Origin of the sequence: Variovorax sp. KK3 (genome assembly GCF_001984055.1) — a bacterium.
GTDB lineage: Bacteria > Pseudomonadota > Gammaproteobacteria > Burkholderiales > Burkholderiaceae_C > Variovorax.
In genome coordinates, this window is the sequence record NZ_LYVO01000066.1 from 1 (window position 1) to 42,310 (window position 42,310).

General features: G+C 69.3%; 33 protein-coding genes. 18 read left to right on the forward strand and 15 right to left on the reverse strand.

Annotated elements, in window-relative coordinates; genetic code table 11:
• Positions 1 to 1,892, forward strand: a 1,892-nt coding sequence (locus tag B0W80_RS35670) for a hypothetical protein (RefSeq protein WP_077001922.1), incomplete at its 5' end; no start/stop codon positions are given.
• 86 nt (positions 1,893 to 1,978) lie between these two features.
• Here B0W80_RS35670 and B0W80_RS25325 read toward each other — a convergent pair.
• From B0W80_RS25325 to B0W80_RS25340, 4 genes are read right to left on the reverse strand one after another with little or no spacing between them, the layout of a single operon-like run.
• Positions 1,979 to 2,803 (reverse strand): undecaprenyl-diphosphate phosphatase, encoded by an 825-nt coding sequence (locus tag B0W80_RS25325; RefSeq protein WP_077001923.1) that lies wholly within the window; start codon positions 2,801 to 2,803, stop codon positions 1,979 to 1,981.
• 43 nt (positions 2,804 to 2,846) lie between these two features.
• The gene (locus B0W80_RS25330) at positions 2,847 to 3,494 is read right to left on the reverse strand and encodes an aspartate/glutamate racemase family protein (RefSeq protein ID WP_077001924.1); all 648 of its coding nucleotides are present in this window, start codon (positions 3,492 to 3,494) and stop codon (positions 2,847 to 2,849) included.
• 15 nt (positions 3,495 to 3,509) lie between these two features.
• Positions 3,510 to 4,424, reverse strand: coding sequence for a transporter substrate-binding domain-containing protein (locus tag B0W80_RS25335; RefSeq protein ID WP_077001925.1), 915 nt, complete (start codon positions 4,422 to 4,424; stop codon positions 3,510 to 3,512).
• A gap of 20 nt (positions 4,425 to 4,444) precedes the next feature.
• Positions 4,445 to 5,791 (reverse strand): aspartate aminotransferase family protein, encoded by a 1,347-nt coding sequence (locus tag B0W80_RS25340; protein ID WP_077001926.1) that lies wholly within the window; start codon positions 5,789 to 5,791, stop codon positions 4,445 to 4,447.
• A 125-nt stretch (positions 5,792 to 5,916) separates the two neighbouring features.
• On the opposite strand from B0W80_RS25340, the gene B0W80_RS25345 reads away from it, so the two are divergent.
• From B0W80_RS25345 to B0W80_RS25355, 3 genes are all read left to right on the forward strand, one after another.
• Positions 5,917 to 6,828, forward strand: a complete 912-nt coding sequence (locus B0W80_RS25345) for a MurR/RpiR family transcriptional regulator (RefSeq protein WP_077001927.1) — start codon at positions 5,917 to 5,919, stop codon at positions 6,826 to 6,828.
• A gap of 235 nt (positions 6,829 to 7,063) precedes the next feature.
• On the forward strand, positions 7,064 to 8,584 hold the full coding sequence (gene adh, locus B0W80_RS25350) for an aldehyde dehydrogenase (protein WP_077001928.1): 1,521 nt from the start codon (positions 7,064 to 7,066) through the stop codon (positions 8,582 to 8,584).
• 11 nt (positions 8,585 to 8,595) lie between these two features.
• Positions 8,596 to 9,003, forward strand: coding sequence for a DUF779 domain-containing protein (locus tag B0W80_RS25355; protein WP_077001929.1), 408 nt, complete (start codon positions 8,596 to 8,598; stop codon positions 9,001 to 9,003).
• A gap of 27 nt (positions 9,004 to 9,030) precedes the next feature.
• Here B0W80_RS25355 and B0W80_RS25360 read toward each other — a convergent pair whose 3' ends face one another.
• Positions 9,031 to 9,912: an ABC transporter substrate-binding protein gene (locus B0W80_RS25360; protein ID WP_256856686.1), complete on the reverse strand. Its 882-nt coding sequence runs from the start codon at positions 9,910 to 9,912 to the stop codon at positions 9,031 to 9,033.
• Positions 9,896 to 10,363 carry a cytochrome c-550 PedF gene (gene pedF / locus B0W80_RS25365; protein ID WP_077001931.1) on the reverse strand — a complete coding sequence of 156 codons (468 nt, stop codon included), beginning with the start codon at positions 10,361 to 10,363 and terminating at the stop codon, positions 9,896 to 9,898. Before pedF ends, B0W80_RS25360 begins: the two co-directional genes overlap by 17 nt.
• 318 nt (positions 10,364 to 10,681) lie before the next feature.
• Here pedF and B0W80_RS25370 point away from each other — a divergent pair, with 318 nt between their 5' ends.
• From B0W80_RS25370 to B0W80_RS25430, 13 genes are all read left to right on the forward strand, one after another.
• Complete coding sequence (locus B0W80_RS25370) at positions 10,682 to 12,835, forward strand: sigma-54-dependent Fis family transcriptional regulator (RefSeq protein WP_077001932.1); 2,154 nt, start codon at positions 10,682 to 10,684, stop codon at positions 12,833 to 12,835.
• Positions 12,836 to 13,072: 237 nt separating this feature from the next.
• Positions 13,073 to 13,147: a pyrroloquinoline quinone precursor peptide PqqA gene (pqqA, locus tag B0W80_RS36525; protein WP_143684781.1), complete on the forward strand. Its 75-nt coding sequence runs from the start codon at positions 13,073 to 13,075 to the stop codon at positions 13,145 to 13,147.
• A 76-nt stretch (positions 13,148 to 13,223) separates the two neighbouring features.
• Positions 13,224 to 14,156, forward strand: a complete 933-nt coding sequence (gene pqqB / locus B0W80_RS25380) for a pyrroloquinoline quinone biosynthesis protein PqqB (RefSeq protein WP_077001934.1) — start codon at positions 13,224 to 13,226, stop codon at positions 14,154 to 14,156.
• A 59-nt stretch (positions 14,157 to 14,215) separates the two neighbouring features.
• On the forward strand, positions 14,216 to 14,941 hold the full coding sequence (pqqC, locus tag B0W80_RS25385) for a pyrroloquinoline-quinone synthase PqqC (RefSeq protein ID WP_143684782.1): 726 nt from the start codon (positions 14,216 to 14,218) through the stop codon (positions 14,939 to 14,941).
• Positions 14,938 to 15,201, forward strand: a complete 264-nt coding sequence (gene pqqD / locus B0W80_RS25390) for a pyrroloquinoline quinone biosynthesis peptide chaperone PqqD (protein ID WP_077001936.1) — start codon at positions 14,938 to 14,940, stop codon at positions 15,199 to 15,201. The genes pqqC and pqqD overlap by 4 nt, the downstream gene beginning before the upstream one ends.
• An 11-nt stretch (positions 15,202 to 15,212) precedes the next feature.
• Positions 15,213 to 16,418, forward strand: coding sequence for a pyrroloquinoline quinone biosynthesis protein PqqE (pqqE, locus tag B0W80_RS25395; RefSeq protein WP_077001937.1), 1,206 nt, complete (start codon positions 15,213 to 15,215; stop codon positions 16,416 to 16,418).
• Positions 16,412 to 17,125 (forward strand): ATP-binding cassette domain-containing protein, encoded by a 714-nt coding sequence (locus B0W80_RS25400; RefSeq protein WP_077001938.1) that lies wholly within the window; start codon positions 16,412 to 16,414, stop codon positions 17,123 to 17,125. Before pqqE ends, B0W80_RS25400 begins: the two co-directional genes overlap by 7 nt.
• Positions 17,126 to 17,198: 73 nt before the next feature.
• Positions 17,199 to 18,194 (forward strand): PQQ-dependent catabolism-associated beta-propeller protein, encoded by a 996-nt coding sequence (locus B0W80_RS25405; RefSeq protein WP_077001939.1) that lies wholly within the window; start codon positions 17,199 to 17,201, stop codon positions 18,192 to 18,194.
• Complete coding sequence (locus tag B0W80_RS25410; protein WP_077001940.1) at positions 18,187 to 19,383, forward strand: ABC transporter substrate-binding protein; 1,197 nt, start codon at positions 18,187 to 18,189, stop codon at positions 19,381 to 19,383. The genes B0W80_RS25405 and B0W80_RS25410 overlap by 8 nt, the downstream gene beginning before the upstream one ends.
• Before the next feature lie 5 nt (positions 19,384 to 19,388).
• Positions 19,389 to 20,237, forward strand: a complete 849-nt coding sequence (locus tag B0W80_RS25415) for an ABC transporter permease (RefSeq protein ID WP_373039063.1) — start codon at positions 19,389 to 19,391, stop codon at positions 20,235 to 20,237.
• Positions 20,234 to 21,223 carry a tripartite tricarboxylate transporter substrate binding protein gene (locus B0W80_RS25420; RefSeq protein ID WP_077001942.1) on the forward strand — a complete coding sequence of 330 codons (990 nt, stop codon included), beginning with the start codon at positions 20,234 to 20,236 and terminating at the stop codon, positions 21,221 to 21,223. Before B0W80_RS25415 ends, B0W80_RS25420 begins: the two co-directional genes overlap by 4 nt.
• On the forward strand, positions 21,220 to 23,334 hold the full coding sequence (locus B0W80_RS25425; protein ID WP_306171874.1) for a 4Fe-4S binding protein: 2,115 nt from the start codon (positions 21,220 to 21,222) through the stop codon (positions 23,332 to 23,334). Before B0W80_RS25420 ends, B0W80_RS25425 begins: the two co-directional genes overlap by 4 nt.
• On the forward strand, positions 23,331 to 24,356 hold the full coding sequence (locus B0W80_RS25430; RefSeq protein WP_077001944.1) for an FAD:protein FMN transferase: 1,026 nt from the start codon (positions 23,331 to 23,333) through the stop codon (positions 24,354 to 24,356). The genes B0W80_RS25425 and B0W80_RS25430 overlap by 4 nt, the downstream gene beginning before the upstream one ends.
• Here the strand turns inward: B0W80_RS25430 and B0W80_RS25435 are convergent.
• The 5 genes from B0W80_RS25435 to B0W80_RS25455 all read right to left on the reverse strand — a co-directional run bounded on the left by B0W80_RS25435 (position 24,338) and on the right by B0W80_RS25455 (position 30,762).
• A complete protein-coding gene (locus B0W80_RS25435) occupies positions 24,338 to 26,872 on the reverse strand; it encodes a TonB-dependent receptor (protein ID WP_083745637.1) in 2,535 nt (844 codons plus the stop codon). The genes B0W80_RS25430 and B0W80_RS25435 overlap by 19 nt on opposite strands.
• Before the next feature lie 101 nt (positions 26,873 to 26,973).
• On the reverse strand, positions 26,974 to 27,609 hold the full coding sequence (locus tag B0W80_RS25440) for a response regulator transcription factor (protein WP_077001945.1): 636 nt from the start codon (positions 27,607 to 27,609) through the stop codon (positions 26,974 to 26,976).
• Positions 27,606 to 28,628, reverse strand: coding sequence for a sensor histidine kinase (locus B0W80_RS25445; RefSeq protein WP_083745638.1), 1,023 nt, complete (start codon positions 28,626 to 28,628; stop codon positions 27,606 to 27,608). Before B0W80_RS25445 ends, B0W80_RS25440 begins: the two co-directional genes overlap by 4 nt.
• Positions 28,607 to 28,948 carry a high-potential iron-sulfur protein gene (locus B0W80_RS25450; RefSeq protein ID WP_077001947.1) on the reverse strand — a complete coding sequence of 114 codons (342 nt, stop codon included), beginning with the start codon at positions 28,946 to 28,948 and terminating at the stop codon, positions 28,607 to 28,609. Before B0W80_RS25450 ends, B0W80_RS25445 begins: the two co-directional genes overlap by 22 nt.
• A gap of 8 nt (positions 28,949 to 28,956) precedes the next feature.
• Complete coding sequence (locus tag B0W80_RS25455) at positions 28,957 to 30,762, reverse strand: PQQ-dependent methanol/ethanol family dehydrogenase (RefSeq protein WP_077001948.1); 1,806 nt, start codon at positions 30,760 to 30,762, stop codon at positions 28,957 to 28,959.
• A 265-nt stretch (positions 30,763 to 31,027) separates the two neighbouring features.
• Here B0W80_RS25455 and B0W80_RS25460 point away from each other — a divergent pair, with 265 nt between their 5' ends.
• Positions 31,028 to 32,965 carry a prolyl oligopeptidase family serine peptidase gene (locus tag B0W80_RS25460; RefSeq protein WP_077001949.1) on the forward strand — a complete coding sequence of 646 codons (1,938 nt, stop codon included), beginning with the start codon at positions 31,028 to 31,030 and terminating at the stop codon, positions 32,963 to 32,965.
• Positions 32,966 to 32,969: 4 nt separating this feature from the next.
• Here the strand turns inward: B0W80_RS25460 and B0W80_RS25465 are convergent, their stop codons facing one another.
• The 4 genes from B0W80_RS25465 to B0W80_RS25480 form a co-directional block, all read right to left on the reverse strand.
• Entirely contained in the window at positions 32,970 to 34,400 is a 1,431-nt protein-coding gene (locus tag B0W80_RS25465) for an efflux transporter outer membrane subunit (protein ID WP_077001950.1), read from the reverse strand.
• A gap of 32 nt (positions 34,401 to 34,432) precedes the next feature.
• Complete coding sequence (locus B0W80_RS25470; RefSeq protein ID WP_077001951.1) at positions 34,433 to 37,726, reverse strand: efflux RND transporter permease subunit; 3,294 nt, start codon at positions 37,724 to 37,726, stop codon at positions 34,433 to 34,435.
• A 174-nt stretch (positions 37,727 to 37,900) separates the two neighbouring features.
• Complete coding sequence (locus tag B0W80_RS25475) at positions 37,901 to 41,020, reverse strand: efflux RND transporter permease subunit (RefSeq protein WP_077001953.1); 3,120 nt, start codon at positions 41,018 to 41,020, stop codon at positions 37,901 to 37,903.
• A 13-nt stretch (positions 41,021 to 41,033) separates the two neighbouring features.
• Positions 41,034 to 42,284: an efflux RND transporter periplasmic adaptor subunit gene (locus tag B0W80_RS25480; RefSeq protein WP_083745640.1), complete on the reverse strand. Its 1,251-nt coding sequence runs from the start codon at positions 42,282 to 42,284 to the stop codon at positions 41,034 to 41,036.
• Positions 42,285 to 42,310 lie beyond the last annotated feature (26 nt).

A 42,310-nucleotide genomic window follows, 5' to 3' on the forward strand; every position in this document is an offset into this window, starting at 1 on the left:
CACCCGCCCCCGGCTCGGCCCAGGCCGGCGACATCGTGGACAGCGCCGGCACCGTGGTCCCCAGCGCCTACGCCGCCATGGCCTACAAGTTCGCTTCCGAAGCGGGCGTCACCTACAAGTACGGCGCCGCCGCCGGCAAGACCGGCGTGGCCACGCTCCCCGAGCGCGCGGACGTCGGCACCATGAGCGGCATTGGTTCGATCTACCAGCTCGGCCGCGAGGACTCGACGAACAACATGTACGTGTCGATCCACGCCGCCGCGATCGGCGTTCCGGTCTCGAGCCAGAACGTCACCGATTCGGTGGCCTGGCTCCAGAACTCGGCCACTGACCGGCGCACCTTCCAGCAGCGCCCGCAATTGCTGTGGCAGCAGCGCCGACTGCTCCCGACCGCCATCGACGATTACCTGGCCAGCGGCCTGCTGGCACGCAACGACCCGGCCGACCTGCCGGTGGCCGAGCACCGGGGCGAGAACGCCGCGGACTCGCCCGCCACGCGCCTCTCGCTGGTCGCGACGCAAGGCAGCCCGACCAAGTCGGCGAAGCTGTACACCGTAGGCACGCTGACGGCGCAGAACCGGGCCTCGACCTCGTTCAAGCTCGGCTTCGTGCCGACTGCGGTGGCCGTCACCGGCGGTGGCGAATTTGCGCTGGTCTCAGGCTGGGACGTGCCCAACACCAAGGGCCAGGTGGCGGTTGTGTCGCTCGGCTCCGCGCCGCAGGGCTGGAAGCCCGGCGACCAGCGCTACGACTGGTGGCACGGCTGGATGGACATGATGCATCCGGGCTTTTCCGACCAGGGCAACTACGTGTTCATGAAGGTCATCGGCTACGTCGACCTGCCTTCTGACATGAAGGCGCCCACGGGCATTGCCGCGACCACCGGCATCCACCCGTACACGACGATGCTCAAGTACGACGCCGCCGGACACATCTCCAACTTCCAGATGCTGAACTCGCCGATGGCCGCCAACCGGGCCAAGATGCTGCCGGGCGGCGAGGACTACGAGCGCTACGCCAAGGGCGGCGTGGTGGTCGTGGTGTCGAAGAGCGAAAAGCGCGCGGCCTTCATCGACCTGGCACCGCTCTTCAAGTACACGAACGACATGTACCTGGGCAGCGCCGCGTCCAACCTGGAGACGCAGAACGTCGGCCTGGCCGCCACCCAGTGGCCCTACATGCTGGCCGACAAGCCGCAGGCGATGCCGGTGGTCGTGAAGACCGCCACGCTGGCCCGGCGGCCGACCGCCGTGTGGACCACGGCCACGCGCAGCCACTGGAGCAAGGACGACCAGTCGCGCATCTCGGCCTACCCCTTCTGGGCGGCCGACCCGCACTACGCCCGCGCGGCGATCGCCGTCGAGGGTGGCGAGCTGCAGCTGTACTCGCTGGGCCGCTACGCCGCCGGCCACAAGCCGACGACGCCTGCGCCCACGGACATCCAGCAGGTCGGCACGGTCGCGGGCGTCGGCGACAACATCACGCACATGGCCGCCGCCAAGGACTTCCCCGGCGTGGGCGACCCGATCAACGACCTGATCCTCTTCACCGACCGGGCGAATCGCCGCTGGGGCTGGGTGAGGCTGTCGAACGCGAGCGAAACCGCGTCCACGGGCAGCGTGCTGCGCACCATGGAAGACTCGCGCGTCGACCCGATCATGGTGACCATGGCCGACAACTACTCGACCAAGGGCAACGTGTTGACGGTCGCCGATTACGCGGGAGCCAGCATCGCCAACTACCGCTTCGGCGACGTCGTCTACCCCGACCCGAGCAGCGGCTTCTGCACCCAGGCCGGCGCCTGCCCGACGCTCAGTCAGCTCGGCGAGTTCGCCGGCAAGCTGGCGCTGCCCTTCAGGCCGACGTCTGTGCACAGCTCGAACGTGCCGTGACACGCACGCTGCGCTCAACCGACCGCAGCCATCGAGCCCCAGCCCCAGCCCGGGCTGGGGCTTTTTTCATGCGAAAGCCCGTCGGCCTAGTCGGCCCAGACGACCGCCCCCGTCCACCAGGTCGCCAGCACGACGATCCCGAAGGCGATGCGATACCAGGCGAAGGGCACGAAGCTGTGGCTGCTGATGTACTTGAGCAGCCAGCGCACGCAGAGCCAGGCGCTCACGAACGAGAAGAACAGGCCGACCGCGAACATCGGAATGTCCGCCACCGACAGCAGCGCCCGTTCCTTGTAGAGGCTGTACGCGCCCGCGCCGATCAGCGTCGGGATGGCCAGGAAGAAGGAAAAGTCCGTCGCCGCCTTGCGCGACAAGCCCAGCAGCATGCCGCCGATGATGGTGGCGCCGCTGCGGCTGGTGCCCGGGATCATCGCGAAGCACTGCACCAGGCCGACCTTGAGTGCGTCCCATGGCGTCATGTCGTCCACGTGCTCGACGCGCACCGCGCCCGGCGGCCGCTTCTCGGCCCACAGGATGATGAAACCGCCGATGATGAAAGTGCTGGCCACCACCACCGCGGTGAACAGGTGCGCCTTGATCAGCTTGCCGAAGAGCAGCCCGAGCACCACGGCCGGCAAAAAGCCGATGAGCACGTTCAGGGCGAATCGCCGCGCCTTGGGCTGACGGGGCAGTGCCACGACGGTGGCATGGATCTTCTGCCAGTAGACGATGATCACCGCCAGGATCGCGCCGGTCTGGATCGCGATGTCGAAGACCTTGGCCTTGTCGTCGTCGAAGCCCAACAACGCTCCCGCCAGGATCAGGTGGCCGGTCGACGAGATGGGCAGAAACTCCGTCAGGCCTTCGACGATGCCCATGATGGCCGCCTTGGCCAGCAAAACGATATCCACGCGCGCTCCTATTCAAGAGCGCCGATTATCGCGAGTGGGCAAGTCAGCTTGAATTCAGCCGGGCGCGCAGTGCGCGTACTGCGCTGTCGACCGTGGTCAGCACCGGCAGGCCCGAAGCCGCCTCGCAGGCCGGCCGGGCGCGCGCCATGCTGAACTGGGCCAGGGCGATGCGGGTGCAGCCCTTGTCGCGCAAGGCCCGGGCCTGCTCGGCGATGCGCTCGTCATGCCCGCGGGTGTCACCGGCATCGAGTGCGGCGAGCGCGCCCTCGGCCAGGGCGAGTTCGATCTCCACGCCCGCCGGAAACTCCGGCGGCATCGATTCGAGCGTCGGCCCGAAGCTCGCGATGAGCCCGATCTTGCCCGTGCCGGCCGCCACCTCGGCGATCATGGCCTCGTTGGGCTTGAGCACCGGCATGCCCGCATGGCGCCGCGCCACCGCCTCGATGCAGGGCCCGAAGGCCGAGCAGGTGAAGAGAATGCCCTCGGCGCCGGTGTCGACCGCGTACTGCGCCAATCGCTCGAAGCGCCCGTGCATCGCCGCATCCAGCCCCTGCCCCTTGCGTGCCAGGTCGGCCGACAGGCTGTCGTCCAGCAGGTTCATGCGCACCGCCTCGGGCCAGTCGCGCTCGAAAGCGGCATTGATCGGGTCGACGGAATGCGCCAGCGCGTGGATCAGGGCGATACGGGTCATGCAGCAGCGTGAATCTCAGATGCCCTTGGCCGAGGGATTCGCGAACGCGTCCTTCGTCTCGGCGTTGAGCGGGTAGTTGATGTTGATGTTCTTGGGCGGAATCGGCGACATGAACCACTGGTTGTAGAGCTTCTCCATCTCGCCCGACTTCATCATGCCACCGACCACGCGGTCGACCACCGCCTTGAACTGCGGGTCGTCCTTGCGGAACATCAGCGACTGGTTCTCCGTGCGCAGGCTCTCGCCGGTGATGACGAAGTCCTTCGGATTGCGCGCGTTGGCGAGTTGGCCTGCGAGCAGGATGTCATCGAGCACAAAGGCATGGGCACGGCCGCTTTCCACGAGCAGGAAGGAATCGGTGTGGTCCTTGCCCGCCAGGCTGTTGAGCTCGAGGCTCTTGGCCTTGTCGGCGTCGCGCAGCAGGCGGAACGACGTGGTGCCGGTGGTCGTCACCACCGTCTTGCCCTGCAGGTCCGCCACGCTCCTGATGCCCGAATCGGCCTTGACCAGCATGCGCACGTTGTAGCGGAAGATGTCCGGCGAAAAAGCCACCTGCTTCTGACGCTCCACCAGGTTGGTGGTGGAGCCGCACTCGATGTCGACCGTGCCGTTGCTCACCAGCGGAATGCGGTTGGCCGAGGTCACGGCCTGCCAGCGTAGCTCGATGGCCGGCATCTTCAGCTCGGTCTTGATCTCCTCGACGATGCGCCTGCAGATGTCGATGCTGTAGCCGATCGGCTTCAGGTTGGCGTCCAGGTACGAGAAGCCGAACGAAGCCTCGCGGTGCCCGATGGTGATGGCGCCGCTGGACTTGATCTTCGCGAGCGTGCCGCCGTCCTGCGCCATTGCGGCGCCGAAGGGCATCAGCGTGAGCGCAGACGCGACGAACACACCGGCGGCGCCGGCCATCTGCAGGCGTGAAAAGGCCATGGAAAACTCCTGGGAGTGGTTTAGGAACGGATGCCGGCCGCGGCGGCGCGCACCACCGTGTCGACCGATGACGCCAGCCGCGCGACGATTTCCTGCAGATCGGCCCGGCTCGCGATGAAGGGCGGCGCCAGCAGCACGTGGTCGCCGCGCTTGCCGTCGACGGTGCCGCCGAAGGGGTAGCACAACAGCCCCTGCGCCATCGCCTCTTTCTTGATCTGCACGTGCAGGTTGAGCGCGGGGTCGAAGGGAGCCTTGCTCGCGCGATCGGCCACCAGTTCCACGCCCCAGAAGAAGCCCCGGCCGCGGATGTCGCCCACGTTCGGATGCGCGCCGAGCGCTTCGCGCAGCATCGCGCCGAAGGCCTCGCCATCGCTGCGCACCTTGGCCAGCAGGCCGTCGCGATGGATCACCTGCTGCACGGCCAGCGCCGCGGCGCACGCGACCGGGTGCCCGATGTAGGTGTGCCCGTGCTGGAAGAAGCCGCTGCCCTTCGACATGGCTTCCACCACCTTGCCTTGCGCCAGCACCGCACCGATCGGCTGGTAGCCGCCGCCCAGGCCCTTGGCGATGGTCGCCAGGTCGGGCGACACGCCTTCCTGCTCGCAAGCGTAGAGCGTGCCCGTGCGGCCCATGCCGCACATCACCTCGTCGAGGATCAGCAGCACGCCGTAGCGGTCGCAGACCTCGCGCACCGCCTTGAAGTAGCCCGGCACCGGCGTCAGCACGCCGGCCGTGGCGCCGCCCACCGTCTCGGCCACGAAGGCGATCACGCTTTCGGGGCCCTGCCCGAGGATGGCCGCCTCCAGCTCGTCGGCCAGGCGCCGGCCGTACTGCTGCGGCGTTTCGCCGGCGCGCTGCTCGCGGTAGGGATAGCAGGGCGAGACGTGCGTGGCCGGCACCAGGATGGGCGCGAAGGGCGCGCGCCGCCAGGCATTGCCGCCCACCGCCAGCGCACCCAGCGTGTTGCCGTGGTAGCTCTGCCGACGGGCGATGAAGTGAGTGCGCTGCGGCTGGCCGATCTCGACGAAGTACTGGCGCGCCATCTTGAGCGCGGACTCCACCGCCTCGGAGCCGCCGCTGACCAGGTACACGTGGCTCATGCCCTCGGGCGCGGTGCGGATCAGCTCGTCGGCCAGCTGCTCTGCCGGCTCGGTGGTGAAGAAGCTGGTGTGCGCATAGGGAAGCCGGTCGATCTGCGCATGCATCGCGGCGATCACGTCCGGATGGCCGTGGCCCAGCGAGGACACGGCCGCGCCGCCCGAGGCGTCGAGGTAGTCGCGGCCCTCCGCGTCGCGGATCGTCATGCCGCTCGCAGCGACGGCGAGCCTGGGTGTGTGGCGGAGATGGCGGTGGAAGACGTGCGTCATGCGGCTGGTGGCGTGAAACCAATGTGTTGGCTGAATTATTGTTTGGAACATTTGTTCCGTCAATGGCGATCTGCAACATCGTCTGTTCCGTCCGGTACATTCGTTCCAAACCGACAAGGAGTTCCATGGGCGTCAAGGACGATCTCCGCCAGCGCTACGAGCAGCTGAGCCCTGCCCTGCAGCAGGTCGCGAAATACGTGCTCGACCATCCGAACGAGGTGGTGACCAGCTCGATGCGCACCGTCGGCACGCGCGCCGCCGCCACCCCCGCGACGCTGGTTCGCTTCGCGCAGCACCTGGGCTACCCGGGCTGGCCGCAGTTCAAGACCGCGGTGGCCGCCGAGATGGGCCTGGGCACCGACGCCTACGGCGCCCGCGCCAAGTCCCTGGTCGGCCGCGCGGCCGACAGCGGCCTGGCCGGCGAGATGTTCGAGGTGCAGCGCCGCAACCTCGACAACACCCACCGCCAGAGCGAGTCGGCGCTGCAGCGGGCCTGCGCGGTGCTGGAGAAGGCCAAGGCCGTCCATGCGGCGGGCTTCCGCGCCTGCTTTCCGATCGCGTTTTCCTTCGTCTACGTCTACCGCCTGTTCCGGCCCACCGTGCATCTGGTCGACGGCCAGGGCGGCTCGCTCGAGATGCAGCTGCGCGCCTTCGCCAAGGGCGACGCGCTGCTGGTGGCCAGCTTCGCACCCTACTCGCGCGAGGCGTTGCAAGTGGCGCAGGCGGCCAAGGCGGCCGGCCTTCGCATCGTGGCCGTCACCGACAGCATCGCCTCGCCGCTGTCGCTGCTGGCGGACGAGACGCTGCTGTTCGCCATCGACAGCCCGTCCTTCTTCCCGTCCGTCGCCGCGGGCGTCGCGGTCACCGAGGCCCTCGTGGAGATGCTCGCGAGCCGAGCCGGCCAGGCGGTGATCCAGCACATCGACGAAGCCGAAGCGCAGCTCCACGAATCGGGCGCGTACCTGCAGGCACCGCGGCCGCGCGAAGCGCCGGCATCGACATCGGTCGGCCGGCGACCCGGCAAGCCCGGCCACTGAAGCAGCGCGCCCCGGATCGGGGTAAGCCCTGCTTCAGCGCTCAACACTGTCCCACTTCGACACAGCGCGTTCGCGGCGCGCCTGCCGTGACGACACACGCGGGTTCGCGGCCGAACCGCCGTATTCCCTTGCGCGACAACGACTTGCGCCAACCGCGAGCACAGTGGCACGCGTTGGCCCATCGCTTGCGAAGTCACCCGTGGACCCTTCCCTCAACTTCACAGGAGATGACTTCATGGACATGGCCGAAATGCGCAACCTGGGTATCGCGAACCCCTTCAAGAAGCAGTACGGCAACTACATCGGAGGCCAGTGGGTGGCCCCGATCGACGGGCAGTACTTCGACAACCTCACACCCGTCACCGGCCAGCCCTTCACCAGCATTCCGCGCTCGAACGCCAAGGACATCGAGGCCGCGCTCGACGCCGCGCACAAGGCCAAGGCGGCCTGGGGCCGCACGTCGACCACCGAACGCGCCAACATCCTGCTGAAGATCGCCGACCGCATGGAGCAGAACCTGCAGACGCTGGCCGTGGCCGAAACCCTCGACAACGGCAAGCCGCTGCGCGAAACGATGGCCGCCGACATGCCGCTGGCGATCGACCACTTCCGCTACTTCGCCGCCTGCATCCGCGCGCAGGAAGGCGGCATCAGCGAGATCGACAGCGAGACCTACGCCTATCACTTCCACGAGCCGCTCGGCGTCGTCGGCCAGATCATCCCGTGGAACTTCCCGATCCTGATGGCGGTGTGGAAGCTCGCACCGGCGCTCGCCGCCGGCAACTGCGTGGTGCTCAAGCCCGCGGAGCAGACGCCGGCATCGATCCTGGTGCTGCTGGAGATCATCGGCGACCTGCTGCCGCCGGGCGTGCTGAACGTGGTCAACGGCTTCGGCCTGGAGGCCGGCAAGCCGCTGGCGTCGAGCAACCGCATCGCGAAGATCGCCTTCACGGGTGAAACCACCACGGGCCGGCTGATCTCGCAGTACGCGAGCCAGAACCTGATTCCCGTCACGCTGGAGCTGGGCGGCAAGTCGCCCAACATCTTCTTCGAGGACGTGCTCTCGGCCGACGATGCCTTCTTCGACAAGGCGCTCGAGGGCTTCGCGATGTTCGCGCTCAACCAAGGCGAGGTGTGCACCTGCCCGAGCCGCGCGCTGATCCAGGAATCGATCTACGACCGCTTCATGGAACGTGCGATCAAGCGCGTCGAAGCCATCACGCAAGGCCACCCGCTGGACACCGGCACCATGCTCGGCGCGCAGGCCTCGCAGGAGCAGATGGAGAAGATCCTGTCGTACATCGACCTCGGCAAGCAGGAAGGCGCGCAGTGCCTGACCGGCGGCGAACGCAACGTCAAGAACGGCGAACTGGCCGCCGGCTACTACATCAAGCCGACCGTGTTCAAGGGCCACAACAAGATGCGCATCTTCCAGGAAGAGATCTTCGGCCCGGTGCTGTCGGTGACCACCTTCAAGACCGAAGAAGAGGCACTGGAGATCGCCAACGACACGCTGTACGGGCTGGGCGCCGGCGTGTGGAGCCGCGACGGCGCACGCGCGTTCCGCATGGGCCGCGGCATCCAGGCCGGCCGCGTGTGGACCAACTGCTACCACCAGTACCCGGCCCACGCCGCGTTCGGTGGCTACAAGCAATCGGGCATCGGCCGCGAGAACCACAAGATGATGCTCGACCACTACCAGCAGACCAAGAACCTGCTCGTGAGCTACAGCCCGAACAAGCTGGGCTTCTTCTGAGCGCTTCCACCATGTCGTCCGACGCGCGCACGGTGACTGCCCACCCCGCGGTGGTCACCCGTGTGTCTGCGACTCCTGCCGCGCAGGCGCTCATCGAGCGCCTGCGCGCGGAGCACGGCCCGTTGATGTTCCACCAGTCCGGCGGCTGCTGCGACGGCAGCGCGCCGATGTGCTTCGCACTGGGCGAGTTCATCACGGGCGATGCCGACGTCTGCCTCGGCGAGATCGCGGACACACCCTTCTACATGAGCCGCTCGCAGTTCGCGTACTGGGAGCACACGCACCTGATCATCGATGCGGTGCCGGGCAACGGCGGGATGTTCTCGCTGGAGCGCCCGACCGGGCTGCGCTTCATCACGCGATCGCGGCTCTACGAAGACGCCGAATGGAAAGCGCTCGAAGCGCAGGGCCCGCCGTAGCCGGCACGGCCCTGCGCATCGCCATCGTCAGGGCGCCATCCACGTCACGTTGGCTTTGTCGAAGCTCGTGCGCAGGCGCCCGCTGCCGGCCAGGTCGTTGACCGCGGCCTGCAGCGCCTGGGCGAGATCGGTCGCGTCCTTCTTCACCGCCATGCCCACGGCCCAGCCATTGCGCCGGGCGCGTGGCGACGGCAGGGGTGCGATGGCGAAGCGGGCATCGCCGCGCAGCACCGATTCCAGTTCCGACGCCAGGCCGGCGGCGGCGGCCACCTCGCCACGCTGAAGCGCACGGGCTGCTTCCGCGCCGTCCTTCCACTGCGTGTCGAGCTGGTTGCGGTACGCGCCGCCATCGGCGCCGATCAGCAACCACCCGGCCAGGGTCTGCCCTGGCACCGCCACCTTCGCGCCCTTGGCATCCGCGAGCGCCGACAGCGTGTCGAGCGGCGGCAGGCGATCGACCTGGCGGGCCATCATCACGCGCTCGCGGAAATACGGCGCGAAGATGTTGGCCTGCGGTGTGTCGTCGATGAGCGGCTTGTCGACCGGCACGTGCAGCAGCACGTCGGCCGGCCCGAAGCCCAGGTAGTGGCCGCGCCACACCATGTTGCGCAGGTCGTCGGCCATGTTCTCGTCGGCCTGGAAGGGCAGCATCGACAGCTTCACGCCGAGCGATTCCGCCAGGGCCTGCGCGAGCTCGACGTCGAGGCCCTTGCCGGCGACGTGGAAGGGCGGCATGTCCTTGTAGACCGCCACCGTCAGCGTGCCGCGTTCGCGGATGCGGTCGAGCGGCCCGGCCGCCGACGCGAGCGAGGCCGCGGCCAGCCCGGCCGCGCCGATGCCGCGCAGGAAGACCCTGCGCGACGGCCTTGCCGCATGCGGCATCGGCGTGCTCTCACATGGGCTTGTCACGGCGCGTCTCGAGGTAGGCCTTGATCGACCAGATCGCCTCCTGGCTCATCGTGCCCTCGAAGGGCGGCATGTACACGGCGCCGTTGCGCGTGCGGCCGTGCCGCACCGTGCCGAGGTAGTAGTCGTCCATCTCCTTGATGCACGCGGCCTTCTTCGCGGCGTCCTTGAGTGCCGCGCAGTCGTTGTCGATCTTGCGCAGGTCGGGTGCGATGCCGCCCGAGATGGCCTCGATGCCGTGGCAACGCGCGCAGTTCTGGTTGTAGGCCGAGGTTCCGATCTTGATCGCGGCCGCGTTGCCGCGGTACGGGTTCTCCGCACGCCAGTCCTTGCCCAACTCTTGCAGGCCCTTGGTGTCGACGGCCTGCGGCGTCACGTCGCCGTGCGCCCAGGCCGCGGCGCCTGCGGCCACGCACAAGGCGGCGGCGAGAAGAACACCGGCCTTGCGGGCCATCGCGCGAGGCGAGGCTCTTGTAGCGCCGGTGTCGGCGCCTCGCCGCCCCGCCCGCGTATCGAAAATCGTCATGTCAGGTCTCCGTCAGTGAAAGTGGGAACATGAGCGAATCCGCAAACGCCGTGCCACGCGGCAGGTGTTGCAGGCGGGAACACTAATTGCGTGGGTTGTTCCGCTTTTGTGGCATCCTTGTCGGCCATCAGGGGCCGCGTCGGAGAGAGGGGGCGCGGACTGTACCGAAATGGAACACGCAGCCCGGCGACAGCACTGAACACGATCGAGACAACCTGCTCAGCAGAAGCAGAGGAGACTAGACACATGGTTGCACCCCACCGTCCCCTGGCCACCACGGCCAGGACCTGGACCATTCCCGCAGCCCTGCCCTGCGCGGCCCAGCCGGAACGCACCGAACTCATCGAGCAATGGCATCAACGATGCTCGGCGCTGGGCCTGACCCGCGCCGAACGCGTCGACTTCGACCCCTTGATGCGCAGCGACCTCACCGTGGCGCGCGAACGCAACCAGCGCCTCTTCACCCACGCCGCGCCGGTGATGGAGATGCTGTTCGAACAGATCGTCGACACCGAAAGCATGATCGTGCTGGCCGACGTGGCCGGGACCATCCTCCACTCGGTCGGCGACGACCGGTTCCTGCAGCGCGCCGACAAGGTGGCGCTGGCGCCCGGCGTCAACTGGGCCGAGCATTCCAGGGGCACCAACGCCATCGGCACCACGCTGTTCGAAGAGGCGCCCACCGTCGTCCATGGCGACGAGCATTTCATCCACGCCAACAGCTTCCTCACCTGCTCCGCGGCCCCCATCTTCGACCCGCGCGGCAACATGCTGGGCGTGCTCGATGTCACCGGCGACCAGCGCTCGTACCACCAGCACACGATGGGGCTGGTGCGCATGTCGGCCCGCATGATCGAGAACCAGTGGCTGTCGGACGACTACGGCAACCGCCTGCGCCTGCACTTCCACACGCGTGCCGAATTCATCGGCACGCTGCTCGAGGGCATCGTCGTCGTCGGTGCCGACGGCAAGGTGCTCGGGGCCAACCGCAGTGCGCTCGACCAGCTGGGCATGAGCAGTGCGGCATTGCGGATGCACAGCCTGACGAGCCTGTTCGGCACGTCGGTGCCCGCCGTGTTCGATCACTTCCGTTCACCGCTGCCCTTGCCGATGACGCTGAGCCTGTCCAACGGCCGGCAGTTCTACGTGCATGCGCGCTTCAACGGCCCGCAGCGCGCCATGATGATGGCCGCGCATGGCACCGAGCCCGCAACGGACGTGATCGTCAACGAACGGCCGGGCCCGGCCGACACCCGCAAGGCGTCCGAAGCGCTGGCCGTCGACACGGCCCATTCGGCCCAGGGCACCTTGTTCTCCGGCCTGCACTACCTCAACACCGGCGACCCGCAGATCGGCGCGCTGGTGCAGAAGGTGCAGCGCGTGCTCAATCGCGACATTCCGCTCTTGATCCTCGGCGAAACCGGCACCGGCAAGGAGTTGCTCGCACGCGCCGTCCACCAGGATTCGAACCGCGCCAAGCAGCCCTTCGTCGCGGTCAACTGCGCTTCGATCCCCGAGTCCTTGATCGAGGCCGAACTCTTCGGCTACGAGGACGGCGCCTTCACCGGCGCGCGGCGCAAGGGCGCGGTCGGGCGCATCGTGCAGGCCAACGGCGGCACGCTCTTCCTCGACGAGATCGGCGACATGCCGCTGCCGCTGCAGGCGCGGCTGCTGCGCGTGCTGCAGGAGCGCAACGTGACGCCGCTGGGCAGCCTCAAGTCGATTCCGGTGGACATCGCCGTGATCGGCGCCACGCACCGCAAGCTGCGCGACATGATCGAGGCCGGTACCTTCCGCGAAGACCTGTACTACCGCCTGAACGGGCTCGTGGTCAAGCTGCCGGCGCTGCGCGATCGACGCGACCTCGACATCGTGGCGCGACGCATCCTCCTGTCCGAATGCCCGCATGCGACGCCCGAGATCAGCCCATCGGTCATGGCGCTGTTCAAGGCCTACGCATGGCCCGGCAACGTGCGGCAACTCGCGAACGTGTTGCGCACGGCGGTCGTCATGGCGTCGGGCGAGGGGCAGATCGACGAGCACCATCTCTCGGACGACTTCCTGGAAGACGCGCGATGCGCGCGTGGCGCGCGACAGGTGCCGGTTGCAGCCATGCCGGCAGCCGAGCCGCTGCAGCCGGCACGCGCGGAGTGGCCCGGCGAAGATCCGGCGGCCGTGCGCTCGATGCCCATCGACTTTCCCGTCGACCGCGCCGGCGCCACCACGCCGCAGCCAGCTGCCGAATGCGCCGCCGCACCTCGCACTTTGGGCGAAGCCGAGATCGACCTGATCAAGAACACGCTCAGTGCCGCCAACGGCAACATCTCCGAAGCATCGAAGCGGCTCGGCATCAGCCGCAACACGATCTACCGCAAGCTCAAGTGGGGGAAGGACTCCTAGGGGATTCCCCTGTGCCAGCGTCGCACGGCGCTGTTACGCAATGGAGCAGTGGAGCACGGCACGCCGCCTCGGGCGTCGCCTGAAGGGGTTCCGTCGACCTTCATCGCCCTTCGCATCAGGGCAATCACCAGTCTTTTGGTCGCCGCCGCGCTGTCTCGCCACAGGCATGCGATTTGCGGAACGAGTGGGGCCAGCCAGGCAATCCCGCCTGGGCTGCTTTCGCCCCAAGGAGACTCCATGCAATGGTCGCAACCCGCGTTTGAAGACATGCGCTTCGGCTTCGAAATCACGATGTACATCGCGAGCCGCTGAGCCAGCACGTGGCGGCAGCGCGGCCCTTCGTCGCGCTGCCGTCCACGTCCCCCGCGACATCCAAGTTGTTCTCCCCATGAAAATTCTCGTGCTCGGCTCGGGCGCCGGCGGCGGCTTCCCGCAATGGAACTGCAACTGCCGACAGTGCGCCGGCCATCGGATGGGTGCCCTCACGGCACATGCGCGCACGCAAAGCTCGATCGCGGTGTCAGCCGACGGCGAGTCGTGGGTGCTGCTCAACGCATCGCCCGACATCGGCCAGCAGATCCGCGACCACGCCCAGCTCCATCCCCGCCACGGCCTGCGCAGCACGCCCATCAAGGCGGTCGTGCTGATGGATGCGCAGATCGACCACGTCACCGGCCTGCTCGGCCTGCGCGAAGGGCCCTGCCTCGACGTCTACGCGACGCCCTGCGTGTTCGAAGACCTGACCACGGTGTTCCCGGTGCTGAGCGTGCTGGAGCACTATTGCGGCACGCGCTGGCACATGCTTCCGATCGCCGGGTCGCAGACCAGCGCCGCCTTCGTCGTCGACGGCATGCCGTCGCTGCGCTTCAAGGCCGTCGCCATTCCGGGCAAGGCGCCGCCCTATTCGCCGCACCGCCAGGAGCAGGCGGTCGGCGACAACATCGCCCTGCTCGTCGAGGACGTCGTCGACGGACGCCGGCTCTTCTACTCGCCCGGCCTCGCGGAGGTCGGCACGCAAGAGTTGCAGTGGATGAGCGACGCCGATTGCGTGCTCGTCGACGGCACTTTCTGGGCCGAAGAGGAAATGCGGCACGCCGGCCTCAGCGGCAAGACGGCCAGCGAGATGGGCCACCTGCCGCAGATCGGCGACGACACGCGCATCGGCATGCTCGACGTGATGCTGGCCACCAAGGCCAGCCGCAAGGTGCTGATCCACATCAACAACAGCAACCCGATCCTGGACGAGGCCAGCGAGCAGCGCCGCCTGCTCGACGGCCACGGCATCGAGGTCGCCTACGACGGCATGGAGATCACGCTGTGAACGCCGAACTCGCCTTCCCCGAAGCACGCCCGGCCTCGCTCGAGGCGGCGCGCGACAAGCTGCAGCGCCTCTGGGCCTTCGACGAGTTCGAAGCCCGGCTGCGCGCCTGCGAGTCGCGCTATCACATCCACCACCGCTTCAACCTGCGGCTCAACCGCGGCGAGCTGCAGCCCTTCCAGGTGCGCGCCTGGGTGGCCAACCGCTACTACTACCAGGTCGCCATTCCGCGCAAGGACGCCGCGATCATCTCCAACTGCCCCGACCGCGACGAGCGGCGGCGCTGGGTGCTGCGCATCCTCGACCACGACGGCCGCGATGCCTACGACGGCGACGATGCCGGCGGCATCGAGGCGTGGGGCCGGCTCGCGCAGGCCGTCGGGCTCGACCCGGAAGACCTGCGCACGCATCGCCATGTGCAGCCCGGCGTGCGCTTCGCCGTCGATGCCTACGTCAACTTCGCGCGCCAGCGCCCGTGGGAAGAAGCCGCCATCTCGTCGCTGACCGAGATGTTCGCGCCCAAGATCCATGCCGACCGGCTGGCCGCCTGGCCGACGCTCTACCCCTGGATCGCGGCGGATGGCCTGGGCTACTTCCGCAGCCGCATCCCGCTCGCCACGCGCGACGTCGAGCACGGACTCGAGGTGGCGCGCAGCTGGTGCACCACGCGCGCACGACAGGAGCGCGCGATCGCGATCCTGAACTTCAAGCTCGACATCCTCTGGTCGATGCTCGACGCCATCGAGCGCGGCTTTCCCGACGACATGCCCGAGGCGCAACGGCCATGATCGCCGCCGACGCACGGCTGCGCATGTCGACGCTCTTCCGGATGCAGTTCGAGCCGGCGCAGGACAGCTGGGTGCTGCTGTATCCCGAAGGCATGGTGCGGCTCAACACGCCGGCGGCCGAGATCCTGCGGCGCTGCGACGGGCGCCGCACCGTCAGCGACATCGTCACCGAACTCGAAGCCGAGTTCGCCCAGGCGCCCCTGCACGACGACGTGGTCGTCTTCCTCGGCCAGGCGCTCGAGCGCGGCTGGCTGCAGTAGACGGAGCCGACGTGTCAGCCCAAGTCGATCGCGGCGCGGTGCGGCCACCGTTCTGGCTGCTGGCGGAACTGACCTACCGCTGTCCGCTGCACTGCGTGTTCTGCTCGAACCCGGTGGACTACGCGCACCATGATGCCGAACTCGACACCGCCACCTGGAAGCGCGTGCTCGTCGAGGCGCGGGCACTGGGCGCCGTGCAGCTCGGCTTCTCGGGCGGCGAGCCGCTGCTGCGCGACGACCTGGAAGAACTCGTCGCGCACGCACACGGCCTGGGCTTCTACACCAACCTCATCACCTCGGGCGTCGGCCTCACGGCCGCGCGCGCCAGGGCACTGAAGGCCGCCGGCCTCGACCACGTCCAGCTGTCGTTCCAGGATTCGACGCGCGAGCTCAACGACTTCATCAGCTCGACGAAGACCTTCGAGCTCAAGTCGAGGGTCGCGGCCATCATCAAGGCCGAGGGCTACCCGATGGTGCTGAACTGCGTGATGCACCGCTTCAACCTGCAGCACGTCGACCGCATCATCGACATGGCCGAGCGCATGGGCGCCGACTACCTCGAACTCGCCAACACGCAGTACTACGGCTGGGCCTGGCTCAACCGCGCGGCCCTGATGCCGACGGTGGACGAGTTGCGCGATGCCGAGGCCATCGTCGACAGCCACCGCCGGCGGCTCGCCGGCCGCATGAAGGTGCTGTGGGTCTCGCCCGACTATGCCGATGCCAAGCCCAAGCCCTGCATGGCCGGCTGGGGTGCCGTCTTCATGGTCGTGGCGCCCGACGGCCTGGCCATGCCCTGCCACAGCGCGCGCATGCTGCCCGGCGCGCCGCTGCCGAACCTGCAAGCCGTGTCGGTACGCGATGCCTGGTTCGACAGCGAGGCGTTCAACCGCTACCGCGGGCAGGCCTGGATGAAAGGCGCCTGCAGCGACTGCGACGAGCGGCACCACGACTTCGGCGGCTGCCGCTGCCAGGCATTCCTGATCGCGGGCGACGTGGCGGCGACCGATCCGGTCTGCCCGAAGAGCGAGCACCGCGGCTTGGTCGACGGCATGCTGGCCGCGACCGCCACCCACCGCGCGGAGAGCAGCGCGCTGCAAGAACAGCCACTGCGCTTCGTTCCCGGCGCGCGCCGCGCCGCGGGCCTGGTCTACCGAAGCGACGAGAACTCCGTCGGGTGCAGCGATCGCAGCGCGGAGGGCATCTCCACATGCTGAAGATCCACGGCCTCACGCAGCGCTACGGCGCGCGGGTCGCGCTCGATGGGTTGAGCCTGTCGATCGCGCGCGGCGGCTTCGTGGTGCTGCTGGGTCCGAACGGCGCGGGCAAGTCCACCCTGTTCCAGGTGCTGACCGGCCTGTTCGCGGCCGATGAAGGCGACGTGGAAGTCGCAGGGCTGTCGATGCGCACGCAGGCCCGTCATGCACTGGCGCACATCGGCGTGGTGTTCCAGCAGCAGTCGCTCGACCTGGACCTGAGCGTGGCGCGCAACCTGCAGTTCCATGCCGACCTGCAAGGCCTGCCGGCCCCTGTGTCGCGCGAGCGGATCGCCTTCGAGGCGGCGCGCTTCGGCTTGCTGGCCGACATGCAGCGCAGCGTGCGCGAGCTGTCGGGCGGCAACCGCCGCAAGGTCGAGCTGGTGCGCGCGCTGCTGCACCGCCCGCAACTGCTGCTGATGGACGAGGCCACCGCCGGGCTCGACCCCAAGTCGCGCCGCGACCTCGTCGACGGCTTGCGCGACGAGGTGCGGCAGCGCCAGGTCACGGTGCTCTGGGCGACGCACCTGGTGTCCGAGGCCGAGCGGGCCGACCGCGTGCTCGTGCTGCATCGCGGGCGGCTGCTGGCCGATGGATCGCCGGCCGACGTCACCTCGACGCTCGGCGGCGCGACGCTCGAAGCGGCGTTCATCGACGCCACGCGGTAGCCGATCGCACGGATCCGCACCATCGCACCGATCTCACCGATCACACACGACGACCTTGCAGGAGACGAATCACATGACCCCATCGAACAGGCTCGCAACGACGCTTGCCTTCTCTTGCGCCTGCGCCTTCGCCTTCGCCGCGACACCGGCGTCGGCCAAGGACAGCCAGCTCGCCTACGTGTCCAGCGAGAAGGACAACGCCATCACCATGGTCGACCTGAAGACCCTGGCGGTCGTGGGCGTCATTCCCACCTGCAAGCGCCCGCGGCACATGCAGCACTTCAACGGCGGCACGCAGTTGATGGTCGCCTGCAGCGACTCCGGCCGCGCCGACATCATCGACCTGTCGACGCGCAAGTCGGTCGGCAGCACGCCGCTCGGCGACGACCCCGAAGTGTTCGACCTCTCGCCCGACGGCAAGACGGCCTTCGTGTCGGCCGAAGACGACGGCTTGCTCAACGTGTTCGACCTCGCGTCGAAGAAGCTCGTCAAGGGCATACCGGTCGGCAAGGAGCCCGAAGGGGTCAAGGTCTCCCCGGACGGCAAGCGCGTGTACGTGAGCTCCGAGGTGGCCAACATGGTCCACGTCGTCGACACCGCCACCCTCAAGGTCATCAAGAACATCCAGGTCGGCAAGCGCCCTCGCCGCTTCGCCTTCTCGGCCGACGGCGGCGAATTGTGGGTGACCAACGAGCTCGGCAGCAGCGTCACCGTGATCTCGACGGCGCAGCTGAACGTGCTGGCCACCGTGGCCTTCGAGGTCAAGGGCATGCGGCCCGACGACATCACGCCGGTCGGCATCGCTTTGTCGCGCGACGCCAAGACGATGTACGTCGGGCTGGGCCGGGCCAACCACGTGGCCTTCGTCGACGTCGCCTCGCGCAAGACCACGGACCTGGCCTTGGTCGGCAAGCGGGCGTGGGGCGTGGCGGTGAACGCCGACGGATCGCGCCTGTTCGTGGCCAACGGGCTGTCCGACGACATGACCGTGGTCGACACGCGCACGGCCAAGCCGATCAAGACGGTGGCCGTGGGGCGGGTGCCGCACACGGTGGTGATCGATGACTAGCGCCGAAGCCCGGCGCGGCCTCGCGGCGGTGGGGCTGCTCCTGGTGGCGCTCGCAGGCAGCCCATCCGCCGCGACGCTCACGATCGGCATCGTCCAGCGCGCGGAAGACGACCGCCTGGAGCCGGCCCGCGTCGCGCTGGCCTACCCGGGGCAGCCCGGCGGCCGCGCGCGCGACGCGGTGGACCTGGCCATCGAGGAGACTCAGTTCGAGCTGGACGCCGCGGGGCTGCAGGTCGCAGTCAGCGTGCGCGATGCGACCTCCGCCGACGACGCCGTCACGCAGATGCGCCAGCTCGACAAGGCCGGTGCCGCGGCCGCCCTGCTCGACCTGCCGTCGCCGTGGATGGCCGCCGCCAGCGCGGCGAGCGCGATACCGCTGATCAACGTCGGCGACAGCGCCGAATCGTCGCGACAGCTCAATTGCCGCGCCAACCTGTTCCACGCCTTGCCCGGCGACCGCATGCGCGCCGACGCGCTGGGGCAGGCCCTGCTCGTTCGCAAGTGGACGCGCGTGCTGCTGCTCGCCGGCCCCCGCCCCGACGACGCGTCGCGACTGGCCCTGGCACAGGCCGCGCTGAAGCGCCTCGGCCTCAAGCAGGTGGCCGTGAAGAACTTCAAGCTGTCGGCCGACCCGCGGGAGCGCGACCTGGCGAACCCGCTTCTGCTGACCGGCACCGCGGCCGTCGGCGGCGACTACGACGTCGTCTGGGTGGTGGACGGCGACGGCGAGTTCGCTCGCACGCTGCCCTATCGCATCGCGTTGCCGCGCCCCGTGGTCGGCGACGCCGGCATGAGCGCGGCGGCCTGGGCACCGCATTTCGACCGCTACGGCGCGCCGCAGCTCGAACGCCGCTTCAGGCGCGAAGCCCGCCGGCCGATGACCAGCCACGACTGGGCCGCCTACATCGGCGCCAAGGCCCTGCTGCAGGCCGCGCTCCAGCAGCCCGCCGCGCCCCAGCCCGCCAGGTTGAACGCTGCGCTCAACCGCGCCGACTTCACGCTCGACGGCTTCAAGGGCATGCGCCTGAGCTTCCGCGCCTGGGACCACCAGCTGCGCCAGCCGATGCTGCTGACCGACGGCATGGCCGTCATCGGCTCGGCGCCGGTCGAGGGTGTGATGCATGCGAAGAACGTGCTCGACACGCTCGGCACCGACGCGCCCGAGTCCTCCTGCAAGGCCGCGCCGTGAGCGCCGTGGCCCCGCCCACCATCGCCGCGTCCGGCCACGGCGCGGCGCATGCCTCCCGGGCGCTGCGCGCGATCGTGATGCGCGAGCTGGTCAAGTTCTGGCAGCAGAAGGCGCGGCTGCTGTCGGCACTCGTGCGCCCGGTGCTGTGGCTCGCGGTGTTCGCGGCCGGCTTCCGCAACGTCTTCGGCGTGGCCATCGTCGAGCCCTACGACACCTACGTGCCCTACGACGTCTACATCGCGCCGGGCCTGATCGGCATGGTGTTGCTCTTCAACGGCATGCAGTCCTCGCTGGCCATGGTGTACGACCGCGAGATGGGCCTGATGCGGCTGCTGCTGACCGCGCCGCTGCCGCGCTGGTTCCTGCTGTTCTCGAAGATGCTGGCGACCACGCTGCTGAGCCTGGTGCAGGTGCTGGCCTTCGTCGCCGTGGCGGCCCTGCTGGGCACCACCTTGCCGATGGCGCCGCTGCCGCTCCTGCATGCGCTGGCGGCTACGCTCGTGTCGGCGCTGATGCTCGCATCGCTGGGCCTGCTGCTGTCGGTGTACGTGCGCCAGCTCGAGAACTTCGCCGGCACGATGAACTTCGTGATCTTTCCGATGTACTTCCTTTCCACGGCGCTCTACCCGTTGTGGAAGCTGGAGGAATCGGGCGCGACCTGGGTGTACCGCGCCGCGCTGTTCAATCCGTTCACGCATGCGGTCGAATGGATTCGCTTCGCCCTCTACGGCAAGGACCCGGGCGCCGCGCCGCTGGTCGTCTGCGCCACGCTGCTGGTGTGCTTCGCGCTGGCCTGCTGGGGCTACGACCCGCAGCGCGGCTTCGGTGGGCTGACGCAGCGGGGCTCCGCGTGAAGCGGCGCACGTTGCTGCAGGCAGGCGTCGCCGCGGCCGCGGCCGCCGCCGCCACCGCCGCCACCGCTTCGTGGGTTCGCGCCCAGCGCGGGGCCGACGACTTCCCCGTGCGCCCCCTGTTCCTCTGGGTGCCCTGGACGGCCGGCGGCGGCACCGACATCACGTTGCGCGTGCTGGCCGAGCTGGCGGGCCGCGTGCTCGGCCAGCGCATCGTCATCGAGAACCGCGGCGGCGCCGGCGGCACGCTGGCGATGCCGATCCTGCAGAACGCCGCGGCCGATGGCTACACGCTGGCGCAGATGCCGCAGCCGGTGTTCCGCGCGCCCTTCACGCAAAAGGTGACGTGGGACCCGATCCGCGACACCACGCCGATCCTGCAGGTGAGCGGCGTCACCTTCGGCCTGCTGGTGCCGACCGACAGCCCGTTGCGCAGCGTGTCCGACCTGCTCGACTACGCCGCGGCACACCCCGGCCAGCTGGCCCTGGCGACCAACGGCGTGGGGACCACGCCCCACGTCGCGCTCGATGCCCTGTTCGCCAGCCGCGGTCTGCGCTACCTGCACGTGCCCTACAAAGGCGCGGCCGAGCAGATGATCGCGCTGTCGGCCGGGCAGCTGATGGCCGGCGTCAATGCCAACGGCTTCGCGCCCTTCGTCGACACCGGCCGGCTGCGCCTGCTCGCGACCTTCGGCGCCGCGCGCAGCAAGCGGTGGCCCGAGGTGCCGACCATGAAGGAGCTGGGCCACGACATCGTCGCGATGTCGCCGTACGGCTTGGCCGGGCCGCGGGGCCTGCACCCGTCGATCGTTCAGCGCCTGCACGATGCCTTCAAGGCGGCCCTGTTCGACCCCCGGCACATCGCCGAACTGGGCCGCTACGACCAGGAAGTCGCCTACCTCGACAGCGCGGAATACGGGCGCAGCATGCGTGCGGCGCTCGCGGCCGAAAAACAGATCGTGGAGCGCCTGGGCCTGGGCCCGGTGTGACGACGGCGATGCGGCGCTGGTGGTTGACCTTGTGCCTGGCGCTGCTGTCCGCAGTGACGGCCATCGCCCATGCAGGCGTGTTGACACGCACGGACATGCAGAAGGCCTTTCCCCCGCCGCTGACCGTGGGCGAGAAGGACACGCAGTTGCCCGTGTGGCCGATCTTCAAGCAGGACGCGACCGCCCAGGTGCTGGCCGGCTACGTCTTCGAGTCGATCGACTTCGCGCCCATTCCGGGCTTTTCGGGCACGCCTTTCAACCTGCTGGTCGCGCTCGATCCCAAAGGCGTGTTCCTCGACGTGCGCGTGCTGTCGCAGCACGAGCCGGTCTTTCTCGAAGGGCTGGGCGAGGCGCCGCTGCTGGGCTTCGCGGCGCAGTACAAAGACCTGTCGCTGCAGCAGAGCATCAAGATCGGCTCCAACGCCAACCGTGGCGAAGCCCTCGGCAGCGCCAACGTCTACATCGACGGCGTGGCGAAAGCGACCGCATCGGTGCGCATCCTCAACCAGAGCCTGCTCTCGTCCGCGCTGCGGGTGGCGCGCGCCAAGCTCGGCTTCGCGGCGGGCCGCGACCCCGAGCTGGTCGCCCGCGTGCGGCGCGACACCTATGCGCCGGCGAGCTGGCAGCAGCTGATGGAGGCCGGGCTCATCCAGCGCGTTCGGCTCTCGCAGGATGCGATCGAGAAGGCCTTCCAGGGCAGCGGGGTCGAGCGCTCCGCTGCCACCGTCGCGTCCGACCCCAGCACCGAGCTGTACGTCACCTACCTGAACTCGCCGCTGGTCGGGCGCAATCTGATGTCCGAAGCCGGTTGGCAGCACCTGCTCGGGCGCATCGATGCGGGCGACCACGCGCTGCTGGTGATCGCCGCCGGCCCCAACACCTTCGTCGGCGACAAGTTCGTGCGCGGCGCGGTGCCCGACCGCCTGAGCCTGAAGCAGGGCGAGCTGCCGATCGAGCTGCGCGACCTCGACCTCGACGACCCGCTCGCGCTGCCCGCCGAGCTGCGCCGTGCCGATGCCAAGGTGTTCCGCGTGATCGGCCCGGCCGGGCTGGACCCTTCGCGGCCGCTCGACCTGGCCCTGCGCGTGACGCGTGAGAAAGGCATGGTCTACCCGGAGCGCGTGAGCCGCAGCTTCCCGCTGCCCTACGCCATGCCGGCGGACCAGTTGCTGCAGCCCGACGCCGACAACAAGCGCTGGCACGACATCTGGCGCGGGCGGGCCTGGGAGCTGGGCGTGCTGGCCGGCGCCTTGCTGCTGCTGGCGCTGGTGCTGGCCCGGCCCTGGTGGATCGTCGCCAGCCCGGCGCGCCTCGCGCGCCTGCGCACCGGCTACCTCGTCTTCACGCTGGTCTTCATCGGATGGTTCGCGCAGGGCCAGCTGTCGATCGTCAACATCACGGCGCTGGTGCAGGCCGTCGCGGCGGGGCGCGACCTGAGCTTCTTTCTCTACGACCCGATGACGGTCGCGCTGTGGGCTTTCGTCGCGCTCACGCTGGTGGCATGGGGCCGCGGCACCTTCTGCGGATGGCTGTGCCCTTACGGCGCGATGCAGGAACTGGTGGCGCAGGCCGCACAGTTCGTGGGCATCCGGCGCATCAAGCTGCATCGCGGCCTCGACGCGCGGCTCAAGTGGATCAAGTACGGCGTGCTCGCGCTGATCGTGGTGCTGGCCGTGGTGTCGCCGACGGCGGCCGACCGCGCGGTGGAAATCGAGCCCTTCAAGACCGCCATCACGCTCGGCTTCGATCGTTCGTGGCCCTTCGTGGCGTGGGCTGCTGGCCTGCTGCTGCTGAACGTGTTCGTCTACAAGGGCTTCTGCCGCTACCTGTGCCCGCTGGGTGCCGGCCTCGGGCTGCTCGGCCGCGTGCGGCTGCTGCGCTGGATTCCGCGCCGCGCCGAATGCGGCACGCCCTGCCAGACCTGCCGCCATCGCTGCGAATACCAGGCCATCGAGCCGAGCGGCGCGATCGTCTACGAGGAATGCTTCCAGTGCCTGGACTGCGTGGCCATCCACGACAGCCCGGAACGCTGCGCCCCACTGATCGCCAGGCGGCGCAACCGCGTCATCGCGATTCGGCCCTTGCCGGCAGCGGCGGGAGCGCAGGCATGAGGCGGCGGCAATTGCTGCGGGCCACGATGGGCCTCGGTGCCCTCGCGGGGTTGTCGCGCGTGTCGCCGGCCACGCACGCCGCCGCCTGGCGGCAGCGCTCGTTTCTCGCCTTCGGCACCACGCTCATGCTGCAGGCGGCGCATGAGGACGTCGGCGTGCTCGATCGCGCGCTCGATGCCGCGGTGGCGGCCCTGCGCCGCGTCCATGGCCAGATGAGCCTGTTCGACCCCGACAGCGCGGTCTCGCGATTGAACCGCGACGGCCACCTGAATTTGCCGCCGGCGGAGCTGGTGGAGATTCTCGGCATCGCGCATGCCGTGTCGCGCGACAGCGAAGGCGCGTTCGACGTGACGGTGCAACCGCTGTGGACCGCGTTCGAATCGGCGCAACGCGCGGGCCGCCTCCCCGAGCCCGGCGAAGTCGCGGCCGCACGCGCGCGCATCGACTGGCGCGCGCTCGACGTCTCGCGCCGGCGCATCCGCTTCGACATGCCGGCGATGGCCGTCACGCTCAACGGCATCGCGCAAGGCTACGCGGCGGACCTGGCGCGCACGGTGCTCGCGAAGCACGGCATTCGTCACGCGCTCGTCGACGCGGGCGAGTTCGCGCCGCTCGGCCGCAACAAGGCGTCGCGTCCGTGGGCGCTCGGCATCGCGGACCCGCACGAAGAGCAGGCCCTGATCGCGCGCCTGATCACCGACGGCCGCTGCGTCGCGACCTCGGCCGACAACCTCACCGCCTTCAGCGCCGACCGCCGGCATCACCACATCTTCGACCCGCGCACCGGCTACTCGCCGCCCTCGCTGTCGGCCGTGACCGTGGCGGCGCCCAGCGGTGCGATCGCCGATGCGCTGACCAAGGTCTTCTTCGTGGCCGGCCCTGCGCAGGCGCGCGTGGTGGCGCGGCGGTGGAACGTCGACGCGCTGTGGGTCGACAAGTCGGGCCACTGGGCAGCCACGCCCGGCCTGCTGCTCGACACGCGCGACGGCGCCGCGCCGCCCGTTCAGGTGCCGAAGGTGTAGCGCATCCCCACCCAGACCGCGCGCGGCGCGCCGGGCGACACCAGGCTCGCGCGGCTCACCGGGAAGTCGCCGTTGGCGTTCTGCGGCAGCCCGCGCGCGATGTACGCACCGTTGGCCGTGAAGCCGTTGGTGCCGAGCTGCCCGCCGGTGGCGTACTTGCGATTGAACAGGTTGGCGACCTGCACGAAGAACTTGAGACCCGGCCGCGGCTTGTAGTCGACGCCGAGGTTCACCACCGCATAGCCGGCCGTGCGCCCCGGCCCGGTGTAGAACAGGCCGTCGGGCACGTGGCGGCCGTTCTCGTTGCCGCGCAAGTTGGCGCCGCTGCTCGCGAGCATGTCCAGGCCGATGCGCCATTGCGCGCTGGGCGCGTAGTCGGCGTACAGCTTGAGCACCTGTCGCGGCAGCATGGGGATGCGGTCGCCCGGGCGGATCTGGATGTTGCCTTCTGTGCCCGGGAATCCGGCCGCCGCCTGGTCGTTGCTGTTGTTGCCCGAGCCGCCGACGGTCTCGGCGGTGCGGTAGGTCGCGTCGAGCAGCATGAGGTTGCCTCCGACCGACAGGCCCTCCGCGGGCGTCGCCTGCAAGCCGAGTTCGATGCCCTGCCTGCGGGTCTTGCCGAAGTTCTTGAAGTAGCCGAAGCCGCTCGAATCGTCGGCCACGAAGAGCAGGTCGTCCTTGTTGTCGGAGCGGAACACGCCCGCGTTCCAGGCCAGCCCGGGCGGGGCCACGCCGCGCAGGCCGGCCTCGAAGGTCGTCGTGACCACCTGCTTGAGCGGCGGGTCGCCCGCGAAGGAGTTGGGCAGCTTGCAGGGGCTCGCGGGGTCCGCGCAGCCCAGCTCGATGGCCGTCGGCGCGCGGCTGCCCTGGTTGACGCCGGCGTAGAGCGTCACGCTGTCGGCGGCGGCGAAGGTCAGGCCCACGGCCGGATTGAAGCGGCTGAAGGTGTGGCGGCCATCGAGCGAACCGGGTCCGCCGCCGGGCGTGATCTGGTCGGTGGTGCGCACGGTCGTGCGGTTGTAGCGGCCCGAGAGCGTGAGGTGGGTGCGCGGGTTGAACGCGATGGTGTCGCTCGCGTAGAGGCTGGCCGTGCTCGTGCGGCTCGACAGGTCGACCCGCGCGTCGAACGCGTTCTCGGAGTCCTGCGTGCCGTCGGCGAAGGCACCCGGGCCGAACACCGGCGTGATGCTGCGATCCGCGTTGATGTAGCCGAATTGCGAGCTCTGGTTGAAGCGCACGCGGCTCGTGTCGTAGGCGGCGCCGAACACCAGCGCATGCCCGATGCCGCCGGTCGTCGCCGCCCCCGAGATCTGCCCGGCGAGGCCGGTGTTGTGCTGCTTCGTCTCCGTGCGGTTGACGAGGCCGTTGCATTTCTCGCCGGGCTCGGTGTTGAGCAGGGCGTTGGCGATGCAGCGCCAGCGCGGGAACGGCGTGTTCGTCGCGGTCGCGCCGCTCGTCGGGTACCCGGTGAAGCCCGCGGCCTGCAGGGCTGCGCGCTCGCCTGCGCTGGGCTGGTACACCGATTCGCTGAAGGCCTCGTCGTTGACGTCGCCGTTGTAGGTGCGGGTCTTGATGTCGCGGTGGTAGAGGTTGCCCGAGAAGGTCCAGCGTTCGTCGAGCGCCTGCGTCATCGAGAGGTTCAGGAAGGCCGATCGGTTCTTGGTGCTGTCGGGAATCGTGCGCACGCTGGACCAGTCGCGCCGCAGGGCGCCCAGCTCCTGCGTGCCGTTGCCGGTGAGGTCGTTGTCGGCGAGGGCAGTGGTCAGCGACACGCTGCCGTCGCGCGTGGTCCTGCCGACCTTGGCGAAGAGCTGCGTCACGTCCGACGGTGATTCGCGGCGCCAGCCCTTTTCGTGGAAGCGGTTGCCCGTGACGAACCAGTTCCATCCGCTGTCCTTGTCGCTGCCGCCGGTCTCGAACTCGATCGCTCCGCGGTGCCAGGAGCCACCCATCGCCTGCACCGACGTGCCGGGGTTGCTGAGGCCGTCCTTGGTCTGGATCGCCAGCGCGCCGCCGAGCGTGTTGAGCCCGAACAGCGGGTTGCTCCCCGGCATCAGGGTGAGGGTCGAGATCGCCGAGCGCGGAATCAGGTCCCAGCTCACGACGTCGCCGAACGGCTGGTTGAGCCGCACGCCCTCCATGAAGACCGACAGGCCCTGCGGCGTGCCGAGCAGCGGCGACGCGGTGAAGCCGCGGTAGTTGACGTCGGGCTGGAAGGGGTTGCCCTGCGTCTCGTTCACCGTCACGCCGCCGACGGCGCGCGTGAGGTAGTTCGTCAGGTCCGGTGCGTGCAGGTCGTCCAGATCGGCGCCGGTGGCCGTCTGCACATTGCTCGGCACCTGGTCGCGCGGCACGTCGAAGCCAGGCAGCGGCGCCGTTGCGACGACATCGACCGCCGGCAACTCGCGCGGCGCGCCGGCATCTTGCGCGAGTGCTGCGGTCGACTGGCAGAACATGAGGCTGGCGGCGGCCAGCGGCGCCATGGCGAAGGTGGGAAAGCGTGCGGTGCGGTTCATCGAATGTGTCTCCTCGGGGTTGTCCAGGCGCGCTGGTGCGCCATGGCCCAAGGTAGAAGGAATGCCGCCGTGGAGACAGGGAAGAATTCCCGCGTGTGCCCTCAACATCCGACGGGCTGGATCAACCCGTGGCGAATCGCCAGGTGCGCCATCGCCGCCGTCGTGCCGATGCCGAGCTTGTCCTTGATGAGGCTCTGGTGGTTCGACACCGTCTTGGGGCTCAGGTGCAGCGAGCGCGCGCAGTCGGCCAGCGATTCGCCGCGCGAGAGGATCTGGAAGATCTCGAACTCGCGTTGCGTGAGCGACTCGAAGCCCGGCGCATCGAGGATGCCTTTGAGCAGGCGCTGCGGCAGGTCGGGGCTCAGGTAGCGGCGCCCGCCGATCACCGCATGCACGGCATCGATGAGGCAATCGGGCGCGCTGCTTTTCGACACGAAGCCGCGCGCGCCAAGTTCGAGCGCGCGCTGCACGAGCATGTCGCTGTCGTGCATGCTGAACACCAGCGTGAGCGCGTCGGGTGCGCGCTCGCGCAGGCGGCGCACCAGCTCCAGTCCGCTGGGGCCCGGCATCGACAGGTCGGTGATGGTGATGTCCGGCGCGTGCCGTGCGTACAGCACGCAGCCTTCGTCCACGTTGCCGCCCTGCGCCACCACGGTCATGTCGCCGCCCTGCTCCAGCAGGTGCTGGTAGCCGGCGCGCACCACGGGGTGGTCGTCGACGAGCAGCAGGCGGATCACGAGACGCCCTCCTCGTGCCGGGTCGACGTCGGTGTCGGTGCCGGTGTCGCTGTGCAAGCACGCGTGCGCATCACCGGCAGCTCGAGCCTTACCTGCGTGCCCATCCCGGGCGTGCTGAGGGTGCAGAACATGCCGCCCAGCGCGGCCGCCCGTTCGGCGGCGCCCATCAGACCGAAGCCGCGGCCTCGTTGCGACGCGGAGAAGCCGTTGCCGTCATCCACCACGCGCAGCGTGATGCCGCCCGGCGTCGCCGCGAGGTCGACGGCCACGTGCCGCGCGCTCGCATGCCGCACGACGTTGGTCAGCGCCTCCTGCGCGACGCGGAACGCGGCGGTCTCGACCGCCTGCCCCAGGCCGCCGACGTCGCCCTCGTGGCTGAAGCCGCATCGGGTTCCGGTGCGCGCAGACCAGTCTTCGCAGAGCGCGGCCAGCGCCGCGACCAGGCCGAGCGAATCGAGTTCGGCCGGCCGCAGTCGGCGAAGCAGGCGGCGCACGCCTTCCTGCAGCAGCTCGGCCGACGACGAGACGCGCGCCGCGGCATCGCCCGCCTGGTCCAGCGAACGGGCGCGCTGGATGCAGGCGGCTTCGAAGCGGATGGCCGTGCAGTGCTGCGCCAGCTCGTCGTGCAGCTCGCGCGCGACCGCGAGGCGCTCGCTTTCCTGCACGGTGATGAGCCGCTGTGTCAGTTCGCGATTGCGTTCCAGCAGCTGCGTGGCCTCGGCGCGCCGGCGCCACGCATACCAGGCCAGGCCGAGCGACAAGGCCATCAGCGCGAACGGCAGTTCGTCGATCTGCCAGGCTTCGTGCCGCGCGAACACCCGCGCCAGGCGCTCCTGCAGTTCGAAGGCGCTCGAGAGCAGGAAGGTGCCGACCACGATCGCGAGGACCCAGACCAGGTCGCCGCGCCGCGCGGTGCCGAACTCGCACCGTGCCGCGCGAAGGCGCCCTGCCGTGCCTCGACGTGCGGAACGCGGGGCCGTGGGCGCCATGGTCGGGCTCAGCCCGGTTTCTGCACCCATGCCATGCACCAGCCTTCGGCCGCGATGTGCTTGCGGCCGAACATCGAGCAACCGGCCCACGGGTCGGCGGCCGCGCCTTGCCACAGGCCGCAGTTGTTGCAGCGCTGCGTCGCGGCATGCTTGGGGTACTTCTTCGCATCGACCTTCTTCGTGTCGTGCTTGTAGCCCAACGCGACCGCAGTTTCATCAGCTTCTTCGACGCGCGTGGCGGACCAAGCCGCACCGGGCACGCAGGCCACGGCACAGGCGCCGCCGGCCAATCGAAGGGCAAAGCTTCTCCGTGTGGCCTTGGCGGCCACGTCGTTCATCGTGGGGTTCATGGGCCAGCCTAGTTCGATGCGACCTTGGTCGAGGTGGCGGCACTCGCCGTGCGCGGCTTGCTGCTGCCGCCGCCACCGCCCGGGATCTTGAACACCCAGACCATGCCGCCCTGCTCGAGCAGGTTGACCTTCTTGGCCACTTCGCCGCCCCACAGCGGCACGGCACCGCCCCAGCCCGACACCACGCTCACGTACTGCTCGCCGCCCTGCATCCAGGTGACGGGCGGCGCGACCACGCCGGAGCCGGTCTGGAACTCCCAGACCACCTTGCCGGTCTTGGCGTCGGCGGCCTTCAGGTAGCCTTCGGGCGTACCCCAGAACACGAGGTTGCCGCCGGTGGTCAGCACGCCACCCCACAGCGGCGCGCCGTTCTTCACTTCCCATGCCAGCTTGCCGGTCTTGGGATCGAAAGCGCGCAGCGAGCCGATGTAGTCCTCGTTGAGCGGCTTGATCGTGAAGCCGGCACCCAGGTAGGCGGCGCCCTTCTTGTAAGCGACCGGTTCGTTCCAGATGTCCATGCCCCATTCGTTGGCGGGCACGTAGAACATCTTGGTGTCGGGGCTGTAGGCCATCGGCATCTGGTTCTTGCCGCCGAGGAAGCCGGGCGCCGCGAACACCGCGCTGCCCTTCTTGCCGCCGTCGCCGATGGTCGGGTCGCCCGGCCGGTTGTCGGCCACGAAATTGGGCCGGCCGGTCTTCATGTCGATGCTGGTGGCCCAGGTGATCTTCTTGACGAAGGGGAAGGCGTTGATCAGCTTGCCGGTGGTGGCGTCGTTCACGTAGAAGAAGCCGTTGCGGTCGGCCTTGCCGCCGACGCGCTTGCCGTCCATGTCGAAGGTGACGAACTCGTTGACGCCGTCGAAGTCCCAGCTGTCGTTGGGCGTCGACTGGTAGCTCCACTTGATCTGGCCGGTCTTGACGTCGATGGCGACGGTCGAGCACGAGTAGAGGTTGTCGCCCTCGCGCAGGTGGCTGTTCCACGGGGCCGGGTTGCCGGTGCCGAAGTACGCGAGCCCGGTCTTCGCGTCGTAGGTGCCGCCGAGCCAGGTGGCCGCGCCGCCCGTCTTCCACAGGTCGCCGGGCCAGCTCTTGTTGACGGTGCCGGAGACGCCGTTCTCCTTCTTGTTGCCGTCCTTGTCGTAGGTGTAGCCCATGTGGCCTTCGACGGTGGGCCGCGTCCACAGCAGCTTGCCGGTCTTCGGGTCGCGGGCCTCGACGCGGCCGACCACGCCGAACTCGCCGCCCGACACGCCGGTCAGCATCACGCCGTTGGCGATGATGGGCGCGGCCGTGGCGGAATAGCCGGCGGCGTAGTCGTCGATCTTCTCCTTCCAGACCACGTCGCCCGTGGCCTGGTCGAGCGCGACCAGCTGCGCGTCGAGCGTCGCGAAGATCACCAGGTTGTCGAAGAGCGCGGCGCCGCGGTTGACCACGTCGCAGCAGGGCATGATGCCCTCGGGCAGGCGGTGCTCGTACTTCCACAGCTTCTTGCCGGTCACGGCGTCGAGCGCGAAGATGCGCGAGTACGAGGCGGTGACGAACATCTTGCCGTTCATGATGACCGGCTGCGACTCCTGCCCGCGCTGCTTTTCGCCACCGAACGAGAACGCCCACACCGGCAGCAGTTTCGCGGCATTGCCGGCGTTGACCTGCTTGAGCGGCGAGTAGCGTTGGCCCTGGGTGTTGATGCCCCAGGTCAGGATGTTGCCGGTGGCCGTGGCTTCCGACTGGATCATCTTGTCGGTGACCTGGGCATTGGCGGCGGCGCCGGCCAGGCCGAGGGATATGAGCGCAGTCAAGAGCTTCAGTTGCATGGTGTCTCCTTGCGGGGTGGATCGTGGTCGTGGATGCGCTCGCCGAGCGCGCCCTCCACGCTTCGAAGGGGCAAGTGCCGTGCCATGCAGCGCAGCCGTCGAACGTGGCGATTCGGGTCGTTTCGGGCTGCTTCCGGCCGTGCCTCGTGCGGGTTTTCCCCTTTCATTGCTACAAGGTTGAACAGTGCGCAACGGGCATGCGTGGCATCGCGTCACACAGCAGCGCCATGCTGCGCCGCGCCATGGCCGGTGGAACAATGCGCGCATGACCACGCCCACGCCCACCACCGCTGCCTTCGGCAGTTGGGATTCACCGATCACCTCGGAACTGATCGCCACGGCGCAGACCTCGCTGGCCGATGTGCTGGTCGATGGCGAGGACATCTACTGGCTGGAGGGCCGCCCGGTCGAGGCCGGCCGACAGGTGCTCGTGCGCCTGGGAAGCGATGGAACGCCCGTCGACGTCACGCCGGCGCCCTTCTCCGTGCGAACCCGCGTGCATGAATACGGCGGCGGCTCGGTGGCGGTGGCCGGCGGCACGGTCTGCTTTTCGAACTTCGCGGACCAGCGGCTCTATCGCCTCGACCGGCACGATGCCGGCAGTGCCCCGGTCGCGCTGACACCGGCGACGAAGGGCGCGGCATTGCGCTACGCCGATGGGCAGATCGATCTGCGCCGGCAGCTGTGGATCGGCGTTCGGGAAGACCATCGCGACGCAGACCGGGAGGCCGTCAACACCCTCGTCGTGCTGGGCCTGAACACCGAAAGCGAAGGCGTGCCGATCGTGCAAGGCAACGACTTCTACGCATCGCCGCGCCTGAGCCCCGATGGCACGCGGCTCGCATGGCTGGCCTGGCACCACCCGCACATGCCCTGGACCTCGACCGAACTCTGGGTCGGCGAGTTCGACGGCGAGTCGGTGTCGAACGCGAGTCGCGTGGCGGGCGGACCAGGCGAATCGGTGTTCCAGCCCGAGTGGTCGCCCGACGGCCTGCTGCACTTCGTGTCGGACCTGTCAGGGTGGTGGAACCTCTACCGGCGCGGTGCCGACGGCGGCATCACCGCTCTGTGCCCGAAGGCCGCGGAATTCGGGCGGGCGCAGTGGGGCTTCGGCATGTCGACCTATGCCTTCGTGTCGCCACGGCAGGTCGTCTGCGCGTACGTCGAGAACGGCTTCGGCCGACTCGCGCGCCTGGGCCTGGACGACGGCACGCTCGCGCCCGTCGAGCTGCCGTGGACGGAGTTCGCGTCGCTGCGCGCGGGCGGCGGCCGGGTCGTGTTCAAGGCCGGTGCGGCGGCGCTCGCGGGCGCGGTCGTCGTGCTCGACCCTGCGAGCGGCGACGCGAAGGTCGTCAAGAGCGAATCGAAGATCACCGACGATCCGGCGCTGCGCGCGCATCTCTCGGTGCCTCGCCTGATCGAGTTTCCGGTGCCCGGCGGCGCAACGGCCTTCGCGCTGTTCTACCCGCCCTGCAACCCCGGCTTCCGAGCATCGCCCGGCGCACTGCCGCCGTTGCTGGTCCGATGCCACGGCGGCCCGACCTCGTCGGCCTCACGCAGCCTGGACCTGCGCATCCAGTTCTGGACCAGCCGCGGCATCGCCGTGGTCGATGTCGACTACGGCGGCAGCACGGGCTATGGCCGCGACTACCGCAACCGGCTGAACCTGCAATGGGGCATCGTCGACGCGCGGGACTGCGCGGCAGCCGTGGCCTTCCTCGTCGACCGGCAAGAGGTGGACCCAGCGCGCACGGTCATCACCGGCGGCAGCGCGGGCGGGTTCACCGCCCTCACCTGCCTCACGCACCCGGACCCTGCCGTGCGCGCGCGCTTCAAGGCCGGCGGCAGCCACTATGGCGTGAGCGACCCCGCCGCGCTGGCACACGACACGCACAAGTTCGAATCGCGCTACCTCGACTGGCTGATCGCGCCGCTCTCCGAAGCGCAGGCCTACGTCGATCGTTCGCCCGTGCACCACGCCGACCGGCTCGATGCGCCGGTCGCCTTCTTCCAGGGTGCGGAAGACAAGGTCGTGCCGCCGAGCCAGACCGAGGCGATGGTCGCGGCGCTGCGCGCGCGCGGCATCTCGGCGCTGTACCTGCTGTTCGCGGGCGAGCAGCACGGCTTCAGGCAGGCCATGAACATTCGCTGGGCGCTGGACGCGGAGTTGTACTTCTACAAGGCGCTGGTCTGGACGCCATAAGCGCCTAGCCGCCCGTCGAGCCGGCCTGCCATCCACCGCCCAGCGCCTGGATCAAGGCCACGGCCGCGTTCTGCCGGTTCACTTGCAGCTGCAGCACGGTGCGCCGCGCATTGAGTGCGGATGCCTGCGCGGTCACCACGTCGGTGAAGTCGACCTGGCCTTGGCGATAGCGGTTGAGGAATTGCTGCTCGGTCTTGTCGGCCGCTGCCGAGGCCTCGCGCCGCAAACCTTCCTGCTGCGCGAGGCTGGCGCCGGCGGTGAGCTGGTCCTCGACGTTCTGGAAGGACGTGAGCACCGTCTGCCGGTAGCGCGCCACCGCGGCTTCGTGCGCGGCCTTGGCCTGGTCGACCTGTGCGCCGATGGCGCCGGCATCGAACACCGTCTGCGCGACCGACAGGCCCAGCGACCACAGCATGTTCGATGCGTTGAACAGGTCGCCGACGCGGCTCGCGCTGCTGCTGAGCGCGGCGCTCAGGCCGAAGTTGGGGAAGTACGCCGAGCGTGCGACGCCGATCTGCGCGTTGGCCGCGGCCACCGCGCGCTCGGCCGCGGCGATGTCGGGGCGGCGCTGCAGCAGCGTCGAGGGCACGCCGGTCGGGATGCCCGGCACCACGGGCCGCCAATCGGCCTCCACCGGCAGGTTGAAGTCGGCGGGCGCCGACCCCACCAGGACGGCGATCGCATGCTCCAGCGTGTCGCGGCTGCGCTTGAGCACCACGCGCTCGGCCTGGGTGTTGACGTAGAGCGTCTGCGCCTGCAGCACGTCGGTCTGCGCCGCGATGCCGGCGTTGTAGCGGTTGCGCGCGATCTCGAGGCTGCGCTGGTAGCCTTCGAGGGTGATGTCGAGCAGGCGCAGTTCGGCATCGGCCTCGCGCAGCGCGAAGTAGTTGGTGGCGAGTTCGCCCACGGCCGACAACCGCGCCGATGCGAGGTCGGCCTCGCTGGCCTGAGCGCTGGCCTGTGCGCCGCTCACGGCCTGCCGCAGCCGGCCCCACACGTCGGGCGCCCAGTCGGCCTGCAGGCTGGCGCTCGACAAGTTGGTCGGCGACGTGTTGCGCGCGCCCGAACGGCGCACGCTGCCGCCGGCCGACACCTGCGGGAACAGCGCCGCGCGCTGCTCGCGCACCACCGCCTGCGCTTGCGCGTAGCTGGCGACGGCGGCGGCGATGTTCTGGTTGGACACCTGCACACGGCCGGCCAGGTCGTCGAGCGCCGGGTCGCCGAAGAGCTTCCACCATTCGCCGCGATCCAGCGCGTCTGCCGGAGCGGCGGGCAGCCAGCCTTCTGCCGCGGGGGCTTCCTTCCAGGCTGCAGGCAAGGCGGACGACGGCGGCTCGTAGGCCGGGCCGGTGGCGCAGCCGGCCAGCAGGCAGGCCAGCAGCACGGCGGCGGCAACACGCCGGGGCGGGTGAGACGAAAGGGTCGAGAGCGTCATGGTCGATGCAATGGGTACTGCGGGCCGCGCCGTCACAGCAGCCCCTGGGAAGAAGGCGAAGGCGCGTGCTCGGGGTCGCTGGACGCGCGGCTCAGGAATTTCTCGTTGGCGGGCCGGCGGCGCACCTTGTCGAGCAGCACGTAGACCACCGGCGTGGTCAGCAGCGTGAGCAGCTGGCTCGCGATCAGCCCGCCGATGATGGCCACGCCAAGCGGCTGGCGCAGCTCGGCGCCTTCGCCGAAGCCGATGGCCAGCGGCAGCGCACCCAGCGCGGCGGCGAGCGTGGTCATGAGGATCGGACGGAAGCGCAGCAGGCAGGCCTCGCGCACCGCCTCGACCGCGGTGAGGCCGCGCGCGCGTTCGGCCTCGAGCGCGAAGTCGATGATCAGGATCGCGTTCTTCTTGACGATGCCGATCAGCAGGAACACGCCGATCAGCGCGATGATGGAAAACTCCATGCGGAAGAGCAGCAGCGCCAGCACCGCGCCCACGCCGGCCGATGGCAAGGTGGTCAGCACCGTCACCGGATGCACGAGGCTTTCGTAGAGCACGCCCAGCACGATGTAGATGACGATCAGCGCCGCGAAGATCAGCATGAGCTGCTGCGCCTGCGACTGCTGGGCCGCGAGCGCCGTGCCCTGGAAGCTGCCGCGCACGTTGATCGGCATGGCGATGTCGGCCTCGGCCGCCGCCACGATGCGGCGCGCATCGGCGATGCTCACGCCGTCGGCCAGGCTGAACGACACGGTGCTCGCAAGCTCGGTGTCCTGGTGGTCGATGGAGCTCGGCACCGCACGCTCGCTGATCTTCACGAAGGCCGACAGCGGCACCATCGGCGTGGTGGTGGTGGCGATCTGCTGGCCGGCCGACGAGGTGCGCGAGGCCGGATTGGCCGAGGTGGTGGTGGAGGTGCCGGTACTCGAATCGGTGTTCTGCTGCACCGAGCTGGTGACGGTGGCGCCGCTGGCCGTCGTCGCGGTGTTGATCGTCGAGGGCACGTACAGGTCCTTGAGCGCGATCGGCGCGCGCTGGAAGCGCGGGGCCCACTCCATGATCACAGAGTACTGGTTGAGCTCGTCGTAGATGGTCGCGACCGAGCGCTGGCCGTAGGCGTTGTAGAGCGCTGCGTCGACCGCGCTCGAGGTCACGCCCAGGCGTGCGGCGGCATCGCGGTCGACTTCGACGAAGGTCTCGACGCCGTTGGCCGAGTCGTCGCTGTCGATGTCGGTGAGCGCGGTTTCCTGGCGCAGGCGATCGGCCAGCTTCGCGCTCCATTTGCGCAGGTCGTCGAGGTTGTCGCTCTTGAGCGTGTACTGGTAGCTCGAATTGCTCGATCGCCCGCCCATGCGCAGGTCTTGCACCGGGAACAGGAAGACGCGCAGGCCGACCAGCTGGTTGAGTTGCGGCCGCAGCCGGTCGATGACGACCTGGGTCTTCTCGGTGCGCTGGCTGCGGGGCTTGAGGTTGACGTACATGAAGCCGCCGCCGGCACGCCCGCCGCCGGAGAAGCCCGTCACCGAATCCACCGCCGGGTCTTTGCGGATGATGTCGACCGCCTGGCGCAGCTTCTCGGCCACGGCGGTGGACGAGATGCTTTGGTCGGCGCGGATGCCGGCGTTGAGCTGGCCGTTGTCCTGCTGCGGAAAGTAGCCCTTGGGGATGGCGTTGAACAGGTAGACGTTGAGGCCGATCACGGCCAGCAGCACCAGCATGACGACGCCCTTGCTGGCCAGCGCCCAGTCCAGGCTATGCGCGTAGGAGCGCATGGTCCAGCGCCAGGCGCCGTCGAGGCGGCGGCCGAGCCAGGCGCGCACGCGGCCGGGCTTCTTGCCGGGGCCTTCTTCGGCCTCGCTGCGCAACAGCATGGCGCACAGCATCGGCGTGGTGGTCAGCGAGATGACCAGCGAGATCATCACGGCGGCCGAGAGCGTGACGGCGAACTCGCGGAAGAGCCGGCCCACCTGCCCGCCCATGAACAGCAGCGGAATGAACACCGCCACCAGCGACAGGCTGATCGACAGCACCGTGAAGCCCACCTCGCGCGCGCCGCGCAGCGCGGCCTCCATGCGCTTCATGCCGGCTTCGACGTGGCGTGCCGTGTTCTCGAGCACCACGATGGCATCGTCGACCACGAAGCCGGTGGCGACCGTCAGCGCCATCAGGCTCAGGTTGTTGAGGCTGAAGCCCAGCAGCTTCATCACGCCGAAGGTGCCGAGCAGCGAGACCACCGTGGCCACGGCCGGGATGATGGTGGCGCGTGCCTTGCGCAGGAACAGGCCCACCACCAGCACCACGAGCACGATCGAGATCATCAGCGTGGTCTCGATCTCGCGCAGCGAGGCGCGGATGGAGTTGGTGCGGTCGGAGGCGACCTGGATGTCGATGTCCTGCGGCAGCTGCGCGCGCAGCTCGGGCATGAGGTTGCGCACGCCGTCGACCGTCTCGATGATGTTGGCGCCGGGCGCCTGCGTCACCAGCACGATGACCGCTGGCTCTCCATTGAAGAGGCCCTGGGTGCGCGTGTTCTCCACGCTGTCGATGACGCGCGCCACGTCGCCCAGGCGCACCGCGGCGTTGTTGCGCCAGGCGATCACCAGGTCGCGGTAGTCGGCGGCGCGGCGGCCCGGGGCGGGCGTGTAGATCTGCAGCCGGCGGTCGTCGCTTTCGATCGCGCCCTTGGGCCGGTTGGCGTTGTTGGCCTGGATGGCGGCACGCACGTCCTCGGTGCTGATGCCCATGCGGTTGAGCGAGAAGGGCTCCAGCTCCACGCGCACCGCGGGCAGCGAGCCGCCGCCGATCTCGACCTCGCCCACGCCCTCGACCTGCGACAGGCGCTGGCTCACGATGTTGGACACCGCTTCGTAGATCTGGCCCGGCGTGCGCGTCTTGGACGTCAGCGCGAGGATCATGACCGGCGCCGAGGCCGGGTTGCGCTTGCGATAGGTCGGGTTGCTGCGCAGCGTGGCCGGCAGGTCGGCGCGGGCCGCGCTGATGGCGGACTGCACTTCGCGCGCGGCGCTGTCGATGTTGCGGCTCAGGTCGAACTGCAGCGTGACGCGCGCCGAGCCGCTGGAGCTGGTCGAGGTCAGTTCGTTGACGCCCGGGATGACACCGAGGCGGCGCTCCAAGGGCGTCGCAACGCTGGAGGCCATGGTGCTCGGGCTGGCGCCGGCCAGGCTGGCCTGCACCGAGATGGTCGGGTAGTCGACCTGGGGCAGCGGCGAGACGGGCAGCGCGAAGAAGGCGACGATGCCCGAGAGCGCGAGGCCGATGGTCAGCAGGACCGTGGCGATGGGGCGCTCGACGAAGGGGCGGGATAAATTCATGACCCCGCCTTGCTCCCTCGCCCTCTGGGAGAGGGTTGGGGTGAGGGCACCGGGCGGTGGCTACTGGCGTGCGTGCTCAGAGGCCCGGCGCCCTCACCCCTGCCCTCTCCCAGAGGGAGAGGGAGCAAAGCCCAGCCCCGTTCCGACGGGGCAGAAAGCAAGTCCGGGCAGTGCTCAAGCTGCATGCGCTGCATCACGCTTCCCCCCGAACCTGCGCCCCATGCGATCGAAGGCCAGATAGATCACCGGCGTCGTGAACAGCGTCAGCACCTGGCTCACCACCAGTCCGCCGAAGATCGCCAGCCCCAGCGGCCGGCGCAATTCGGCGCCCTCGCCCCAGCCGAACATCAGCGGCAGCGCCGCGAAAAGCGCCGCCAGCGTGGTCATCAGAATGGGCCGGAAGCGCAGCAGCGCCGCCTGGTGAATGGCCTCTTGCGGCGACTTGCCCTCGTTGCGCTCGGCGTCGATGGCGAAGTCGATCATCATGATCGCGTTCTTCTTGACGATGCCGATCAAGAGGATGATGCCGATGATGCCGATCACCCCCAGGTCGTTGCCGGTGACCATGAGCGCCAGCAGCGCGCCCACGCCGGCCGAGGGCAGCGTCGACAAAATGGTGAGCGGATGGATGTAGCTTTCGTACAGCACGCCCAACACGATGTACACGCACACCACCGCCGCCAGGATCAGCCACAGCTGGTTGGTGAGCGACTTCTCGTAGGCCCCCGCCGCACCCAGGAAGTTGAGCCGCACGCTGGCGGGCAGGCCGATTTCCTTGGCCGCGGCACGGATCGCCGTCACCGACTTGCCCAGCGCCACGCCGGGCGCGGTGTCGAAGCCGACGGTGGCCGACGGGTACTGCGCCACGCGCGTGATCGCGAGCGGCGCCAGCTGCTCGCGGATGGTGGCGATGGACGACAGCGGCGTCGGCGTGCCCGCGCCGGTGCGCAGTTGAAGGTTGCCCAGCCCCTGCGGCGACGCCAGCGCCTCGCGCTGCGCTTCGAGGATCACGCGGTACTGGTTGGTCTCGGTGAAGATGGTGGAGACGATGCGCTGGCCGAAGGCGCTGTAGAGCGCGTCGTCGACCGAGCTGGCCGTGACCGACAGCCGCGAGGCAGTGTTGCGGTCGACGTCGACATACGCGGCCAGGCCCTGGGCGCCGGCGTCGGTGGTGGGGTTGCGCACCTGGGGCACGGCGCGCAGTTGCTCGACCAGCCGCTTGGCCCAGCCGTTGACGATGGCGGTGTCCACGCCTTCGAGCGCGACGCGGAATTCGGTGGGGCCGGTCTCGGCGTCGATGGTCAGGTCCTGCGTGGGCTGCAGGTACAGCGTCACGCCCGCGACCGCGCGCACGCGGTCGCGCAGGCGCTGCATCACGCTGGCCTGGGCGTCGCGGCCCTCGCGTAGGTTGATCAGCATGCGGCCCGTGTTGAGCGCGGTGTTGTTGGCTGCATCGACGCCCACCACCGAACTCAGGCTGCGCACGTCGGGGTCGGCGAGGATGGCCGCGGCCGCCGACTTCTGCAGCTCGGCCATGCGCAGGTACGACACGTCCTGCGCGGCCTCGATGCGCGCCTGCAGCTGGCCGGTGTCCTGCGTCGGGAACAAGCCCTTGGGAATCACGACGTAGAGCAACACGGTCAGGGCCAGCGTCAGCGCCGCCACCACCAGCGTGATCGGCTGGTGGCGCAGCACCCATTGCAGCCAGCCGTCGTAGCGGGCGATGACGCGTTCGAAGAAGGCATGCACGCGCGCACCGAAACGGCCGCCCTCTTCCGCCTGCGGCTTGAGCCAGCGCGCCGCCATCATGGGCACCAGCGTCAGCGAGACCACGGCGGAGATGAGGATGGTGATGGCCAGCGTCACCGCGAACTCTCGGAACAGCCGCCCCACCACGTCGCCCATGAACAGCAGCGGGATCAGCACCGCCACCAGCGACACCGTCAGCGAGATGATGGTGAAGCCGATCTGCGTCGCGCCCTTGAGCGCGGCCTTGAAGGGGTGCTCGCCCTCCTCGAGGTAGCGCGCGATGTTCTCGATCATGACGATCGCGTCGTCCACCACGAAGCCGGTGGCGATGGTCAGCGCCATCAGGCTCAGGTTGTTGAGGCTGTAGCCCAGCAGGTACATGATGCCGAGCGTGCCGATGAGCGAGATCGGCACCGCGATGCTGGCGATGACGGTGGCACGCAGGCTGTGCAGGAAGAAGAAGATCACCAGCACCACCAGCAGCACGGCCAGGGCCAGTTCGAGCTGCACGTGGTACACCGAGGCACGGATGCCGGTGGTGCGGTCGCTCAGCACCTCCACCTTGAGCGCGCCGGGCAGCGAGGCTTCGAGTTCGGGCAGCTGCTTGCGGATGGCATTCACCGTACCGATGACGTTGGCGCCGGGCTGCCGCTGCACGTTCAGGATGATGGCCGGGTACAGGCTGGCGTTGTGGTCGTCGCGCGACTCGGCCCGCGCTGAGGCCCATGCACCCAGCTGCGTGTTCTCGGCACCGTCGACCACGCGCGCGACGTCGCTCATGCGAACGGGGGCGCCGTTCTTCCACGCGATGATCAGGTTCTTGTAGTCGGCCGCCGTCAGCAGCTGGTCGTTGGCGTTGATGGTGTAGGCGCGCTTGGGGCCGTCGAAGCTGCCCTTGGCGCTGTTGGCGTTGGCGGCCGCGATGGCGGTGCGCAGCGTGTCGAGGCCGATGCCGACCGAGGCCAGCATGTTCGTGTCGGCCTGGATGCGCACCGCCGGCCGCTGCCCGCCCGACAGCGACACCAGGCCCACGCCGCCGACCTGGCTGATCTTTTGCGCGAGCCGCGTGTTGACCAGGTTCTGCACCTCGGTGAGCGGCATGGTCTGGCTGCTGACGGCCAGCGTGAGGATGGGCGCATCGGCCGGGTTGACCTTGGCGTACACCGGCGGCGCCGGCAGGTCGGCCGGCAGCAGCGAGCCGCCGGCGTTGATGGCGGCCTGCACCTGCTGCTCGGCGACGTCGAGCGTCTGGTTCAGCTCGAACTGCAGCGTGACGATGGACACGCCGTTCGAGCTGACCGAACTCATGCGGTCCAGCCCTGCCATCTGGCCGAACTGGCGCTCCAGCGGCGCGGTGACGGTGCGGCTCATCACCTCGGGGCTGGCGCCCGGGTACAGCGTTTGAACCTGGATGGTCGGGTAGTCCACCTGCGGCAAGGCCGCCAGCGGCAGGAAGCGGAAACCCACGAGGCCCGCGAGCACGATCGCGAGCATGAGCAGGGCCGTCGCCACCGGCCGCTCGATGAAGGGGCGCGACGGGCTCATCATGCGCTCACCTTCACTGCGGCGGGGCCTTGCGCCGGCGCTCGCCCTGACCTTGCCCGCGGGGGCCCGAGGCGCCAGGGCGCGGTCCGGTGACCGGCTTCTCGCCCTGCAGCACCACGGGTGCGCCGTCCTTCAGGCGGTCGCCGCCTTCGGTCACGACGAGTTCGCCGGGTTGCAGGCCATCGGTGATGGCGACCAGCTCGACCGTGGTCTCGCCGCGCTTCACCGTGCGCATCGACACCTTGCGGTCCTCGTTGATCACGTAGACGAAGGTGCCCTCGGGCCCGGTGCGCACCGCGGTCACCGGCACCACGATGGCGTCGATGGTGCGCAGCGTCATCTGCACGTTGACGAACTGGCTCGGGAACAGCGTGGTCTGCGCATTGCCGAAGCGTGCCTTGCCTTTCACCGTGCCGGTGCTGGTGTCGACCACGTTGTCGAGCGTGGAGAAGGTGCCGGTGTCGAGCGCGGTGGTACGGGTGCGGTCCATCGCCTTGACGACCAGCGGCTGGCCCTTGGCCAACTGCGCCTGGATGTCGGGCAGGCGGTCTTGCGGCACCGAGAACTGCACGTCGATCGGGTTCATCTGCGTGATCACGGCGATGCCGGTGGCGGCGTTGGCCGTCACCGTATTGCCGGGGTCGACCGTGCGCAGGCCGATGCGCCCGGCCACCGGCGCGGTGATGCGCGTGTATTCGACGTTGAGCTTCGCCGCGCCCTCGGCGGCGCGGTCGGTGATCACCGTGCCTTCGAGCTGCTTGACCAGCGCGGCCTGCGTGTCGACGTCCTGCCGCGCGATGGAATCCTGGCCGAGCAGCGTGCGGTAGCGTGCCAGCGTGACGCGGGCGGCTTCGAGCTGCGCTTCGTCACGCACGCGCGTGCCCTGGGCTTGCGCCAGCGCCTGCTCGTAGGGACGGGGGTCGATGCGCGCCAGCAACTGGCCCTTGGTGACCGTCTGGCCCTCGGTGAAGAGCACCTCGGTCAGCACGCCGCCCACCTGCGGCTTGAGGGTGATGGTGGCCAGCGGCGTGACGGTGCCCAGCGCGTCGATGGTCACGGGCAGCTGCTCGCGCTTCGCCACCGCGTGGCCGACGGTGGAACCGGCGGGGCCGCCGAAGCGGCCCGGGCCGGCGGCCGGCTCGTTGGTGCGCTTGATGAGGTACCAGGCGCCGCCTCCCAAGGCCAGCACCACCACGAGCGCCGCCAGGCTGCCCAGCCAGAGCCTGCGCCGCGAAGGCGGCCGCGGGGCCGGCGGTTCGGTCAGGAGGGCGGGTGGATACGGCTCGGGGG

Coding starts and splice junctions, on each gene's coding strand:
- B0W80_RS25330 (WP_077001924.1), bottom strand. CDS start 3,494: ATGACCCGTATCGCCCTGATCCACGCGCTGGCGCATTCCGTCGACCCG.
- B0W80_RS25335 (WP_077001925.1), bottom strand. CDS start 4,424: ATGGCCTTTTCACGCCTGCAGATGGCCGGCGCCGCCGGTGTGTTCGTC.
- B0W80_RS25340 (WP_077001926.1), bottom strand. CDS start 5,791: ATGACGCACGTCTTCCACCGCCATCTCCGCCACACACCCAGGCTCGCC.
- B0W80_RS25345 (WP_077001927.1), top strand. CDS start 5,917: ATGGGCGTCAAGGACGATCTCCGCCAGCGCTACGAGCAGCTGAGCCCT.
- adh (WP_077001928.1), top strand. CDS start 7,064: ATGGACATGGCCGAAATGCGCAACCTGGGTATCGCGAACCCCTTCAAG.
- B0W80_RS25355 (WP_077001929.1), top strand. CDS start 8,596: ATGTCGTCCGACGCGCGCACGGTGACTGCCCACCCCGCGGTGGTCACC.
- pedF (WP_077001931.1), bottom strand. CDS start 10,363: ATGGCCCGCAAGGCCGGTGTTCTTCTCGCCGCCGCCTTGTGCGTGGCC.
- B0W80_RS25370 (WP_077001932.1), top strand. CDS start 10,682: ATGGTTGCACCCCACCGTCCCCTGGCCACCACGGCCAGGACCTGGACC.
- pqqB (WP_077001934.1), top strand. CDS start 13,224: ATGAAAATTCTCGTGCTCGGCTCGGGCGCCGGCGGCGGCTTCCCGCAA.
- pqqD (WP_077001936.1), top strand. CDS start 14,938: ATGATCGCCGCCGACGCACGGCTGCGCATGTCGACGCTCTTCCGGATG.
- B0W80_RS25400 (WP_077001938.1), top strand. CDS start 16,412: ATGCTGAAGATCCACGGCCTCACGCAGCGCTACGGCGCGCGGGTCGCG.
- B0W80_RS25405 (WP_077001939.1), top strand. CDS start 17,199: ATGACCCCATCGAACAGGCTCGCAACGACGCTTGCCTTCTCTTGCGCC.
- B0W80_RS25410 (WP_077001940.1), top strand. CDS start 18,187: ATGACTAGCGCCGAAGCCCGGCGCGGCCTCGCGGCGGTGGGGCTGCTC.
- B0W80_RS25430 (WP_077001944.1), top strand. CDS start 23,331: ATGAGGCGGCGGCAATTGCTGCGGGCCACGATGGGCCTCGGTGCCCTC.
- B0W80_RS25435 (WP_083745637.1), bottom strand. CDS start 26,872: ATGAACCGCACCGCACGCTTTCCCACCTTCGCCATGGCGCCGCTGGCC.
- B0W80_RS25445 (WP_083745638.1), bottom strand. CDS start 28,628: ATGGGTGCAGAAACCGGGCTGAGCCCGACCATGGCGCCCACGGCCCCG.
- B0W80_RS25450 (WP_077001947.1), bottom strand. CDS start 28,948: ATGAACCCCACGATGAACGACGTGGCCGCCAAGGCCACACGGAGAAGC.
- B0W80_RS25455 (WP_077001948.1), bottom strand. CDS start 30,762: ATGCAACTGAAGCTCTTGACTGCGCTCATATCCCTCGGCCTGGCCGGC.
- B0W80_RS25460 (WP_077001949.1), top strand. CDS start 31,028: ATGACCACGCCCACGCCCACCACCGCTGCCTTCGGCAGTTGGGATTCA.
- B0W80_RS25465 (WP_077001950.1), bottom strand. CDS start 34,400: ATGACGCTCTCGACCCTTTCGTCTCACCCGCCCCGGCGTGTTGCCGCC.
- B0W80_RS25470 (WP_077001951.1), bottom strand. CDS start 37,726: ATGAATTTATCCCGCCCCTTCGTCGAGCGCCCCATCGCCACGGTCCTG.
- B0W80_RS25475 (WP_077001953.1), bottom strand. CDS start 41,020: ATGAGCCCGTCGCGCCCCTTCATCGAGCGGCCGGTGGCGACGGCCCTG.